Origin of the sequence: Pseudomonas sp. PS01300, from assembly GCF_029960155.1 — a bacterium.
Classification (GTDB): Bacteria; Pseudomonadota; Gammaproteobacteria; order Pseudomonadales; family Pseudomonadaceae; genus Aquipseudomonas; species Aquipseudomonas palmensis.
Map to the genome: position 1 here is coordinate 1 of NZ_JASCPN010000010.1, position 57,671 is coordinate 57,671.

39 protein-coding genes and 4 pseudogenes (1 of these 43 running past the window's edge) are annotated in these 57,671 nt (G+C 59.1%); 23 read left to right on the forward strand and 20 right to left on the reverse strand.

Annotated elements, in window-relative coordinates; all coding sequences use genetic code 11:
• Positions 1–59 precede the first annotated feature (59 nt).
• The 4 genes from QMX96_RS07975 to QMX96_RS07990 form a co-directional block, all read right to left on the reverse strand.
• Complete coding sequence (locus tag QMX96_RS07975; protein ID WP_043863916.1) at positions 60–350, reverse strand: YceK/YidQ family lipoprotein; 291 nt, start codon at positions 348–350, stop codon at positions 60–62.
• Positions 347–976: a flavin prenyltransferase UbiX gene (ubiX, locus tag QMX96_RS07980; protein ID WP_043863917.1), complete on the reverse strand. Its 630-nt coding sequence runs from the start codon at positions 974–976 to the stop codon at positions 347–349. The genes QMX96_RS07975 and ubiX overlap by 4 nt, the downstream gene beginning before the upstream one ends.
• The gene (gene mpl, locus QMX96_RS07985) at positions 973–2,322 is read right to left on the reverse strand and encodes a UDP-N-acetylmuramate:L-alanyl-gamma-D-glutamyl-meso-diaminopimelate ligase (protein WP_043863918.1); all 1,350 of its coding nucleotides are present in this window, start codon (positions 2,320–2,322) and stop codon (positions 973–975) included. Before mpl ends, ubiX begins: the two co-directional genes overlap by 4 nt.
• Positions 2,323–2,387: 65 nt before the next feature.
• Entirely contained in the window at positions 2,388–4,307 is a 1,920-nt protein-coding gene (locus tag QMX96_RS07990) for a sigma-54-dependent Fis family transcriptional regulator (protein WP_100634129.1), read from the reverse strand.
• A 265-nt stretch (positions 4,308–4,572) separates the two neighbouring features.
• Here QMX96_RS07990 and QMX96_RS07995 point away from each other — a divergent pair, with 265 nt between their 5' ends.
• The 10 genes from QMX96_RS07995 (at position 4,573) to QMX96_RS08040 (ending at position 15,431) form a co-directional block, all read left to right on the forward strand.
• Positions 4,573–6,093 (forward strand): aldehyde dehydrogenase family protein, encoded by a 1,521-nt coding sequence (locus tag QMX96_RS07995; RefSeq protein ID WP_043863920.1) that lies wholly within the window; start codon positions 4,573–4,575, stop codon positions 6,091–6,093.
• A gap of 175 nt (positions 6,094–6,268) precedes the next feature.
• Positions 6,269–7,711, forward strand: a complete 1,443-nt coding sequence (eat, locus tag QMX96_RS08000; RefSeq protein WP_043863921.1) for an ethanolamine permease — start codon at positions 6,269–6,271, stop codon at positions 7,709–7,711.
• Between the two features lie 46 nt (positions 7,712–7,757).
• On the forward strand, positions 7,758–9,152 hold the full coding sequence (locus tag QMX96_RS08005) for an ethanolamine ammonia-lyase subunit EutB (protein WP_054916335.1): 1,395 nt from the start codon (positions 7,758–7,760) through the stop codon (positions 9,150–9,152).
• Between the two features lie 7 nt (positions 9,153–9,159).
• Positions 9,160–9,987 (forward strand): ethanolamine ammonia-lyase subunit EutC, encoded by an 828-nt coding sequence (gene eutC / locus QMX96_RS08010; protein WP_282361536.1) that lies wholly within the window; start codon positions 9,160–9,162, stop codon positions 9,985–9,987.
• 108 nt (positions 9,988–10,095) lie between these two features.
• Positions 10,096–10,554, forward strand: a complete 459-nt coding sequence (locus tag QMX96_RS08015; protein ID WP_043863924.1) for a GNAT family N-acetyltransferase — start codon at positions 10,096–10,098, stop codon at positions 10,552–10,554.
• Between the two features lie 274 nt (positions 10,555–10,828).
• Positions 10,829–11,479, forward strand: coding sequence for a DedA family protein (locus tag QMX96_RS08020; RefSeq protein WP_043863945.1), 651 nt, complete (start codon positions 10,829–10,831; stop codon positions 11,477–11,479).
• Between the two features lie 9 nt (positions 11,480–11,488).
• Positions 11,489–12,304: a zinc-dependent peptidase gene (locus tag QMX96_RS08025; protein ID WP_104571891.1), complete on the forward strand. Its 816-nt coding sequence runs from the start codon at positions 11,489–11,491 to the stop codon at positions 12,302–12,304.
• A 91-nt stretch (positions 12,305–12,395) separates the two neighbouring features.
• Positions 12,396–12,923, forward strand: a complete 528-nt coding sequence (ppa, locus tag QMX96_RS08030; RefSeq protein ID WP_043863926.1) for an inorganic diphosphatase — start codon at positions 12,396–12,398, stop codon at positions 12,921–12,923.
• 192 nt (positions 12,924–13,115) lie between these two features.
• The gene (locus QMX96_RS08035) at positions 13,116–13,826 is read left to right on the forward strand and encodes an XRE family transcriptional regulator (RefSeq protein WP_282361537.1); all 711 of its coding nucleotides are present in this window, start codon (positions 13,116–13,118) and stop codon (positions 13,824–13,826) included.
• A gap of 399 nt (positions 13,827–14,225) precedes the next feature.
• The gene (locus QMX96_RS08040) at positions 14,226–15,431 is read left to right on the forward strand and encodes an integrase arm-type DNA-binding domain-containing protein (RefSeq protein ID WP_282361538.1); all 1,206 of its coding nucleotides are present in this window, start codon (positions 14,226–14,228) and stop codon (positions 15,429–15,431) included.
• 549 nt (positions 15,432–15,980) lie between these two features.
• On the opposite strand, the gene QMX96_RS08045 is transcribed toward QMX96_RS08040, so the two are convergent.
• The gene (locus tag QMX96_RS08045; protein WP_282361616.1) at positions 15,981–17,090 is read right to left on the reverse strand and encodes a glycosyltransferase family 4 protein; all 1,110 of its coding nucleotides are present in this window, start codon (positions 17,088–17,090) and stop codon (positions 15,981–15,983) included.
• 234 nt (positions 17,091–17,324) lie between these two features.
• Here QMX96_RS08045 and QMX96_RS08050 point away from each other — a divergent pair, with 234 nt between their 5' ends.
• The 8 genes from QMX96_RS08050 (at position 17,325) to QMX96_RS08085 (ending at position 31,328) form a co-directional block, all read left to right on the forward strand.
• A complete protein-coding gene (locus tag QMX96_RS08050; RefSeq protein ID WP_282361539.1) occupies positions 17,325–19,061 on the forward strand; it encodes a type I secretion system permease/ATPase in 1,737 nt (578 codons plus the stop codon).
• A gap of 13 nt (positions 19,062–19,074) precedes the next feature.
• Positions 19,075–20,403: an HlyD family type I secretion periplasmic adaptor subunit gene (locus QMX96_RS08055; RefSeq protein WP_282361540.1), complete on the forward strand. Its 1,329-nt coding sequence runs from the start codon at positions 19,075–19,077 to the stop codon at positions 20,401–20,403.
• Positions 20,400–21,779, forward strand: coding sequence for a TolC family outer membrane protein (locus QMX96_RS08060; protein WP_282361541.1), 1,380 nt, complete (start codon positions 20,400–20,402; stop codon positions 21,777–21,779). The genes QMX96_RS08055 and QMX96_RS08060 overlap by 4 nt, the downstream gene beginning before the upstream one ends.
• Positions 21,780–21,810: 31 nt before the next feature.
• Positions 21,811–22,857, forward strand: a complete 1,047-nt coding sequence (gene gmd, locus QMX96_RS08065; protein WP_282361543.1) for a GDP-mannose 4,6-dehydratase — start codon at positions 21,811–21,813, stop codon at positions 22,855–22,857.
• 469 nt (positions 22,858–23,326) lie between these two features.
• Positions 23,327–24,130, forward strand: a complete 804-nt coding sequence (locus tag QMX96_RS08070) for an ABC transporter permease (RefSeq protein WP_282361617.1) — start codon at positions 23,327–23,329, stop codon at positions 24,128–24,130.
• Positions 24,127–25,350 carry an ABC transporter ATP-binding protein gene (locus QMX96_RS08075; protein ID WP_282361544.1) on the forward strand — a complete coding sequence of 408 codons (1,224 nt, stop codon included), beginning with the start codon at positions 24,127–24,129 and terminating at the stop codon, positions 25,348–25,350. The genes QMX96_RS08070 and QMX96_RS08075 overlap by 4 nt, the downstream gene beginning before the upstream one ends.
• Positions 25,343–29,071: a glycosyltransferase gene (locus QMX96_RS08080; RefSeq protein WP_282361545.1), complete on the forward strand. Its 3,729-nt coding sequence runs from the start codon at positions 25,343–25,345 to the stop codon at positions 29,069–29,071. The genes QMX96_RS08075 and QMX96_RS08080 overlap by 8 nt, the downstream gene beginning before the upstream one ends.
• A 73-nt stretch (positions 29,072–29,144) precedes the next feature.
• Positions 29,145–31,328: an acyltransferase family protein gene (locus tag QMX96_RS08085; protein WP_282361546.1), complete on the forward strand. Its 2,184-nt coding sequence runs from the start codon at positions 29,145–29,147 to the stop codon at positions 31,326–31,328.
• 225 nt (positions 31,329–31,553) lie between these two features.
• Here the strand turns inward: QMX96_RS08085 and QMX96_RS08090 are convergent.
• A pseudogene (locus tag QMX96_RS08090) lies at positions 31,554–32,753 on the reverse strand (IS256 family transposase).
• A 667-nt stretch (positions 32,754–33,420) separates the two neighbouring features.
• A complete protein-coding gene (locus QMX96_RS08095) occupies positions 33,421–34,839 on the reverse strand; it encodes a mannose-1-phosphate guanylyltransferase/mannose-6-phosphate isomerase (protein ID WP_282361547.1) in 1,419 nt (472 codons plus the stop codon).
• A gap of 207 nt (positions 34,840–35,046) precedes the next feature.
• Here QMX96_RS08095 and QMX96_RS08100 point away from each other — a divergent pair, with 207 nt between their 5' ends.
• The 3 genes from QMX96_RS08100 to QMX96_RS08110 all read left to right on the forward strand — a co-directional run bounded on the left by QMX96_RS08100 (position 35,047) and on the right by QMX96_RS08110 (position 38,643).
• Positions 35,047–36,246 carry a glycosyltransferase family 1 protein gene (locus QMX96_RS08100; protein ID WP_282361548.1) on the forward strand — a complete coding sequence of 400 codons (1,200 nt, stop codon included), beginning with the start codon at positions 35,047–35,049 and terminating at the stop codon, positions 36,244–36,246.
• A 13-nt stretch (positions 36,247–36,259) separates the two neighbouring features.
• The gene (locus QMX96_RS08105; protein WP_282361550.1) at positions 36,260–37,225 is read left to right on the forward strand and encodes a GDP-mannose 4,6-dehydratase; all 966 of its coding nucleotides are present in this window, start codon (positions 36,260–36,262) and stop codon (positions 37,223–37,225) included.
• A 527-nt stretch (positions 37,226–37,752) separates the two neighbouring features.
• Entirely contained in the window at positions 37,753–38,643 is an 891-nt protein-coding gene (locus tag QMX96_RS08110) for a glycosyltransferase (protein WP_282361551.1), read from the forward strand.
• On the opposite strand, the gene QMX96_RS08115 is transcribed toward QMX96_RS08110, so the two are convergent.
• The 4 genes and pseudogenes from QMX96_RS08115 to QMX96_RS08130 all read right to left on the reverse strand — a co-directional run bounded on the left by QMX96_RS08115 (position 38,640) and on the right by QMX96_RS08130 (position 41,999).
• Positions 38,640–39,833 (reverse strand): O-antigen ligase family protein, encoded by a 1,194-nt coding sequence (locus QMX96_RS08115; RefSeq protein ID WP_282361552.1) that lies wholly within the window; start codon positions 39,831–39,833, stop codon positions 38,640–38,642. The genes QMX96_RS08110 and QMX96_RS08115 overlap by 4 nt on opposite strands.
• A 306-nt stretch (positions 39,834–40,139) precedes the next feature.
• Positions 40,140–40,866, reverse strand: a pseudogene (locus QMX96_RS08120) (transposase); the annotation flags it as partial.
• 113 nt (positions 40,867–40,979) lie between these two features.
• Positions 40,980–41,286: pseudogene (locus QMX96_RS08125) on the reverse strand (IS5/IS1182 family transposase); the annotation flags it as partial.
• Positions 41,287–41,636: 350 nt separating this feature from the next.
• The gene (locus QMX96_RS08130) at positions 41,637–41,999 is read right to left on the reverse strand and encodes a hypothetical protein (RefSeq protein WP_282361553.1); all 363 of its coding nucleotides are present in this window, start codon (positions 41,997–41,999) and stop codon (positions 41,637–41,639) included.
• A gap of 740 nt (positions 42,000–42,739) precedes the next feature.
• Between QMX96_RS08130 and QMX96_RS08135 the strand changes: the two are divergent.
• Positions 42,740–42,902 (forward strand): annotated as a pseudogene (locus QMX96_RS08135) (IS5/IS1182 family transposase); the annotation flags it as partial.
• Between the two features lie 281 nt (positions 42,903–43,183).
• Here QMX96_RS08135 and bcsC read toward each other — a convergent pair.
• Genes bcsC through bcsE form a run of 9 tightly spaced genes read right to left on the reverse strand, consistent with a single transcriptional unit; the run spans position 43,184 to position 56,908 of the window.
• Positions 43,184–46,705 (reverse strand): cellulose synthase complex outer membrane protein BcsC, encoded by a 3,522-nt coding sequence (gene bcsC / locus QMX96_RS08140; protein ID WP_282361555.1) that lies wholly within the window; start codon positions 46,703–46,705, stop codon positions 43,184–43,186.
• Complete coding sequence (gene bcsZ, locus QMX96_RS08145) at positions 46,693–47,805, reverse strand: cellulose synthase complex periplasmic endoglucanase BcsZ (RefSeq protein ID WP_282361556.1); 1,113 nt, start codon at positions 47,803–47,805, stop codon at positions 46,693–46,695. Before bcsZ ends, bcsC begins: the two co-directional genes overlap by 13 nt.
• 2 nt (positions 47,806–47,807) lie before the next feature.
• Entirely contained in the window at positions 47,808–50,087 is a 2,280-nt protein-coding gene (gene bcsB, locus QMX96_RS08150; protein ID WP_282361557.1) for a cellulose biosynthesis cyclic di-GMP-binding regulatory protein BcsB, read from the reverse strand.
• A complete protein-coding gene (gene bcsA / locus QMX96_RS08155; RefSeq protein ID WP_282361558.1) occupies positions 50,087–52,696 on the reverse strand; it encodes a UDP-forming cellulose synthase catalytic subunit in 2,610 nt (869 codons plus the stop codon). Before bcsA ends, bcsB begins: the two co-directional genes overlap by 1 nt.
• Positions 52,693–53,409, reverse strand: a complete 717-nt coding sequence (gene bcsQ, locus QMX96_RS08160) for a cellulose biosynthesis protein BcsQ (protein WP_282361559.1) — start codon at positions 53,407–53,409, stop codon at positions 52,693–52,695. Before bcsQ ends, bcsA begins: the two co-directional genes overlap by 4 nt.
• Positions 53,406–53,624 (reverse strand): cellulose biosynthesis protein BcsR, encoded by a 219-nt coding sequence (bcsR, locus tag QMX96_RS08165; RefSeq protein WP_282361560.1) that lies wholly within the window; start codon positions 53,622–53,624, stop codon positions 53,406–53,408. The genes bcsQ and bcsR overlap by 4 nt, the downstream gene beginning before the upstream one ends.
• Entirely contained in the window at positions 53,621–55,243 is a 1,623-nt protein-coding gene (gene bcsG, locus QMX96_RS08170; RefSeq protein WP_282361561.1) for a cellulose biosynthesis protein BcsG, read from the reverse strand. The genes bcsR and bcsG overlap by 4 nt, the downstream gene beginning before the upstream one ends.
• Positions 55,236–55,421 carry a cellulose biosynthesis protein BcsF gene (gene bcsF / locus QMX96_RS08175; RefSeq protein ID WP_282361562.1) on the reverse strand — a complete coding sequence of 62 codons (186 nt, stop codon included), beginning with the start codon at positions 55,419–55,421 and terminating at the stop codon, positions 55,236–55,238. Before bcsF ends, bcsG begins: the two co-directional genes overlap by 8 nt.
• Positions 55,418–56,908, reverse strand: coding sequence for a cellulose biosynthesis protein BcsE (gene bcsE, locus QMX96_RS08180; RefSeq protein ID WP_349016783.1), 1,491 nt, complete (start codon positions 56,906–56,908; stop codon positions 55,418–55,420). Before bcsE ends, bcsF begins: the two co-directional genes overlap by 4 nt.
• A gap of 510 nt (positions 56,909–57,418) precedes the next feature.
• Between bcsE and QMX96_RS08185 the strand changes: the two genes are divergently transcribed.
• Positions 57,419–57,671 carry the beginning of an IS5 family transposase gene (locus tag QMX96_RS08185; RefSeq protein WP_282361564.1) on the forward strand. Its footprint extends 731 nt past the window's final position, so the window shows 253 of its 984 coding nt (coding positions 1–253); the start codon lies at positions 57,419–57,421; its stop codon lies off the right edge, out of view.

Consider the following 57,671-nt stretch of genomic DNA (forward strand, 5'->3'; position numbering starts at 1 on the left):
CCCACAAGGACAGCTCAGCCCCTTGTGGGAGCGGGCTCGACCCGCGATGAGGCCGCTGGCTACAACCCGCCGGTAGCCTGAAACCCCACCCCCAGCACCGTCAGCACCGACAACGGCAGCAACACCGTATCGAGCAGTGCACTGCCCGGCAGGTCCAGCCCCGGGTACGCCGGTGCCGGCGCGCCAAAACGGTCTTCAGGGCAGCAACCGCCCTGCAGCGCATACAGATCCAGCCGCGTACCCGAATACACCACCGGTGCCCCCGGCTTGGCCGCATCCAGCGTGCGCACCGTGGCGCAGCCGCTGCTCAGTGCCAGCACCGCCAGGCCTGCCACCAGCAGCGCCTTCACTCCTCGCCGCCAACATGGTGCTCGCCCCAGCGCGGCAGCATGTCCTGCGGAACATCCAGCAGGTTGAGAATCCGCGCCACCACAAAGTCCACCAGGTCGTCGATGGTCTGCGGTTGGTGATAGAAGCCCGGCGAGGCCGGCAATATCACCGCGCCCATCTGCGACAGCTTGAGCATGTTCTCCAGGTGGATGGTCGAGAAAGGCGCCTCGCGCGGCACCAGAATCAACTGCCGACGCTCCTTCAGGGTCACGTCCGCGGCCCGCTCGATCAGGTTGTTGCAGGCCCCGGTGGCGATTGCCGACAGCGTGCCGGTGGAACAGGGCACCACCACCATCGCTGCCGGCGCCCCGGAGCCCGAGGCCACCGGCGACATCCAGTCCTCGCGCCCGTATACCCGGATCTGCCCGGCCGCAGCGCCGGTGTACTCGGTCAGAAACGCCTGGATCGACTGCGGCTTGGCCGGCAACACCACGTCGGTCTCGGTCGACATCACCAGTTGCGCAGCCTTGGAGATCAGAAAATGCACCTCGCGGTCTTCACGCACCAGGCAATCGAGCAGGCGCAACCCGTACTGCGCCCCGGAGGCACCGGTCATGGCCAGCGTGATGCGCTCCGGGCCGCTCATCGCAGTGCCTCGGCCAGCTTGCCGTGCAGCCCGCCAAAGCCGCCGTTGCTCATGATCACCACCTGGGTGCCCGGCGCGGCCTGGCTTTTGACCCGCTCGATGATCGCCTCGAGACTGTCGGCGACAATCGACGGCACCGTGCACTCGGCGGCGGTGGCGGCCAGGTCCCAGCCCAGATTGGGCGGTGCATACCAGATCACCTGGTCGGCATCGCACACGCTCTGGGGCAGGCCATCACGGTGGGCGCCCAGCTTCATGGAGTTGGAGCGCGGCTCGATCACCGCGATCAACGGGGCGTCGCCGATGCGCTTGCGCAGCCCGTCGAGGGTGGTGGCAATGGCGGTCGGATGGTGGGCAAAGTCATCATAGATGGTCACACCCTGGACTTCAGCGACCTTTTCCATGCGCCGCTTGACGCTCTTGAACGCGCTCAAGGCGGCAATCCCGATGGCCGGCACCACGCCCACATGGCGGGCAGCGGCCAGGGTGGCCAGGGCGTTGGCCACGTTGTGCTGGCCGGTCAGCTCCCACTCCACCACGCCCTGGGCTTGGCCTTCGAAACTGACTTCGAAGCGCGAACCGTCGGCGCTGAGCAGTTTCACCTGCCACTGGCCACCGGCGCCGGTGGTCTGCACCGGGGTCCAGCAGCCCATCTCGATCACCTTCTGCAGTGCCGGCTCGGTGGTGGGGTGAATGACCAGGCCTTCGCTCGGAATGGTGCGCACCAGATGGTGGAACTGGCGCTCGATGGCAGCCAGATCAGGGAAGATGTCTGCGTGATCGAACTCGAGGTTGTTCAAAATGGCGGTGCGCGGACGGTAGTGCACGAACTTGGAACGCTTGTCGAAGAACGCGCTGTCGTACTCGTCGGCCTCGACCACGAAGAACGGCGTGGCGCCCAGGCGCGCCGACACCGAGAAGTTCTGCGGCACACCGCCGATCAGAAAGCCCGGGCTCATCCCGGCATGCTCCAGCACCCAGGCCAGCATGCTGCTGGTGGTGGTCTTGCCGTGGGTGCCGGCCACGGCCAATACCCAGCGGCCCTGCAGCACGTGGTCAGCCAGCCACTGCGGGCCCGACACGTAGGGCAGGCCCTTGTTCAGCACGTACTCCACCGCCGGGTTGCCCCGCGACAGTGCGTTGCCGATCACCACCAGATCGGGGGCCGGCTCCAGCTGGGCGGCGTCATAGCCTTGATGCAGCTCGATGCCCTGGGCCTGGAGCTGGGTGCTCATGGGGGGATAGACGTTGGCGTCGGAGCCGGTGACGCGGTGGCCAAGCTCCTTGGCCAGCACCGCCAGCGAGCCCATGAAAGTACCGCAGATACCGAGAATATGAATGTGCATGGTCGACCTCACGAAACGTGGAGGCAGGGTAGCTTAGGGTGGGAAAAATCGCATCCTGAGTTTGCCTAGGCGCCCCGTGCAATCCCGTGCTTGCGCAGCTTGCGGTACAGCGTATTGCGGCTGACCCCCAGTTGCGCCGCCACCTGGGTCATGTGCCAGCGCTTGTGCTCCAGCGCCTGCAGCAGCGCGGCCCGCTCGGCGTCGTCCAGCGGGTGTTCGGCCTGCGGCCTGGCAACCCTGGGCTCGAGCGCTGCCGGGGGCTGGCGCACTACCGGCGGCAGGTCGTCGAATGCGATGCGGCCATCCTCGCACAGGGCCACCAGGGTACGCAGCACATTGCGCAACTGGCGCACGTTGCCGGGCCAGGCAAACTCCAGCAGCGCCCGGCGTGCCGACGGCTCGAGCCGCACAGGTTGACCCGCGGCCTCCTCGGCCAGGACAAAGTCGAGCAACTGCGCCTTGTCGCTGCGCTCACGCAATGCCGGCAGGGCGACCTCCAGGCCATTGAGGCGGTAATACAGGTCTTCGCGAAAGCTGCCGGCCTCGACCCGGCCCAGCAGGTCACGGTGGGTGGCACTGATGATGCGCACATCCACCGCCTGCGGCTCGCCGCCGATCGGTACCACCTGGCGCTCCTCGAGCACCCGCAGCAGGCGCGTCTGCAGGGCCAGCGGCATGTCGCCGATCTCGTCCAGCAGCAAGGTGCCGCCGTCGGCCTGTTGCAGCTTGCCGCGCATGCCCTCCTTGCGCGCCCCGGTAAAGCTGCCGCCGCGATAGCCGAACAGCTCGCTCTCGATCAGGCTCTCCGGGATCGACGCACAGTTGAGCGCGACGAACGGTTTGCCCGCGCGCTGGCTGGCCTGGTGCACGGCCTTGGCGAAGGCCTCCTTGCCGCACCCGGTTTCGCCGTTGAGCAGCAGCGGCACGTCGCGCTCGAACACCCGTAGCGCACGCCGAAAATCCTGTTGCAGTGCCGGGTCGACCAGGCAGATGCGTTGTGCCGGCATTGGCGTGCTGGTGGCCGACGGTGCAAGCGGTGGCGCCACCGCACGGGCCTGGCCGCGCAGGCTGGCGAACAGCACACGGCCATCGCGGGTACGCAGCGGCCAGCTGGTGCTGGCGGCCGCCGTGGCACGCCCGAGCAGTTCATCCAGCGCGCAGTCGAAAAACGCCTCCACTGGCTGGCCGAGCAGCCCACCGCGTGCCGTTGCCAGCAGGTTCAGCGCACTCTGGTTGACCGCACAGATACGCCCCTCGCCATCGAACGCCAGCAGCCCCTCGCTGAACAGCCCGACCGATTCGGCCTGCAGGTGAAAGCGCAACAGCCAGTGGTTTTCGAAATGGCGCAGGAAGTAGCAGCTCTCGATCATCTTGGCCGAGAGGTTGACCAGCGCCATGGTGTGGAACTGGCTCTGGCGCGACATGTCGGGGCGCGCCGACGACACGTCGAGCACTGCCAGCAGCTCGCCCTGCGGATCGAACACCGGGCTGGCCGAGCACGTCAGCCCGGTATGGCGCCCGCGAAAGTGTTCATCCTGGTGAATGGTCAGGGCCTGGCGCTCGACCAGGCAGGTGCCGATACCGTTGGTGCCTTCGCAGGCCTCGCTCCAGTCGGCGCCCAGCCAGAGCCCGGCGCGCTCGAAGATGCGCCGCTCGGTGGGTGCGGTGACGCAGTTGAGGATCACCCCGCGCGCATCGGTCAGCAGAACCGCGTGCCCGGCGCCGCAGAGTTGCTGGTGCAGGCTGTTCATCTCGTTGCCGGCGATCTGCAGCACCTGCTGCAGGCGCTCACGGCTCTCCAGCAGCCGCCCGTGCTCGAGCACGGTGGGCGCAACGCTCTGGGCCGGGTCGAGGTGGTAGTCCTCCAGGCAGCGCAGCCAGGAACGGGCGATCGACGGGTCGCTGCCCGGCCCCTGCAACAACGCCTTGCCCTGGGTGACGGTGAGCACTTGCCGGGCGTGCCGGCTCAGGTGATTGCTCTGCACTTTTTATTGTTCTCCGCACACGAGATGAACCCAGCATCCTCCTGCCGCCAGTGCATTGCAATGGTGGCGGGACCGTCGGGTCACGTTGTGTGCCACAACGGGTACAGAGTGTCACCCAGGCTGTGCCGGGGCTGGCACACAGCGCCTGCGGGGCGCCCTCCGCGCCGCGCCAAGCCCTTGATTTCACTAGGCCACCGGGCAGTGGCCCGTGCCTTGCACTACGCTTTACATCCTCCCTACAAGCACAATAGCCAGGAGACACACCATGCGTTACGCACATCCCGGTACCGACGGCGCGATCGTTTCCTTCAAGAGCCGCTACGGCAACTACATCAACGGCGAGTTCGTGCCACCGGTCAAAGGCGAGTACTTCACCAACACCTCGCCGGTCAACGGCCAGCCGATTGCCGAGTTCCCACGCTCCAGTGCCGAAGACATCGACAAGGCGCTGGACGCCGCCCATGCGGCCGCCGATGCCTGGGGCACCACCTCGGTGCAGGCGCGCTCGCTGATCCTGCTGAAAATCGCCGACCGCATCGAGCAGAACCTCGAACTGCTGGCCATCACCGAAACCTGGGACAACGGCAAGGCGGTACGCGAAACCCTCAACGCCGATATCCCGCTGGCCGCCGATCACTTTCGCTACTTCGCCGGCTGCCTGCGCGCCCAGGAAGGCAGCGCCGCTGAAATCGACGGCAACACCGTGGCCTATCACATCCACGAACCGCTGGGCGTGGTCGGGCAGATCATCCCGTGGAACTTCCCGATCCTGATGGCCGCCTGGAAGCTCGCCCCGGCCCTGGCCGCCGGCAACTGCGTGGTGCTCAAGCCGGCCGAACAGACCCCGCTGGGCATCAGCGTGCTGCTCGAAGTGATCGGCGACCTGCTACCACCGGGCGTGCTCAACGTGGTGCAGGGCTATGGCCGTGAAGCCGGCGAAGCGCTGGCCACCAGCAAGCGCATCGCCAAGATCGCCTTCACCGGCTCCACCCCGGTGGGTTCGCACATCATGAAATGCGCCGCCGAGAACATCATCCCCAGCACCGTGGAGCTGGGCGGCAAGTCGCCGAACATCTTCTTCGAAGACATCATGCAGGCCGAGCAGAGCTTCATCGAGAAGGCCGCCGAAGGCCTGGTGCTGGCGTTCTTCAACCAGGGCGAGGTGTGCACCTGCCCGTCGCGCGCACTGGTGCAGGAATCGATCTACCCGGCGTTCATGCAGGAGGTGATGAAGAAGATCAAGCAGATCAAGCGTGGCGACCCGCTGGACACCGACACCATGGTCGGCGCCCAGGCCTCCGAGCAGCAGTTCGACAAGATTCTCTCGTACCTGGAAATCGCCGAGAAGGAAGGCGCCGAACTGCTCACGGGCGGCAAGGTGGAAAAACTCGAGGGCAACCTGTCGACCGGTTACTACATCCAGCCGACCCTGCTCAAGGGCACCAACAAGATGCGCGTGTTCCAGGAAGAGATCTTCGGCCCGGTGGTCAGCATCACCACCTTCAAGGACGAAGCCGAGGCCCTGGCCATCGCCAACGACACCGAATTCGGCCTGGGCGCCGGTGTATGGACCCGCGACATCAACCGCGCCTATCGCATGGGCCGCGGCATCAAGGCTGGCCGCGTATGGACCAACTGCTACCACCTGTACCCGGCGCACGCCGCGTTCGGCGGGTACAAGAAGTCCGGCGTGGGTCGTGAAACCCACAAGATGATGCTCGACCACTACCAGCAGACCAAGAACCTGCTGGTGAGCTACGACATCAATCCACTGGGCTTCTTCTAGGAAGCCCGGCTGCAAGCGGCAAGCTTCAAACAGCAAGAAAAAGCAGACCCCATGCGATTTGCCTTCTCTTGCGGTTTGCAGCTTGAAGCTTGCAGCTGTTCTGGCCCCTTTCGTGCAAGACCATCACCACAGGCCGGCACCCGCCGGTGACTAAAAAAAGAACAGGTGAATCCCCATGCCAAGCGATCATTCCGGCAACGCGCCGGCTTCCGTCGATTTCGAAAAGGTCGGTTCCGAGTATTTCCAGCAACGTGAACTGAAAAAAGGTGCCGCAGGCTGGGTCCTGCTGGTGGGTCTGGGCGTCGCCTACGTGATCTCCGGCGACTACGCCGGGTGGAACTTCGGCCTGGCCCAGGGCGGCTGGGGCGGCATGTTCCTGGCCACGCTGCTGATGGCCACGATGTACCTGTGCATGTGCTTTTCGCTGGCCGAACTGTCCTCGATGATCCCCACCGCCGGCGGTGGCTACGGCTTCGCCCGCAGCGCCTTCGGGCCCTGGGGCGGGTTTCTGACCGGCACCGCGATCCTCATCGAATACGCCATCGCCCCCGCCGCCATCGCGGTGTTCATCGGCGCGTACTGCGAATCGCTGTTCGGCATCGGCGGTTGGGTGATCTACCTGGCGTTCTACATCATCTTCATCGGCATCCACATTTTCGGCGTGGGCGAAGCGCTCAAGCTGATGTTCATCATCACCGCCGTGGCCGCGATTGCCCTGGCGGTGTTCCTGATCGCGATGGTGCCGCACTTCGATTCGAACAACCTGTTCGACATCGCCAAGACCGACGCAGCCGGCGCCAGCAGCTTCCTGCCGTTCGGCTACGTAGGCGTGTGGGCGGCAATCCCCTACGCCATCTGGTTCTTCCTGGCGGTCGAAGGCGTGCCGCTGGCCGCCGAAGAAACCAAGAACCCCAAGCGGGACCTGCCCCGCGGCCTGATCGGTGCGATGCTGGTGCTGCTCAGCTTCGCGCTGCTGATCCTGGTGATCGGCCCGGGCGGCGCCGGCGCCGAAGCGCTGAAAAGCTCGGGCAACCCGCTGGTGGAGGCGCTGGCCAAGGCCTACGGCGGCTCGACCTGGATGGGCGGCTTCGTCAACCTGGTGGGCCTGGCTGGCCTGATCGCCAGCTTCTTCTCGATCATCTACGCCTACTCGCGGCAGATCTTCGCCCTGTCGCGCGCCGGCTACCTGCCGCGCAAGCTGTCGCAGACCAACCGTAGCAAGGCCCCGGTACTAGCGCTGATCATCCCCGGCATCATCGGCTTTGCGCTGTCGCTGACCGGCCAGGGCGACCTGCTGATTCTGGTGGCGGTATTCGGCGCTACGCTGTCCTATGTACTGATGATGGCCGCGCACATCACCCTGCGCATAAAACGCCCCAAAATGGAGCGTCCGTACCGGACCCCGGGCGGCATCTTCACCTCGGGCGTGGCGCTGGTGCTGGCCTGCCTGGCGGTGGTCGCAGGTTTCCTGGTCGACCCACGGGTGGTGATTGGCGCTGCGATCATCTATGGCGTGCTGATTGCGTACTTTGCCTTCTACAGCCGACACCACCTGGTGGCCGGTACGCCGGAGGAAGAGTTTGCCGCGATCCAGAAGGCCGAAGAGGCCTTGCACTGACCGCCCCGCGCCGCAGGCCTGGCCTGCGGCGCCATGGAGATTGCGTATGAGCAGTTTTGTACACACGGTGGGCACCCAGACCTACCGCTTCGACAGCCTCAAGGACGTCATGGCCAAGGCCAGCCCGGCCCGCTCCGGCGACTTTCTCGCCGGGGTGGCGGCCGGCAACGACGCCGAACGGGTGGCCGCGCAGATGGCGCTGGCCGATATCCCGCTCAGTCACTTCCTCAGCGAGGCGCTGATCCCTTACGAAGACGACGAAGTCACCCGCCTGATCATCGACACCCACGACAAACAGGCCTTTGCCGCCGTCAGCCACCTGACCGTGGGCGGGCTGCGCGACTGGCTGCTGAGCGAGCAGGCCGACGAAGACAGCCTGCGCGCCCTGGCCCCGGGGCTGACCCCGGAAATGGCCGCTGCGGTCTCGAAGATCATGCGCGTGCAGGACCTGGTGCTGGTGGCGCAGAAGATCCGCGTGGTCACGCGCTTTCGCGGCACCCTGGGCCTGCGCGGGCGCCTTTCCACCCGCCTGCAGCCCAACCACCCCACGGATGAGCCGGCCGGCATCGCCGCGAGCATTCTCGACGGCCTGCTGTACGGCAACGGCGACGCCATGATCGGCATCAACCCGGCCACCGACAGTATCGCCTCGATCTGTGCCCTGCTGGAGATGCTCGACGCGATCATCCAGCGCTACGACATCCCCACCCAGGCCTGTGTGCTGACCCACGTCACCACCTCGATCGAGGCCGTCAACCGCGGCGTTCCGCTGGACCTGGTGTTCCAGTCCATTGCCGGCACCGAGGCGGCCAATGCCAGTTTCGGCATCAACCTCAACCTGTTGCAGGAAGGCTACGACGCCGGCCTGAGCCTGAACCGCGGTACCCTCGGGCAGAACCTGATGTACTTCGAGACCGGCCAGGGCAGCGCGCTGTCGGCCAACGCGCACCATGGCGTCGACCAGCAGACCTGCGAAACCCGGGCCTATGCCGTGGCACGGCATTTCAAGCCGTTTCTGGTCAACACCGTGGTCGGCTTCATCGGCCCGGAGTACCTGTACAACGGCAAGCAGATCATCCGCGCCGGCCTGGAAGACCACTTCTGCGGCAAGCTGCTGGGCGTGCCGATGGGCTGCGATATCTGCTACACCAACCATGCCGAGGCCGACCAGGACGACATGGACACGCTGCTGACGCTGCTGGGGGTGGCCGGGATCAACTTCATCATGGGCATCCCCGGCTCCGACGACATCATGCTCAACTACCAGACCACCTCGTTCCACGACGCGCTGTACGCACGCCAGACCCTGGGCCTGAAACCGGCCCCGGAGTTCGAGGCGTGGCTGGCGCGCATGGGCATCTTCACCCAGGCCGATGGCCGGGTGCGGTTTGGCGACAACCTGCCACCGGCCTTCCGCCAGGCGCTGGCGCAACTGGGATAAGCGAGCGATGGACAAGCAACCCACGCAGCACGACAACAGCGACAACCCCTGGCTCGACCTGCGACGCCTGACCCCGGCGCGCATCGCCCTGGGGCGCACCGGTACCAGCCTGCCGACCCAGGCACAGCTGGACTTCCAGTGCGCCCACGCCCAGGCCCGCGATGCCGTGCACCTGGCATTCGACCATGCGGGCCTGCGCGAACAGCTGAGCGAACGCGGACGCGACAGCATCCTCTTGCACAGCGCCGCCAGCGACCGCCACAGCTACCTGCAACGCCCGGACCTGGGGCGGCGCCTGCATGAGGAATCGGCCCGGCAACTGCGCGAGCATGCCCAGGCCAACCCGGGCGGGGTCGACCTGGCGATCATCGTGGCCGACGGCCTCTCGGCCCTGGCGGTGCACCGGCACACGCTGCCGTTTCTCAACCGTCTGCAGGAGCACATCGATGCCGAGGGATGGTCCACCGCCCCGGTGGTGCTGGTGGAGCAGGGCCGGGTGGCGGTGGCCGATGAAGTCGGCGAATTGCTGGGCGCGAAAATGACCGTGATCCTGATCGGCGAACGTCCGGGCCTGAGCTCCCCCGACAGCCTGGGCCTGTATTTCACCTACAGCCCCAGGGTCGGCCTCACCGACGCCTACCGCAACTGCATTTCCAACGTACGCCTGGAGGGGCTGAGCTACGGCATGGCCGCCCACCGCCTGCTGTACCTGATGCGCGAGGCCTGCCGTCGGCAGCTCTCGGGGGTCAACCTGAAGGATGAAGCCCAGGTCCAGACCCTGGAATCAGACGCCGACACCCCTAAAAATGGAAACTTCTTACTCGGCAATGATTGAGAACTGACCACTTTTTAGCGGATTGCGCTTTTTTCGCGCTTTAGGCAGCATCTGGGGTGACGGCTGCCCGAGGTTCGCCGCCACTCCCCATGGACCCGAGGCCTGCTTATGCGAATTATCAAAGCAACTCTTGAGCATCTGGATCTGCTCGCCCCTCTGTTCGTCAAATACCGCGAGTTCTATGGGCAATTGCCCTATCCGGACTCTTCGCGCTCGTTTCTGGAAAAACGCCTGGAGCGCGACGAGTCGATCATCTACCTGGCGCTGCCGGACGACGATGACAACAAGCTGATGGGTTTCTGCCAGCTGTACCCGAGCTTTTCGTCGCTGTCGCTCAAGCGCGTATGGATACTCAACGACATCTATGTGGCCGAAGACTCGCGGCGCATGCTGGTGGCCGACAACCTGATGCGCGAGGCGAAGAAACTGGCCAAGGACACCAACGCTGTGCGCCTGCGTGCCTCGACCAGCAGCGACAACGAGGTGGCAATGAAGACCTACGAGTCGATGGGGTTCAAGGCAGATACCGAGTTCAAGAGCTATATCCTCCCGATCCATTCCGACTGACGGGCATCCTTCGTCAGCAAAGCCGGCTTCCACAGGTCTGCGCACTGGCCATGTAGGCGCCAGCCTTGCTGGCGATGGGCTGCATGGCAGCCCCGCTGCGCTGGGGCCCAGAAATCCGCCGCTACAAACTGCTCCGCCATAATCACGCCATGCCCGTATAATGCGGCCTTTCAATTTGTGTGAAATTTTACCCTTACCTCGGGTAACGGCTACACACTTCGCACTGCCAGTCCTCGCATGCCCGTAGAGCCGGGTCTTGAACAAGGTGCCGTACATGGATTTCAACCCGCTGGACCTCATTCTGCATCTCGATACCTACCTCGATTTGCTGGTCAACAATTACGGTCCGTGGATCTACGCCATCCTGTTCCTGGTGATTTTCTGCGAGACCGGCCTGGTCGTCATGCCGTTCCTGCCGGGCGATTCGCTGCTGTTCATCGCCGGTGCCGTGGCCGCCGGCGGCGGCATGGACCCGGTACTGCTGTGCGGCCTGCTGATGGCGGCAGCCATCCTGGGCGACAGCACCAACTACGTGATCGGGCGAACGGCCGGGGAACGCCTGTTCCGCAACCCCGACTCGAAGATCTTCCGCCGCGACTACCTGCAGCAGACCCACGACTTCTACGAACGCCATGGCGGCAAGACCGTCACCCTGGCGCGCTTCCTGCCGATCCTGCGCACCTTCGCGCCTTTCGTCGCGGGCCTGGCAAAAATGGTCTATCCGCGTTTTCTGATGTTCAGCGTCGCCGGCACCATCCTGTGGGTGTGCGGCCTGGTGACGCTGGGCTACTTCTTCGGCAACGTGCCGTTCATCAAGTCCAACCTGTCGCTGATGATCGTGGCGATCATCCTACTGTCGCTGGTGCCGATGATCATCGGCCTGGTGCGCAGCCGCATGGGCCGTGGCCAGGCCAAGGCCCAGTAACCCGCGCACATGTGGAGCCTGAGCGCCTGGCGGCGCCGTCGTACCCTGGCCCGCTACCCGATCGAGCCGCAGCAGTGGCAGCGGGTACGCGAGGGCCTGCCGATGCTCGACGGCATCAGCGACGAAGAAGATCACTGGTTGCGTGAAGCCTGCATCCTGTTCCTGCAGCAAAAGCACCTCACCACCCTGCCCGGCGTCGACGCCGGTGCCGAGCAGCGCCTGCACCTGGCGGCCCAGGCGCAACTGCCGCTGCTGCACCTGGGCGATCTGAACTGGTACCAGGGCTTCCATGAAATCGTGCTGTACCCCGATGACTTCGTCAGCCCCCAGCGCCACCGTGATGCCAGCGGTGTGGAGCATGAATGGGATGGCGAACACAGTGGCGAGGCCTGGCAGCAGGGCCCGGTGATCCTGGCCTGGCCCGGGGTGCTGGCCAGCGGTGGCTGGGAAGGCTACAACCTGGTGATTCACGAGCTGGCGCACAAGCTCGACATGCTCAACGGCGATGCCAATGGCCTGCCGCCGCTGCATGACAGCATGCGCGTGGCGGACTGGGCGCAGGCCATGCAGCAGGCCTACGACGATCTCAACCGCCAGCTTGACCGCAACCCCGATGCCGAAACGGCCATCGACCCCTACGCCGCGGAAAACCCGGCCGAATTCTTCGCCGTGACCAGCGAGTACTTCTTCAGTGCCCCGGACCTGCTGATGCAGGCCTACCCCGCGGTTTACGCGCAACTGAGCGCGTTCTACCGCCAGGATCCGCTGGCCCGCCTGCAACAGCTGCAACGTAGCCATCCGCACTACCAGCACACGACTAATTGACCAGGCCGGGCATCTGGCCGGGCGTGGCAAGCGTTACGGAATGTGCCTATAATCGCGACCAATTTTTGGCCAAACATGGGGGCAATGCCCAATGAGCTACAGCAAGATTCCGGCTGGCAAAGACCTGCCGAACGACATCTACGTCGCCATCGAGATTCCAGCCAACCACGCACCGATCAAGTACGAGATCGACAAGGACAGCGATTGCCTGTTCGTGGACCGCTTCATGGCCACCCCGATGTTCTACCCGGCCAACTACGGCTTCATCCCCAACACCCTGGCTGACGACGGTGATCCGCTGGACGTGCTGGTGGTGACCCCGTACCCGGTAGCCCCAGGTTCGGTGATCCGTGCTCGCCCGGTCGGCATCCTGCACATGACCGACGACGGCGGCGGCGACGCCAAGGTCATCGCCGTACCGCACGACAAGCTGTCGCAGCTGTACGTCGACGTCAAAGAGTACACCGACCTGCCGGCACTGCTGCTGGAGCAGATCAAGCACTTCTTCGAGAACTACAAGGATCTGGAGAAAGGCAAGTGGGTCAAGATCGACGGCTGGGGTGACGCAGAAGCGGCCCGTGCCGAGATCACCAAGTCGGTGGCAGCCTACAAGGGCTAAGCACTGCGCTTGAGGAAAAGCCCCGCGATTGCGGGGCTTTTTTGCATCTGCGGCTCGCTGCTTGAACCAACAGCGTCCGATTATTCCTACAACACCAACAGAACCCCCTGTAATACCCCCGCTTTTGCCCGCGAAACACTTCAACCCAATGTTTATATAAACCCTTCTTTTCCCTCACTAAACTCAATCACCATGAATACATCTGGTGATCGTTTGAAAGCGCTCCTGCGCGAGTGCAACCTGACCGCTTCCGACTTTGCCGCCCAGCGCGGGGTGACGCCGCAGCATGTGAACAACTGGTTCCAGCGCGGCGTGCCCATGGCGCGTCTGGACGAGATTGCCGAGCTGCTGTGCGTACGCCCTCGCTGGCTGCGCACCGGCGAGGGCCCCAAGCACCACAACCCGCTGCCGCGGGTCAGCCGCAACCGTGGCGAGCAGGAGCTGCAGGCCCCGGACCACAGCCTGTTCGCTGCGCATGGCGAGCAGGACGTGCTGCTGCCCTTCTACCATGCGCAGCCCCGGCAGTTTGCCGAAATCCCTGGCCGCCACCTGCGTTTGCCGCGCTGTGCGCTGGACAACCTCGGGGTCGATGCTGCGCAGGCGTTTTGCGTGAGCATGCCCGACTACAACATGAACCCCTTGCTGCAGTACGGCGCGACCTTGGCGATAGACCGCAGCCTGACCCGCGTGATCGAGGGCGAGATATACGCGCTGCTGCACAACGGGCGCTTGCGGGTGCACACCTTGAGCGAACGGGCCAATGGCGCGTTGCGTCTGCACAGCCATGACGGTGACGAATTTCCGAGCGAAACCTACAGCCTGTCGCAAATCCGCAACCAGGGTCTGGAGGTACTGGGGTGGGTGTTCTGGTGGGCTCACCTGCGGGATGATCGCCCGCGCTAAAGCGGTTGCAGCGGTTTTTTTTGCTGGGCATTGCGATCCATTCCCAGTATGCTGTGCCGCACTCAAGCCCCGGTTGCAGCCTTGCATCCTGAGGGCGTGGCGCGGCACACACTGCCCCCGCCACCCCCGGCCCCAGCGCCGGATCACGATTTGAAGGCGGTTGCGGCTTACCAAAAGTCAGCCAAGACTGTCCCCGAGAAGCCGGCCACAAGCCGGCTTTTTAATACTCCACTGTATGCCATACTCATCTCCTGAACCTCTCCGAAACCTTGCTAAATCAGGGGTTACAGCCTATGTTGCTCTCTAGGCGTTCTTTTATCATCCACCCACTTCCACGTCAAAGTGGGGGATCAGATGGGGGATCAGTTAGGGGTGTAATCGAACAGGGAGAACGACGGCATGGGCAGGTTGAGCGCAAAGTTTATCGAACATCTGACTAAACCAGGCACCTACGAGGATGGCGATGGACTGCGCCTCGTTGTAACCACCACAGGTCGAAAAAACTGGGTATTCCGCTTTCAGATCCAAGGCCAGCGTAGGGAAATGGGACTTGGCGGATATCCGCAGGTTGACTTGAAAAAAGCTCGTGCTACCGCGCTCGAAAATCGAATTCAGCTTCTATCAGGTGCGGACCCTCTTGCCAGACGCCAAGCTGAGCAGGCTGCCAAGAAAGAGCTCGAACGACGCGAGCAAGCAAAGCAAATCACCTTCAAGACGCTCGCCAACGACTACCGGGATGCTCATGGCGCCTGTTGGTCGGAGAAGTGGCGCAAAGGGTGGCTTCGAAAACTAGAGCTTTACGCCTTTCCCTTTCTCGGGGAGCTTTCGGCAAGTGAGATCGACACCAAGCAGATTCTGAAGATCCTGCAACCGATTTGGGCGACGAAAACACGCACAGCAGATGAAGTACGCGGGCAAATTGAGCAGATCCTAGATGCAGCGCGATCAAAAGGGCTGAGAGACGGAGAAAACCCTGCTCGCTGGCGCGGCCATTTGGAAAACCTCCTTAGTCGGCATGAGAAGAAGAAGGCCCGCAAGCGTATTCACCACCCGGCACTCCCGTGGCAGGAGCTACCGGCGCTCGTAAAGGTACTACATGCCATTCCCACCTCTGCGTCGATCGCTGCTCAAATATTGATCCTCACCGGCGCCCGTAGCCACATGGTGAGGTTCGCTCGCTGGGAAGAATTCGATCTGGAGTCGGGTCGGTGGTCTTTGCCCGCTGAGCGGATGAAAACGCGTGAGCCATTCGCTATCCCACTCGCGCCTGAGGTCGTCTCGTTGGTGAACGCCATGACAAAGTCTAGAGGACAAAGCCCGTACCTTTTTCCCGGCAACGGACGTAGTGGGGTGATGCACGCAAATGGCATTCGTAACCTGTTACATGACTTGGGTTATGGGCACATTACTCGCCACGGCTTTCGCTCGACATTCCGTGACTGGGCGGGGGAGACCACCGCATTTCCCCGAGAGGTCTGTGAACTCGCGCTCGCTCACGACGAGCGAGGTGTAACTGAAAGCGCATATTCTCGCTCAGACTACTTCGCCAAACGTCGAGAATTGATGAGCGCCTGGGCAAAATATGCGACTTCGACGTCAGCGTAATAATCCAACAATCTAGATAGATGCTCATAAACGTATGTCCGCCGCACAGCTGTCAAGCTGGGGTAGCTGTCGATTGACATAATGCGCCCCCATTGGTGAAAGCGATACTTGATGAGCACAGGCTTCCTGTAAACCTATCTAGCATCTAGCAAAGGTAAGATCATAAATTCTCGTTCTGGCCTGAGCAAGCGTCTGCTTGCTGAAGCCTGGGCTGAATGTATATTTGCGCAGTCGTTTCGGCCGACGGCACCACACTGACAGACGCTGACAGCGCTGACGTGCTGGATTTCGCCCCGGCGCTGAGAAGCGCAGGCGCAGGACAGAAGTCGCTGCCTATGTGCTCGGTCGGACTATGACCTGATCGTTTCGCCGATAGGCTGCGAACAAACCACGAAGCAAATCACCGTGATGAAAATGAAGCCATCTTGCGCAGCTTTAGCTGCGAAGGAGATCAAGCCGGACACAAACAGAGAGAATGTCCTGCGCCCAAACGCTACGAAGCTGGATCGGGCTCTGCGGCTGCAGAGCATCGGTCTTTACCGCTTGACTTCACAGCAACTGTCGATAGATATCGACTGTGCTGCGACACATGGCCCGGGCAGTAAATTGCGAGTCAAAGCGAGCCCGAGCGGCCCGCCCGAACCGCTGACTTTCGTCCGGGTCGTTCCATAGACGCTGCATGGCAGTGCGTAGGTGCCATGGCGAGTTGGGGGATACCACCAATCCGGTGACCTCATGAAGATTTACAAAGGTAGTGCCGGTGCCGATTTCACAGGTGATCATCGGCTTGCCGTGCATTGAAGCTTCAAGCAATGACATACCAAATGCTTCCGACCGCAGTCCTGAGGGAAAGGCGAAAGCATAGCAAAGTTGCAGCAAGCAAACCTTGTCGATGTCGTCCAATTGACCTAGGAACAGGACATTACGCAGTTTCAGGCGCTCCGCCTGCGTTTTGAGGGCCTGCTCCTCTGGACCTGCTCCCAAAATCACTAGGGGATAGTGAACACCTTCCAGGGCATCAAGCAAACTTCCCAGTCCTTTGTAATAGCGCAGGACGCCGACAAAAAGGAAAAACTTCTGAGGAATGCGGTTGCGCCAATACTCTAGACGCTCTTCCGTCGGCTGGGGATATGTCTGCTCACAGAGACCATAGGGCACGACCGTCGCCCGTTCGCGATGATGCGAGAGGATTTCGCTGCTTTCTAGATAGTTTGGCGAGGCTACTAAAATCCGTTGCATGTTCGAAAGGAAGCGATGCATCAGCGGTGCGTAAAATTTGAGCAAGGTCCTCTGCTTGACGATGTCGGAGTGATAGCTCACTACTGCGGGCTTGCCGACCCGACTGGCGAAATGCACGAGATCCATAAAGGGCCAGGGGAAGTGGTAATGCACCAGGTCGACCCCACTGACCATCTGACGGAACTCCCCGATTGCCTTGGCTGAGAAACCGGTCGACGCCAGGTTGAATGTCTCCCTGACCCGCGTAACCTCATGGTCATCAACCTGGATTCGCTTCGGTACGGGGTTGGGGCTCAGAGTGAGTACGCGGTTTTCCACACCCAAGGCAGAGGTGCCTTGACAGAGCTGGTAGATCACTTGTTCGATGCCGCCAGCGGTATCGGGGTAGTAGGTTTTGAAGAAGTGCAGGACGCGCATGATGTGCCTTCTACTAACGATAGCCAGACGTTGCGGAAAGGTCCGGAGTCGTCTTTGCAGGCCAGGTCGGGAAATCCGGGACTCTAACCCTGCACTGTGCCCTATGACAAGGCATGGAGGAAAGTACTCTGCCGGTCGGACAACCAGGACTGTGAAGACCTTTTCATTTCAGATGAGGCCCGCAGATGTTATGCTCGTGCGCTTGTCTATCAGTTACCCTATGGCAGCCCTAAACCTATGCGCGGCACTCCTGAAAACAGCTTGCAGGCAGCCTTAAAGGCTTGCAAGTCCAGTTTCCTCTCGGTTGGCTTCTTCAGCCTCTTCGTCAACGCCCTGATGCTGGTTCCTACATTTTATATGCTGCAGGTCTACGGACGGGTTGTGACGGGGGGCAATCTTACTACCCTGATGATGCTCACCATTATCATGACCATCCTGTTGGTCACCATGGGAGCCCTGGAGTTCATTCGTTCGCGCATTATGGTGCGGGTCAGCACCAAGCTTGACGTTCTGCTCAGTCGAGATGTATACAAGGCGAGCTTTCGTCGAGCCTTGGAAAGCGGCGGTATGGATGCGTCCGCGCAGTCGCTCAACGATTTGACCAACCTGCGTCAGTTTCTTACCGGCAATGGGCTATTCGCTTTTTTCGATGCCCCTTGGCTGCCAATCTACATCGCCGTGATGTTCATGTTCCACCCCTGGTACGGCTGGGTGGCGATCGCCAGCGCCCTAGTACTGTTGGTGCTGGCATACATTAACGAACGCGTGACCAGCAACGCTCTAAGCGAGGCCAACAAGCAACATGTAGGTGCCACGCTCTACACCACCAAGAATCTGCGCAATGCCGAAGTCATTGAGTCTATGGGGATGCTCAGCACGCTCATGGAGCGCTGGAGTCGTCGTCAACGTGTCGTTCTGCAATTGCAATCCGCAGCCAGTGACAAAGGTGGTGCTATCAGCGCGACTTCCAAGACCTTCCGCATGCTGATCCAGTCTCTGATTCTCGGCCTGGGTGCCTACCTTGCAGTGGATCACCAGATCAACGCAGGTCTAGTCATTGCAGGCTCTGTGCTGCTGGGTCGCGCCCTTGCCCCGATCGACCTGATCATCGGCAGCTGGAAGGGCTTCATCGCCGCACGTACCCAGTATGATCGTCTGAACGAGGTACTGGCCAAGCAACTTGCAGAACCGGAGCGTATGAGCCTGCCCCCCCCAAAAGGCAACGTGTTAGTGGAAAATCTCGTAGTTGCCGCACCAGGTAATAAGAATCCGATCATCCGGGGTGTTGGCTTTAGTGTACCGGCTGGCGCCTGCGTGGGTATCATCGGCCCAAGCGCCTCGGGCAAGTCGACACTCGCCCGCGCACTGATGGGTGTGTGGCAGCCACAGCATGGGGTGGTACGTCTTGACGGTGCAGATATTAGCAACTGGAACAAGGAAGAATTAGGTCCATATCTAGGGTACTTGCCACAGGACATTGAGCTATTCGAGGGTAGTATCAGTGAGAATATTGCACGCTTCGCTGACATAAATGCCGAAGAGGTAGTCAAGGCAGCAAAGATCGCCGGCGTACATGAGATGATCCTACAGCTATCCGAGGGTTATGACACAGTGATTGGCAGCGAAGGCGTCAATCTCTCTGGCGGCCAACGCCAGCGCATCGGCCTAGCTCGTGCTTTGTACGGCTCACCCAAACTCATTCTGCTCGATGAGCCAAACTCCAACCTCGACGAAGTCGGCGAACGCGCGCTCGCCCTGGCCATCCAGGAGATGAAGCGTACTGGTTCGACCATCTTCGTCATTACTCACCGCACTTCAATCCTCTCGCAGTTGGATCGGCTGCTCGTGATGAGTAATGGTGGCATCAGCATGTACGGTCCTCGCGACCAAGTGATGGAAGAGCTGAACAAACAACAGCTGGCTGCTCAGCAAAAACCTGCGCAGAGTACAACGACAGGCCCGGCAATCGCGTGACAGGTAAAAACCAATGACCCCCCCCTTGAGCTTTAAATCCGACACGTTCGCGGATCTGCCAATTTCTGACTTGAAGATCCGACGCTTAGGCTACGGCGTCATCCTAGTAGTATTCGGCATCTTCGGTGGCTGGGCTGCCTTGGCGCCAATTGATGGCGCGGTGCATGCCCCTGGCGTAGTGACCGTGCAAAGCTACCGCAAGACCGTCTCCCACCTTGAAGGCGGTATTGTCAAAGAAGTCCTGGTGCATGACGGCGATATGGTCAAAAAAGGCGATCCACTGATCGTTCTAGATGAATCCCAGCTACTCGCTGAGCGTGACGTAAGCCACAATCTGCTGGTTGCAGCGAGAGTCATGGAGGCCCGGTTGGTCGCAGAGCGTGACGATCTCCCCGCCATTGACTTCAGTAGACTCCCTGAGGCCGGTACACCCCGCCTCAAAGAGGCCGAAGCTGGCGAGATCCAAGTGTTCAACGCCCGGCGCGGTGCACGCCTCGGCCAGATTGCGGTGCTTCAGGAGCGCGTAGGCCAATTGCATCAGCAGATCAAGGGCACCGAGTCCATGATCAACACCAAAGGCAACCTGGAAAAATCCTACAACAGCGAAATCGGCGATCTCGACGAATTACTCAAGGAGGGCTTCGTCGACAAGCAACGCCTGCTTGACTCCCAACGCAAGCTTGACATGTTGCATACGGAAGTGGCCGATCACCGCTCGACCATCACCAAGACCCGACTGCAGATCAACGAGACCCAACTGCAGATCTTGCAGATCAACAAAGACTTTCAGTCTGAGATTTCCAAGCAGCTTGCAGAAACCCAGACCAAGGTATATGAACTGCAGGAGCGAACTGCAGCACTGGATGACCGACTCAAACGCATCATCATTCGCTCGCCCGAAGACGGCATGGTTATCGGCATGACCGTGCATACTGAGGGTGGTACCGTGCGGCCAGCCACGCCGCTACTCGATATTGTGCCATCGGTATCTGACCTCGTGGTCGAAGCCGAGGTGCCGACGAATGATATCAACCGCATCGCCATCGGCAGGAAGTCAGACATTCGCTTCAGCGCCTTCAACACCGCCACCACCCCAGTGATCGAAGGGGAGGTAATCAACGTTTCGGGCGACCGTCTGACTAACGAAAAAACAGGCGTGCCGTACTACCTCGCGCGTATCAAGGTGACGCCCGAAGGCATGCAGAAGCTTGATAAGCGCGAGCTCAAGCTGTTGGCAGGAATGCCCGCCGAAGTGCTGATCAAGACCGGTGAACGCACCATGCTTCAATATATCCTGCAGCCGGCACGTAACGCGATTGCCCAGTCGATGATTGAGGAGTGATTGTGCGTCGTTTGTTTCCCTGTTTCATGATCGGCGTCCTGGCGATACCAGCCCATGCTGTCGAACCCAAAACCGCTGAGCCCTCCATCCCCAAACCACCGCCAGAGAGTGTCAGCATCAAAACATACGCGACCGACCTGATGCAGCTTTACCGTGAGTCACGCCTTGAAGACCCACGCGTGCTGGCGTCCTACTCGAAAGCTCAGTCGAGTAAGGAGCAGCAACGCGAAGCTCTCGGTGGCTTGCTGCCTCAGGTTCAAATGAACGCGGGTAAGAATCGAATTACTCAAAGCAACTCATTGATCCGCCAATCCTACAGTAGCGAGAGCTACAGCATTTCCCTCAGCCAGGCCCTCTACAACAAGTCGGCATGGGAGAACTGGAAGAAATTCAAAAGCCTCGCCAAGCAAACCGAATCCGAGTCGGAAGAGGCGCAGGCGGAGGCCACAGTGGATTTGGCACAGCGTTACTTTGCGGCGCTCGCCGCTGACGATGAACTGAGCCTAGTGCAGGCAGAACTGGGTGTCACACAAAAGAATCTCGACCGAGTCAATGCCCTGCTCGCCAAGCAGATGGCAAAAATTACCGACCAACTTGATCTTCAGACTCGCGTCGATTCGCTGACCGCCCAAGAGGTGGAAGCCAAGAATCAGGTGCGCCTAAGCCGCGAAGCGCTCTCGGAAATTATTGGCCGGCCGGTACAAGAGCGCCTGAGTCGCGTTCGCGACGACGTGGAATTGCAGGTCTCTAACCAAAGCCTGGAAGAATGGGTGCGAACGGCGGTGGCGAAGAACCCGCAGGTAAAAGCTGCCGAAAGTGCGCTAGAAGCGGCAGAAGCAGCAGTTCGCGGTGGCAAAGGCGGTCACTACCCTACCTTGAGCCTAAATCTTGGCGCTCAGCAGACCAACGAAGGCTACAATAACGCTATTGCCCCCCGTACCGACAGTTACGTAGCGGGCGTCAACTTACAGATTCCAATCTACAGTGGGGGCTCCACTTCGGCGCGAGCTCGGGGCCTGTATCAGGACCAGCTGACGACGGAGCAACAGCTGATCGCCACACGCCGCCAGGTCACTAAGGAAACCACGAACGCCTATTTGACCGCTGACTCCAGCGCTGTGAAGCTGCGCGCTAACCGAAACGCCCTAATCTCTGCCGAAAAATCACGTATAGCCGCGGAAAAAGCCTTTGCCTATGGTGTAGTCAACGCAGTCGATGTGCTAACCGCGACGCAGAACGAGTTCACAGTGCGTCGTGACCTCCTTAAAACACAATACGATTTCATCACCAACCTATTCATTCTCAACCGCTGGGCCGGCAAGCTTTCTTCGGAGAGCGTTGAAAGCGTCAATGCCTGGTTGAGTCAAAAACTTTAAACGTGAACCGTCCCTTACCGGAACATCTATAATGAATGCAACCCATAAGAGAGCTATCATCACCGGTATAACAGGTCAGGATGGAGCCTATCTGACTCAACTGTTGCTGGAAAAAGGATACAAGGTTTACGGCACCTACCGCCGCACCAGTTCTGTGAATTTCTGGCGACTCGACGAACTCGGCGTTACGAATCATGAAAACTTGGAGCTGATAGAGCACGATCTCACCGATCTAGCTGCAAGTATACGCCTTATGCAGAAAGCGGATCCGTGTGAGGTATATAACCTTGCCGCACAAAGCTTCGTCGGCGTGTCGTTTGACCAGCCAATCACCACTGGGGAAATCACTGGCCTTGGCGCGTTGAACTTGCTGGAGGCCATCCGAATCGTTAATCCCCAAATCCGTTTTTATCAAGCCTCAACTTCCGAGATGTTTGGCAAGGTCCAAGCCACCCCACAAATCGAGTCTACGCCGTTCTATCCTCGCAGCCCCTATGGCGTGGCTAAACTCTATGCCCATTGGATGACCATCAACTACCGCGAGTCCTATGACATCTTCGGCTCTAGCGGGATCCTGTTCAATCACGAATCCCCATTACGCGGCAAGGAGTTTGTGACTCGCAAGATTACCGATGGCGTCGCGCGAATTCACCTTGGCAAACAGGATCTACTGGAATTGGGAAACATGGACGCCAAGCGCGACTGGGGCTTCGCCAAGGAGTACGTCGAAGGAATGTGGCGTATGCTGCAGGCCGACCGGCCCGACACCTATGTGCTAGCCACCAATCGTACCGAAACCGTTCGCGACTTCGTTTCCATGGCTTTCAAAGCGGTGGACATTGCACTGGAGTGGAAAGGCAAGGAAAACACTGAGCATGCTATCGATCTCAAGACCGGCAAGACTGTAGTGCGCGTCAATCCTAAATTCTATCGTCCAGCCGAAGTCGACCTCTTGATCGGCGATGCAGACAAAGCACGCCGTGAACTAGGCTGGAAACCCAGCACGACCCTTGAGCAATTGTGCCAGTTGATGGTAGACGCCGATCTCAAGCGCGCCCAAACGGGTTATTCATTCTGATATCCCTCGTCGCGGACCTGCATCAGCAGGACCGCGACCGCCTAATTGCCTCTTAATATATTCTGTTCAGATGCCTTGCAGGCACCCTGCATTGATGTAGGCGGCGTTTCAGCAGAGGAGCAGCGCTAGCTCAGTCCTATCATTTCCCAACCCTTTGGGTGATGATAGAATCTTACGATTCTTAAGGACTCAAAACTGACCGAGTCGTCACTTGGCGAATTCATTTTGGACATTATGCTTTTGACCCCTTTACGCTTAGCGCGGCTCATACACGAGAAATTGCCTGGAGTCGCAGCGGATCCGGCCGTCAATTCATGACGACTATCGCCGCCGCCTCCTTGGTCATGGGCTCCAGCACTGCAAGAAAACGATATACCCATGAAGCCCTGGAATCAGGCGATGCCGCCGGACACTGTCAATGCCAGAGCAACGACGTCCCCACGCTGTGTATCAGCGACCCACATTAGGAATGTCTCGCTTGAATACATCTATTCTCGAATTATGGCATGCTCGCCACTTCATCAAGAACTCGATCAGGAATGAGTTCATCACCCGCGTGGTACGCAGCCGCCTCGGCCTCGTGTGGATTGTAATATATCCTCTTGCCCAAGTTGTGATTTATGCATTCGTGCTTTCCGTGATTATGGCCGCCAAACTACCGGGCCTGAACAATACCTATGCGTATCCCATCTACCTCACAGCGGGAATTCTGGCTTGGAGCTTGTTTGCCGAAATACTCGGGCGCTGCCTAAATGTCTTTATAGAAAATGGTAACTTGCTCAAAAAGATGGTATTCCCACGACTCGCGCTGCCTACGATTGTCTGCGGGAGCGCCCTGTTAAATAATCTTGTACTACTTGCATCTGTGCTGCTGATTTTTTCATTACTGGGTCACGCACCAAGCTTTCACTTACTCTGGCTACCGGTACTAACCCTTCTGACGATAGGGCTTGCGCTCGGACTTGGCTTGGCGCTCGGGGTATTGAATGTATTCTTCCGAGATATCGGACAACTCGTAAGCATTACCTTGCAATTTAGTTTCTGGCTAACACCAATCGTCTACAATATCGATTTAATCCCCGAGCAGTACCGCCATTACATTTATTTGAACCCCATGAGTGGAATCGTCCAAGCTTATCAAAGCATTCTGGTGTATCGCAACCCTCCTGATTTTTGGATACTGCTCTACCCGATGATCTTTGAAGGGGTAGCTCTGCTATTCGCGGTGTTTCTCTATCGACGTGCAATTGATGAAGTAGTGGATGTTTTATGACAACAGCCTTGAGCGTTGAGGGTATTGGCAAATCCTTCAATCAGTATCCGCGTGAAATTCATCGATTGCTCTCGTGGCTAGGTTTATCGGTGCCCTCAGTTCAGCACAAATGGGTTTTGCATGACATCTCCTTTGCCTTGCAGCCCGGCGAGGCAGTCGGCCTCATTGGCCTCAATGGCGCCGGCAAGAGCACGCTACTGAAGATTATCACCGGCACGCTAAAGCCCAGCAAGGGACACGTCCAGCTTAATGGCCGTGTGGCAGCTATTCTTGAACTGGGCATGGGGTTTCATCCCGATCTGACCGGGCGACAGAACGTTTATCATGTGGCTGGTCTGATGGGATTTTCTCAACAGCAAATCGATGGTGTCATTGATGCGATTCATGCCTTCTCAGAAATTGGTGACTACTTCGAGTTGCCCGTCCGAGTTTACTCCAGTGGCATGCAGGCGCGTTTGGCTTTTGCCATAGCTACAGCGCAACGCCCGGAAATTCTCATTGTTGATGAAGCATTGTCTGTGGGTGACGCCTACTTCCAACATAAAAGCTTTGACCGTATTCGTCAATTTACGCGCCAAGGCACCACTTTACTGTTGGTAAGCCATGACAAACAAGCCATCCAGAGTATCTGCAGCCGGGCAATTCTTCTGGACGGTGGGACAGTTAAGATGGAGGGTGAGCCGAATGCTGTCATGGACTATTATAATGCTCTCTTGGCCGCCCACCAAGATCAACAGATCATCGCCAACCCCCAGAGCAATGGCGCGTTGCTTTCAGGGACAGGTGATATTCGATTCACCCAATATCATCTGTGCAACGCTCAAGGTAAGCCTGTTGAGATTATCGATGTTGGCCAAATGGTCCACCTGACCGTTTTAGCCCATGCTCACACAGACCTTCCAGATCTCGTTCTTGGCTTCCTGATTAAGGACCGCTACGGTCAAGACGTGTTCGGCACCAACACGCGTCTACTAGACAAGGTTTTCTACAACATCAAGGCCGGCGCCAAACTGTCATGGTCCTTTATGTTCCCTGCCAACATCGGACCCGGTACTTATTCTATAACCTTGGCACTGCATAGTTTCGCCGGCCATGTTGAACGCAACTACGCCTGGCAAGAACGAGCTTTAATGTTCGAAATCGTTAACCATAGCCAAACTGAGTTCGCCGGAGTTGTTTGGTTGGATGCGCAACTGGAGAGCAGTCAACAATATGAGTGATGATTTCTATCGTGCACTGGAGGAGCGCTTCCGAGCCTCCCGTGAAATAATTCGTTCGCGCCTTGAGGGCTACAGCCCCTTCATTGCTGCCCTGCGGCAAACCAAACCTAACCCTAAAGCATTCGATATCGGTTGCGGCCGCGGCGAGTGGCTGCAACTCCTCACAGAATATGGCGTAGACGCGCAAGGTGTCGACCTCGACAACTCGATGCTCGAGGCCTGTCACAACCGCGGTTTGAACGCACGTAATCACGATGCGCTGGAGGCGCTACAGGCGCTCCCAGAGGGGAGCCTCGACTTGATCTCGGCATTTCACGTCGTTGAGCATCTGACGTTCGATTATCTCCGAGCCCTGCTAAAAGAGGCACATCGCACGCTGAGTCAGGACGGGCTGTTGATCCTGGAAACACCAAATGCTGAAAACTTGATTGTAGGGACTACGAATTTTTATCTGGACCCTACACATCAGCGTCCGGTACCTGCACTTTTCCTGGATTTTTTCTGCCAGTACTCCGGTTTTGCGCAGAGCAAGATTGTGCGGCTCCAGGATGACCCACAGCTACAAGCCCAAGAAGCTCACATTGGCCTCTGGCAGGTTTTGTACGGTGTGAGCCCCGACTATGCGATCGTCGCACGCAAGTGCTTGCCAGAGGCAGGGAAGCAGGATGCCTTTGCCAAACTGTTCGCCGATAGTTATGGTTTGGATCTAGCTACGCTTGCCCAGCGTCACGATCAAATTATTCAACAGCAATTCAGTGCCCAAGCTGAGTACATCGATAATTTGATTCGCTCCCTAGGCGAACGTACCGATCACCTGACCAAGCTCTGCAATACCAACATCGAGCGCGCTGAAAAAGTCGACGCTGAATTGCAACGAATCTACCGAAGCCGGTCCTGGCGCATCACCCGTCCAATGCGGGAGCTTGCTGATATCCTGCGTCATAGGGACCGCGATCACCTTAAGCGGATGCTGGTCGCGCCTTTGCTTGCAGCGCGCGGGTATATAGGTCGCAGACCGAAACTGTTTCTCGCTCTAAATAGAGCTATAAAGGCGGTCCCTGGACTTGAAACATACCTACGCCAGGCAAGCCGCGCGCTCAGCCGCATGAGCCAACCTGCCCAGTCTGAGCTGCTGACCGGTTACTCGCCTCGTGTTCTGTACCTGAGCAAACAATTGCATCGGGCACTGGAGCCTCGCGCCCCTTTGGCTGAACTCCAGCCGCATGGAAGACCTCGTCTAGCCTTTGTTTCTCCAATACCACCGGACCGTACAGGGATTGCCGACTACAGCGCCGAGCTGCTGCCAGCCCTGGCTAAGTACTACGACATTGATGTCATCGTGGCCAACACAGGTTCACCCCATAGCCTGGAGCCTCGTTTTCAACTGCGCGATGACTCCTGGCTGCGCCAGCACGCCGCAGACTATCACGCCGTGCTTTATCACTTCGGCAACTCGCCTTGGCATTGCTACATGGTCGAATTGCTCGAAGAAGTTCCCGGTATCATCGTTCTGCACGATTTCTACCTCAGTGGGCTGATCTGGTCGATGGCTGGACAGCCTGGTTTCGACAGCCTCAAGATGCGTGAGCTCTACTACAGCCATGGCTACTGTGCGCTGATTGAAGCGCAGAACGATGAACGCCAGGTTGCGATGCGATATCCATTCAACCGCAGCATCCTTGAGAAAGCTCAAGGTGTGATCGTGCACTCAGCCGTATCTTTACGGCTGGCTGAGCAATGGTACGGCCCACAGGCGGCTTCGGATTGGGCGCAGATTCCGCTGCTGCGCGAGCTGGCAAACGTAGGCGACGATGCTCGGAATATTGCCCGTAGAACTTTGGGCGTGGCTGACGATGCGTTCGTCGTCTGTAGTTTCGGTATGCTCGGAGAAACTAAGCTCAACGACACGCTGATCAATGCCTGGCTCCAATCGGACCTAGCCAACGATGAGCGCTGCCAGTTGGTGTTCGTGGGGGAACTGGGTGCTGACGAATACTGTAAGCAGTTACGCAAACTGCTTGCCAACAAGGGTGCGAGATCGCGGATTACAGTAACGGGATGGGCGGACACCTCTACCTTTAAGAATTACCTATTTGCAGCCGACCTGGCCGTTCAACTGCGCCGTCTTTCGCGCGGGGAAACGTCTGCTGCAGTACTCGACTGCATGAATCATTGCCTGGCAACTATCGTCAATGCCAACGGCAGCATGGCCGACTTGCCGAATCAAGCAGTCTACTGTCTGCCCGATCAGTTTGAGGTTGAGCAGCTGACAGAAGCCTTGCAGCACCTGCGGCACGATGATGTAGCACGCACGGCATTGGGGCTGCGTGCTCGCGAGCATATCGAGCGTCAACATACGCCAGCACATTGCGCGGCGCTGTATCACACTGCTATCGAGGAATATGTTCGGCAAGATCGAGGGCGCAGACAGGAGCTGCGGGAGGCTGTGCTGGCAGCGTCGCTGACGCCGGAGGCGACTGACGGGATGCTCGCTCTTGTGGAAAATCTGCTTCAAGGCACGAGCGATCCGCTACGTCCACGCCAGCTGCTGCTGGACATCAGCGGCACCTGTGCCCTAGATCGTCACAGCGGTATTGAGCGCGTAGCCAAGGCGTTAACGCTTGCGCTGCTCAAAAGCCCCCCCGTAGGAGTACGGGTTGAGACTGTCTATTTGTCCAATACGGGCGGGCATTGGCATTATCGATATGCTAATGCTTTTACCAGTCGTTTACTAAATCTGCCAAACGTCTTAATCGATCAAGCAATCGATTACGGCCCCGGTGACCAATTAATCGCCTTGGATATTTCGGGCAATCAGCTGACTCAGGCTAGCCAGTCTGGCTTGTTCAGGACGATGCAGGAGAGGGGCGTCAACTGCCAGGTGCTTATCCACGATGTGCTGCCCGTGACCCGCCCTGAACTTTTCCCACCTCAGAGCAACAGGCACTTTACCGAATGGTTGTTGCATGTAGCTATGTTCGATGGCGCTGTATGTGTTACCAAGACAGTGGCCGGGGAGTTTCGCAAGTGGGTCAAGGAAACCCTACCGCAACGCGCCGCCGATTACACTTTCAATTACTCACACCATGGCGCGGATTTGGCCAATTCAGCACCCAGCATGGGATTGCCCGACAATGCACAAGAACTATTGACTGTCATGGCACAGCGCCCGACAGTTTTGATGGTCGGCACACTGGAACCACGCAAAGGCTATTTGCAGAGTGTGGAAGCATTCCGCTTACTCTGGCAGCAAGGCATGGACGTCAACTTGGTGATCGTCGGACGGGCAGGCTGGCAACATTTGCCCATCGACCAGCAGCGCAACATTCCCCAATTGCTGGAACGGCTTGTCCAACATCCGGAGAACGGACGGCGGCTATTGTGGCTTGACGGACCGTCTGATGAGTTTCTTGAACGCATCTATGCGCAGGCCGATGGACTGCTAGCAGCGTCGGAAGATGAGGGCTTTGGCCTACCCTTGATCGAAGCCGCGCAGAACGGGCTACCAATTCTGGCACGAGACATTCCGGTATTCCGAGAAGTAGCAGGTGAGCATGCTTGTTATTTCACTGCGGAAGAACCCCAGCAACTGGCCGATGCAATTGCTCATTGGATACAAAAAGGCTTCCAGCCATCCTCCAAAGGCATGCCCTGGCTCACCTGGCAGCAGAGCGCTGACAATCTCCACAGCCTGCTGCTTAACCGTAGGTCGGAGGAATGATCCAGCCAGCCGCAGCCTGAATGGCTGCGGTAGTCCAATGACTTCAATGTTCCAAGGCCAATGGATACCACAAATGGTTGCCCCCATCTTGGTAAATCCGAGACAGGATAGCTTGTGTGCACTCCAGAATTTGGCTATTTTTCGATATTTTGCGAGAGCCTCAAGCGTGAGCCTTCCACCCTTAGCGTCCGTAGCGCGAACCAATTACTACCCCTATATCGACGGCTTGCGCGCGCTTGCCGTTCTCGCCGTCTTTCTCTACCACCTGCACGGACCTTGGCTGCCAGGTGGGTTCGTGGGAGTGGATGTATTCTTCGTCATCTCCGGATTTGTAGTAAGTGCCTCTATAGCAAGTTTTCGGGGGCATGGCCTGATGCAGTTTTTATCGTATTTTTACGCTCGCCGCATCAAGCGAATCTTCCCTGCCCTAATTGTCTGCCTTCTAGTTACGGCATATGTCACGGCCTTATTTGTGCCGGCGTCGTGGCTCAGTGCAGTAAACCAAAAAACGGGGCTATATGCGTTTTTTGGACTGAGCAACTTCATCTTGGCCCAGACGGGCCGTGACTACTTTGCCCCGACTACTGAATACAACCCCTACACCCACACTTGGTCCTTGGCCGTCGAAGAACAGTTTTACTTGGTATTTCCTTTCCTGTTCCTGGCTTGGCTAAGCAGCCGTAGAGGGCGTATATTATCCATCGCCTTATTTGTGTCTGCCGGGCTCGCATCATTAGCTTTTGCCGCCTGGCAGAGCAGCGCAAGCCCTACAGAAGCTTACTTCTTGCCCCTTAGCCGCTTCTGGGAACTAGCCGCAGGAGTCCTACTGTTCCAGCTTACGCAACAAAACCCAGCACAGGACACCGTAACACCGAACCCGCGACGTGGCGTGCTCGGTGCACTGTCCCTGCTGTTACTGCTTTGTGGACTGATTTTCTCCTCGTCTACTCACTTCCCTTTCCCCGGCGCTGTGCCTGCCGTTGCCGGAACCCTGGGAGTAATTTACTTCTTGCATCGCCACCAGCAGCTTAAGCGTCTGCACAAATTGCTGGGCAACCCATATCTCGTTTACATCGGCCGAATTTCCTACTCTCTTTATCTCTGGCACTGGCCGGTATTCGTATTTTTCCGTTGGACCGTAGGCCTCGATACTCCACTCTTGCGAGCACTAGCAGCTATCGTGGCGTTCATTCTGGCCATTGCTTCGTATACCCTGATCGAAAATCCGATACGCCACGCACTTAGCCTGCGGCGCTTGCCCCAAATAGCCATCATCTTGCTCGGCATGGGTTGCATCGGTGGTAGCTGGTGGGGAGCAAACCAACTGTCGGTGCACCTTCACCAAATCTCCCTCAGCACCTTGAGCAAGAACCAAGACGAGTGGTATCCCCATGGGCCGTATTACAGCGCCGACCATCCAGGCTGTCTTGCTGAACCGGAATATCACACAGTAGGCGGCGGCCTGATGATGATCTACAAACCGTACAATTGTGCAACACCGCGCCCACTTAGACCCCGCAGTCTTTATGTCATCGGCGATTCCCATGCCCTCGCCTACGAGGGCCTGTTCAAGCAGTATGCCATTCGCAATAATGTGCAGATATTCGCATATAACAATGGCGGCTGCCCGTTCGTCAGCCTTCAGCCTTTCCGCGAAAATGACAATGCGCAGTGCCAGCAATATGCCAAAGCCTCCCTTGAAGACCTGCGCGAGAGACTCAAGCCAGGGGATGTTTTGTTCCTGGCCTCCTTGCGTCTGGCTCGCCTCTCGGACCAATGGGCAACATTTGATGATGCGGAAGCAAATGCTCAGATGTTTGGGGCAGAGGCTGATGCAGGACGAGAACGCGCGGTCATTGACGCCGTTGCTACACTCAAAACATTCGCTGAAAACGGCGTACAAATCGTCTTTGAAGGACCTAAGCCACTGTTCAGGGCCCCGCCATTCCGCTGCGCCGACTGGTTCAACCACGACAATCCCATTTGCCGACCAGGTTTCAACGTTTCCCGGGACCTCTTAGAGGGCTTCCGTAAACCAGTACTACAATCATACGCAAAGATGATTAATCAGCTCCCCGGGTCATCCGTATGGGACCCGTTCCCGGTATTGTGCCCCGGTAGGGAATGTAACGCATACCGCGACGGCAAGCCTCTGTTCCTTGATGGCGATCATTTAAGCGGAAATGGCAATATGTTCCTACTGCATTCTTTTACAGATTTCATGGAAATCCGCCTTGCTCCCTCGGGAGCATCTTAACGCACCCCTTACGTGGAAAATCACCATCCATCATTGTCAGATGGCTACCCGATCCGCTAGAGTTGGCGTGATGTCCAAGTGGCTGCTTCGTGGCTCTACAATTAAACGGTATGCTGCATGCAGTCACTGCAAAGAATTCAAAAAAGGGAATAATCTGAGTTTCGGCTTTAGGCACCGGCTGTGGACCGGTAGCATTGATCATGTACCGGGAAGGGGTATAACTCATCATGGCTCTGGCCACTGAGTTCGCCGTTTAATCACGGCTGACAGCTTGGCTTGTGGGTTATCGTTGACCGCCTCGAAGGCCTTCAACTGCATGTAACGTCTTTGCAGGCACCTCTCGTCGTTCTGTTCCAGCAGCATCGCCCCGACTAGCCGCGTGATGGCCGGATCGCTGGGGAAAATCCCCACAACATCGGTGCGGCGTTTGATTTCAGCATTGAGCCGTTCAAGCGTGTTAGTGCTGCCCCACTGCTGCCGGTGCGTCTTGGGAAACGCCAAGTGCGCCAGTACCTCCTCCTCGCAGCCGTCCATGAACGTTGCGATTTTGGAGTACCTCTCTTGCAACTGATCAGCGACCAAGCGCCATTGCCGATGGCGTTCGGCACGGCTGTCCTGGGCGAAGACCGAGCGCAGCAGCGCCGCCACCATGGTGCGCTGGCCGTGGCCGACGTGGGCCATGGCGTTGCGCAGGAAAAGCACGGGACAGCGCTGTCGGGTCGCATTGAAGACTTAGGAAACAGCTCGCTTCACGCCTTCGTGAGCACCGGAAATGACAAGCTTCACGCCTCTCAAGCCTCGGCGCATGAGGCTACGCAGGTAGTCTGCCCAGAACGGTTCGGCTTCAAACGGGCCAGCCCGCATGCCCAGGACTTCGCGACCATCGTCAGTGTTTAGGGCGACGGCAATTCTTACGGCAACCGAGACGATGCGCCCGGCCTCCCGCACCTTGACCTAGTGGTATGATCCAGAGGTAGCGCAAGTCGCCTTCAAGCGGGCGATCAAGGAAAGCGTGAATGCGTTCATCGATCTCGCCTGCCAGGCCTGACATTTGGCTTTTGGCAATGCCGGTCATGCCCATCGCCTTGACCAGCTCTTCCACCGAGCTTGTTTAGAAACGCCTTGAATGCAGGCCTCCTGAATGTATGCAGCCATGGACTTCTCAGCTGTGCGTCGAGGCTCAAGGAAGCCCGGAAAGTAACTGCCCTGGTGCAGCTGGCAGATTTTCAGGTCGACGTGGCTGGCGCGGGTTGGCCACGGGCGGTCACAGTGGCCATCTCGGCTGTTTGTCCGGTCTGGGCTTTTGACCTCGAAGCCGGCACAGCACAGGCCTTCGACGTCGAACTCCATCATGCGCCGGGCAACGAACTGAACCATTTGCTTGAGCAGCTCCGCATCTGTCCCTTTCTCAACCAACTCGGTCAATGCGACAGTGGGCTTGGATCGTGGTTTCTCTGATGAAGGTTAATTCCGAAACTCAACGTTAGCCAAGAACCACGATGACCATCCTCTTTCGCTCGCAGGGCGCCTTCGGCTGGTTCAGTTACACCAGTTCCCGGGACCCACTCGGTAGCATAGGCGGATACCGTATTAGATGGAAAACAAGCGAGGCATATGACGCCGCTGGCTATTTATGATAAGCGGAGGCGCCTCCACCCGAAATACAGCCCGCTCCAGAGAAGCGCTTGGACAGCAAACTCGGGCTGTCGATATGCAAACAGCACATTGAGGTATCGAACGCTCATTAAATGTCATATCGAACCGAGCATCAGCCTCGCAAACATTGTAGCCAGTAAAGTTGCTTGCATTAATATTGCTTCGTATTTGCTCCCGGAGCATACCAAGCGTATGGGGAAGCATGGTCACGACTGCGCTAATGGGCGAACGCATGGAAATATGGGGCGCCGCTGTCAACCCCACCCTGATTGATATGCGCCGCCAAAAACTCCGCACCTGAGCCCAGGAGAGTTTACCAATTTCGGCATCGATCTCCCTCTAAAGTCTTCCGGCGGGCGCGAGGAGTGAAAAGCATGGGAAACTAATCACTCTTCGCGCCGCCTGGGCGTTAGGACTATACGTGACAGACACGAGATTATTTAGTCAGACGCCCATACCGATCTTCGAATCGCACGATATCATCTTCTCCTAAATATGAACCCGATTGCACCTCGATCAACTCCAGCGGCACCTTGCCCGGGTTAGAAAGCGAATGCTTGACACCTAGAGGAATGTAAGTGGATTGGTTTTCCGAAAGGATCAGCTCCTTGTCACCACACACCACCAGAGCCGTACCGGATACCACGATCCAGTGCTCGGCCCGGTGATAATGCAGTTGCAACGACAGGCATTCACCCGGCTCAACCAGGATTCGCTTAACCTGATAACGGTCACCATGATCCACCGTATCATAATAACCCCATGGACGACTCACGAGAGGATGGCTGTCGAACTCGACCCGTTTCTGTGCCTGCAGCTGCTTAACGATCTCTTTGACCTGCTGAGTAGCATGACGATTGGCGATTAGCACCGCGTCCTTGGTCTCGATGACGATAACGTCGTCCAGCCCCACGAGACTGACCAGTCGGTGGTTGGATTGTACCAGCGAGTTACGCGTGTTCATGACGATCACATCGCCTTCAATACGATTGCGCTCGCCATCGTGAGGCCCGACATCCCAAATGGCAGCCCAACTGCCCAAATCATTCCAGCCAGCGTCAAGCTGAACAACCACACCAGCATCGGTGTACTCCATTACCGCATAGTCCACAGAGTCATCTTCGCAAAGAGCGAAATGTTCGGCCTGAACATGCAGGAAATAGCTGTCAGCCACACCATGCTGATAAGCAATTTGGCAGGCGGCAACCATCCGCGGCCGGTACTTTTCCAGCTCGGAGAGAAACACAGAGGCGCGGAACATGAACATACCGCTATTCCACAGATAATTCCCTTCGGCTACGTATTGCGCGGCGACCTCAGGCGAGGGTTTCTCCTTGAATGCAGCAATGGCAGACCCGCCTTCCTTCCATGCATCCCCACATTGGATATAGCCGAAACCGGTTTCAGGGTGGGTTGGCGTAACGCCGAACGTCACCAAGCGCCCCGCCTCGGCATGCATCTCGGCCAGCCGAATGGCATCATGCAAGATGGCTTCATCTGGGATATGATGATCCGCTGGAAGCACCAGCAGCACCGGATCACCGCCACCGGCTATAGCCTCCAGGGCGGCCAAGGCAATTGCCGGAGCAGTGTTGCGCGCCAGTGGCTCCAAGATGATTCTAGAGCTGCTGCTGCCCATGGCACGCAGCTGCTCGGCGACGACAAAACGATGGTTTTCATTGCTGACGATGATGGGTGTCGAATGATCAAGCCCGTTCAAACGTGCCAGCGTACGCTGGAACATAGTTCCCTTGCCTTGACCGTCTAGCTCCAAGAACTGCTTGGGCATGCTCTGACGCGATAGCGGCCATAGGCGGGATCCATTACCGCCAGCCAGAATGACAGGGGTGAACATCAAGAAAGCTCCGTTCAATAGGTAAACCTCGCAGAGCACGGATTATCAGAGACAAGGTGTCTAGGGCGCAACAGTAATCTGGGTCATGCTCCAGAAGCCGTCGGAAGCCATCATTCATACCCCTCGAGCCGCCACCCCATCTGGAACATTTTTTCAACGCTCGACCTGATAGACTGAGCCCATCGTTCCTCTAGGCAACATCCTCCAATGAAACTTCTTCTCAATACCGAATCGCTGGTGCCGCCGTTGACAGGAATTGGCAATTACACGTACCACCTGATCGAGCAGTTACTGAAGCAAAACATTGAAACGATTCAGTGCTTCCACGGCTCCCATTTCAATGCAGCGCAACAGAGCCTCACCGAATGCATGGCTGCCAGTATCGACTACAACCTGAATACCTCAAACCAACAAGCCACCCAAGCTCGCAACGTACGTACATTGCTGCGGGACTTCGCCTTTGCCTATAGAGCTCGTGAGCTATGGCGAAATACCCAATTGAGGATGCAGGCGCGCCGATTCCGTTCATTTGTCTACCATGAGCCGAATTTTATCCTTAAAGCTCACTCAGGCCCGAGTGTCGCGACCATCCATGATCTCTCATTTCTTCATTACCCTCAATTTCACCCCCGTAAGCGCGTCGAGTGGCTGACCACACAATTACCGAAGACACTTGCACGGGCCGACTTTCTGATCACCGATTCGGATGTGGTACGAGATGAACTGATTAGCGATTTCGGGGTGGCTGCTGACAGGGTAAGCACTGTATACCTCGGCGCTAGCGACACCTTTCGCCCACACAGCACTAATCAGACCAACGCAACCTTGGCCCACTACGACTTACATCACGGGCAATATGTGCTATTCGTAGGAACCCTGGAGCCTCGAAAGGGCGTTGACGTTCTGATTGAGGCGTGGTACCGCCTACCAGAAACCCTCAGGCAAAATTATCCCTTGGTACTCGCCGGGGCGCCCGGCTGGCAAAACGAGACGCTAAAGGCCCGTATAGCTACCTTGGCGGCCAATCATGGTCTTCGCCACCTGTCGTTTGTGCCCGCCAGTGAGTTGCCAGCACTGTATGCCGGGGCTGGCGTATTCGTTTATCCTTCGCTTTACGAGGGCTTCGGCTTACCCGTGCTAGAGGCTATGAAAAGCAACGCACCTGTGATCTGCACCTCCGACACCTCAATGGCAGAATTCGCTGGCAATGGAGTTTGGCGCGTAGATAAGGGCGATATCGAGCACTTGAGCAACGAGTTGCAATATTTGCTCGAATCACCTGATGAGCGCTACGCTCTGGCAAACCGCGGCTTGGCCAGGGCTGGCGAATTTTCTTGGCAGCGTTGCGCGCGGGAAACTATGGCGATTTACCGCACGGTCAGCCCAGATTGCGTGTCGCTCGTTTAAGGAGTACAACCCGATGCCACGCCTGCTTTTGACAGGAGCCAACGGTTTCGTTGGCAAAATCCTCACCCCCCGGCTTCAGCGGCACGGGTTTCATGTGACGGCGGTGAGCGGTACCAACATCGCCGACCAAAGCACCGCCGATGTTCAGGTCGTCTGCGACATCAACGATGCTCACTCTCTAGCCGCTGTAGTGCGAGAGACTGCCCCGACCCATGTGGTACACCTAGCGGCTGTTTCGCATGTACCCACTAGCTTCATCCAACCGCTACAAACTTGGCAAACTAATGTCATGGGCAGTCTGAATTTGCTGGAAGCTATCCGCACGCATGCCCCCAACGCATTCGTCTTGTTTTCCAGTTCTTCCGAGGTCTACGGCGGAGCATTTCAGCTAGGCGAGCCAGTGAACGAAGACACACAATGTCTGCCGCTCAATCCGTACGCAGCGAGCAAAGTAGCAGCAGAAAGTGCTTTTCGAGAATACTTCCGCCAAGGGCTGGATGGGGTGATCGCCAGGCCTTTCAACCACATTGGCGCGCATCAGTCTCATGATTTCGTCACTGCCTCATTCGCCCGACAGATCGCCCTGATCGAAGCAGACAAACAAGCGCCCATTCTCAAGGTCGGCAACCTCGATGCTCGCCGTGACTTCTTAGATGTGCAAGATGTGTGCTCAGCATACTTAGCTCTGCTTGACTTAACCGGAAATACCGAATACCCCCGTTGTCTGAATATTGCCAGCGGCCATTCACGCCGGATCGGCGAAATGCTCGATGCCCTGTTGGCACAAAGCATCGTCCAGATCGACGTTCAGCTCGATCCTGCCCGCCTGCGACCTTCCGATATTCCCGTCGCCGCAGGGAACAGTGACGCACTGCGCAAAGCAACTAATTGGCAACCCGCAGTACCCATCGAAAAAACATTGAGCGAGCTATTGGATTACTGGCGAAAAAAAATCTGTCATGAAGCAATAATCAGCTGAGATTCCTGACCACTGCCTGCGTACTCCCTCGCTGTCAAAACGGCATTTCTCTGTCCCTGCTCAGATTCTGGGCAGGCACCCGTGGTCTAAGCGGCGTGGAAATGCTGGAAACATTCCTGATGACCGGCCATTGGCACCCGTCAAGCACAGGCTAATCAAGGAGGCCGAGCCACACTGTGCCAAGCCTGGAAGGGAGACCCATTCGAGCAAGATTCAGCCACCCCCTACCGCTAAGTCTAGTTCTGCCTGAAGGTGCTCACATGTTAACACCTCCCGCGCAGCACGACCGGTTGCGGACGGGATCAAGATATCGGTATCCGCAGGCTCACCAAGGATGCTAAATCGTTTACGATTCTGGCGCGCCTTATTAATAATGATCGCATGGCGCTGAGTTTTCAGTTCGGCTGACGCTGTTCTGGCAGCGATCTTTCGACCAATACGCGCCACCAGTAATTCGGCTACACAGATAAAGAAAAAGGCCGGTACGTTGCACACCTGAACGATGCCAAATTTGCTAGGAGCTTTTCATGCACACTCCGAGTCACAACGTCTCTGAGACACCATTGGTAACGGTGATCATCGCGTCTTATAACCACGCGCGCTACGTCGAAGAAAGCATCAACAGCGTTCTCATGCAAACTTACAAAAATATCGAACTGCTGGTCATCGACGACGGCTCGACAGATGACAGCCCTGCTTTACTGAAAAGGCTTCAGGCACAGCACGGCTTCGACCTGCGACTCCAGGCTAACCACGGCCTCGCACGCACCCTCAACGATGCGATAGCGCGGGCCCGGGGAAACCTAATCGTTCCTTTCGGGTCCGACGACATCATGTTGCCTCACCGTATCGCTACCCAGGTGGCATACATGAAGGACAAACCCGATGTGGGGATCTGCTCAGCCAATATCGAAACTATCGACCAAGATGGTCGTATCATGGGCGCGCGCGAACAACGCAACCGTAATCTTCCTTTCCGTCGCCTCGACTTCGACGATATGTTCCTGGACCGTAAGCCCGGCCCAATGGCAGCGACTTTGATGCTGCGCAGAGAAGCATTGGAGAAAGTTGGTGGTTTCAATCCTCAAATTCGACTGGAAGACGTCTATATAGAACTTGCGATTGCGAGGGCGGGCTACTTCATCGACGTACTCGGCGAAGTATTGGCACAATATCGTGACCACCCGAACAACACGTTTAAGAACGGCCGCTTCATGATGAATAACGTTTTGATGACCTATGCAGTGTTCCGTGACCACCCCCAGTACGAGCAGGTATGCATGAGCTTCCGAAACTCGATGTTTTTGAAGTACGCCAATCGTGACAAAAAACTTGCCAGGGAAATTCTGGCGGAGATCCCTGCTAAGTATTGGAATAAAAAAACCTTGCGGGGTGTATTCCGCTTAATCTGCCCTTAAGGCAGCGGTTTTCGCCTCCAATGTATCAGCGATTGAGCATAGACCAAAGCCATCGGCAGCCAGATCAGAAACCAGTGCTCTTTCGGCCGCGACATGAAGGCACTGCCTTCAGTGAGGCCCGATGCAAAACCAAATACTAACCACGTTGCCGCTAGCGTTACACCGTGATGCTTGCGGTGACTCCAACAAAAGTATGCGGCAAGACCATAAAGCACCATCCACAATGCCAACCCCACGATGCCACCAGCATACAAGACCCCCAACTCAATATTGTGCGGGTCGGCAAAAGTTTGATTCATACCAGGGATAATGACAGTCATCGGCGAATCGTAGCCATGCCCCAACCACGGGCTTTCACTGATCTGACGTAGCGCCTCCATCCAAATAGCAGGCCGATAAGAAACACCTCGCTGCGTGATGGCTTCAGGGTAAAGCAAGATGATACTAATCAAAACTACACCGAGCACCGTGATGGCAAGAAGCCCTCGTCGACGGTCGCCTACGAGTAAAAGCCACCCCAAAGCGGCAGTAAGCCCTATCAACGGCGTTCTTGAACCAGTAGCAAGAATCGCTGCACATAATGCAGTTAAACAGATCAGCGACAATGGATTTAAGACGGTACGCGCCTGAAACCATGATGCCAACCAGATCGATGCAAACGCACCAAAAACATGCCCAGTGAGCAACGGGTTATAAAGCGCTCCATAGCCGATTAGGCGCTCGCCGCTGTCTCCTTTGGAAAGAATGAAGTAACTAAATGAACATACTGCTGTCACAGCAGCTAAAACGGCCGCTAAACGCACGCACCGTTGAAGCTGCGAAGGTGACTGCAGCGTGATGATGCCCGCCGATAACAATAACATGGCAATGTACAGCGGACGTTTAGTCAGGCTTCCTGCGGAGCTCTCCGTATCAGACCAAATAATACTCAATACGGTGTAACCACTGAAAACTATAAAGGCGATAAATATGGGATTGACAACTAACCCTCTAAATATACGCGGCTGAAAAGTTATGGCCAGCAGCGTGGGCGCGGCAAGAAACAGATAGAAAAGCCTGTGATAAAGATTTCGATCCCAAGCCCAGAACATCCCTGTAAGAATAATAAGCCAACCTAGGGGCAGCACATAGGTGCTAACCGTGACGCCCAAGCGCTGCGTCGGCAGCATTGTAAAAATATTATCTGACATCTAACGCCTCACGCAAAATTAAAAGATGAAACGCATGCCCTGCGACTGTACTTTAGAAGTCGTCGACCGGCGAAACGGAACCTACATTGCTGATCGAGGGTACTACAGCAAAGGCTACTACCGTTAGGGAATCCCAGCGCAAGAACCAAATTATGCGAAAATATTTGTACGGTTGGCTTCGGGACGTCCATGAGCGTGGTGAATTGGTCCGAGGTTGGTACGCCTGCAATTGCAGCACACCCGTCGATAATGCTTGTTCGCAGGAGTGCGCTCCATCCCACTACCTATCGCTAGATGGGTTTCCGTTTACCGTGGCATCTCCGGTGAGCAGTTCCACGGCAGCAGTGTTTTGTCACCTTCTATCGACGAGGCGTGCGGCTACCGCTGCAGTACGTGGCGCAGCCACGCACAGGGTTCGTGGACATTCGCTTCCACGTCTCGACCAAGCTGCAGATCGGCGCACTGACAGGCGCAACCTTGGGCGTGTCACTGAACAGCCACGCCTTGCACCCGATCACAGGCGGCTTTATCGCGCTCTGCAAGCTTAATGTCGATCGGCAAATGGCTGCTCCGACCTACTGCTTCAAGCTGCTCCAATTGCTCGGTAGATGAAGCACCGCCTTTACCCAGCACGCTTTGGGGTGTGTTGTAGGATTGCTTTTTGTCAAACCAGCTTTTCAACTGGCCGAGGATCGGCAGGCTGCTTGCCAGGCGGCCGATGAACCACAGGTCATCGCTGACATCTTGCAGTTCACGCTCGTTTCCTTACAGCCTGTTTATTATCGTCAGCGCTACATCGGCACGTCCCGCCTTGCCTTTGGGCTGCCCCTTTTGCGTTTCGACAAACCTGGGCGTGCATGAATCATGAACGCCAACCGCTCGACACCGGGCGTAACGCCAACGCGCTGTAACCGGCGTAGTCATCAGTGATGAAATAACCGCGATAACCTTCCAGCAGGCGCTGCTGCACGTCCTGCGCACGACTGGAAGTGTAGTCGAACACACGACTGGTGAATCCGGTGGCCCGCACCCACTTCAGCGGCTGCCAGCTTCAAAGGCATCCGACTGTCCCAAATTACTCAGATCAGCCGCGCCTCTCTATCTTTTCGTTACCGCCAGCGCATCACAGCAGTCATTTCTTGTTTGTTAGATACGCACCTCTCCTGCGCTGGGCAGCAAATGCCGGCGGGCCAACCACATATTCGACAGGCAAACAGCGTCACGACCTGCGCAGCATTCTTGGCCAATCTCGCAAGCGCACCTTCGTGTAGCCAAAATGCGGCTTGATCACACGAAATGGATGGTCTCCTTGGCACAAATCTGGGCCTTGACCTTCACGACCATACGCAGCGCTTTGGATAAGGCACTGCGCTTGCCGGTTGCTTGTCGATGCTGGTCGAGCCGCGATCTGCCAAGTGATTGCCTGACTTATGTACTTAGGATGCTTTTCGACCTTCAAATCGAAGCGGTTAGCGCTGTGTTGCGCGCACTCGCAGTGGAACGGTCGCGCACCCAACTGAAGGCGATGGCTGGCATAAGTACGAAACCGACGTAGCCCAACAGGGGGTAAACGGTGCCCATCAACTTGCTGAAACCACCCAGACTCAAGCCAAAACCTACGCATACAATTACTGCGCTTATGAACTTGAAGCGTCGAGGTTAAGGCTTGGCAAAGCTTGCGATGAAGGCAAAGAACATCCCAAACTGCGATACCTTAAACCATGCAAACCCGCGCTATGGTCATCGCCGCCGATAGTATTGGTGAGATGTGCGCTGCTAGTGCTAGGGATAAATTTTGATGCCCTACAAATGATTGATGTTCGCGAACAAACCGACATCTAACGGCAGATTCAGCGCGCCCAGATCCACACCACCGCCCCCGCCAGGTGCTGCGGCTCTGGGTTGCTTGCTCAGGCGGCCGATCACTGCCAGAATGGGGTAACCTACCGCGATGTCGACCGATGCGTACAGCAAGGCGCCAACAAACCGGTTACCAGTGACCGTCTCGCTGTTCGCGCGGGCAACTGTGTCGAGGTTCTCGATCGTGATGTTATAGTTGAATATCGAATAGGTGGTGATGAGCATAACCATGGCTAACAGGATAGGCATAACCGCGCTGATCAAATTGAGGATGCGCTTAACGTCCATGCACAGCGTGGCGATCATCAGGACTGTCATTAATGCACTACCCAACCGCATCGGTAGCTCGTACTGTTGAGAAAAGCTCGAACCACTAACGGGCCAATATCACCACTCCAACGGCGTATAGGAAGAACGACAACACAAAGTCGACGACTAATCTTGAGCACCGAACAGGCAGCAAAGGACTTCCTTGTGCGAATTCGCTTGCATCTGCGAATTCATCCGGGCGATCTGCAGCCGAGGAAGACGAACAGCACTCCGCTGACCTGGGTGAGTAGGATACCCTATTAACCCATAGCCGGTGAAAAATTGCATTACCTCTGCCCGGAGGCGAAACCTCCGCCGATAACCACGGACATGTAGGCAAGAGCAATTTATATGGTCGATCTTTTCATTACACCACATCTCTTTTTATTATTCAGCACATGGTAACAGAGACGCAGTTCCCGCCGTCACATATTCGCAAGCCGGCTACTCTCATAGTACTAAGAGCTTCTTCTGGGCTAGTAGAATGCGCAGGCACGTAAACATCGCCCGCAGCATAAGTAGTGCACGAAAGTCATTTTCACTACATTATCGCTGTGATTATCAATAAAATCTCTTGACTTGGTCTTGCAAGGTAATCTATTGATTTTTCAAATGGTAACGGTAGGATTTTCCTGGATGTGATGCACGCCATCAACGGATACGCCGGGCATTCATCCTTAGCTATCGGGTAGTGCGGTCCGATCTGAGTAATCAAATCTTTCCAGTGCACCTGGCCGACCAGCTTCGTGGAAATGTCCAAACGCTGGATGGTGGGATTGACTCATGGGTGGATGACAAGGCACGGCGACAATTCATGCATCACAACCGGCGTTCAACGTGACCGAAGCGTGGGTATGGCTGACCGAGGCACGCTTCCTCACGCGCCTGCTCACGACATGATTTTGTCTACACCACTCTAGGAGTTCAGCAGACCACGCTATTCCTCCGCGTTAAATTGGCATCTAGTGTCTCCCCAAAAAAGGTCAAATCCGTGGTTGAGAGCTTGCGTTTGTGAGGGTCTCCCCACAATTAAATCCCGCGCATGCGTATTTGACATTGTCATTAAAAAATCGTTCGCAGCTAAAGTGGCGTGCGGTTTACAGCATTTCGTAGTAGTTTTCATCTCATCGCTACGACATCAACGAAGGAAGCCGTGGGTATTCTGCGAGTCGTTCCTCCCCTTACCTCCACTCGCTAGTCGGTTCGAGCGCTACAACCGGCAATGCCAGGCCCCCCCGCCAGGGTTCGAACAGATAGCGCAGGTAGAGCATGGCATGGCTGGGGGCATAGTCATCGCTGTGCTGCCAGTCGAAACCACCGCCCAGCGCCCACTTGTCGCTCAACCGCCGCTCGAACAGGCCATGCAAGCGATAACCCAGGCCATTACTGGTGCTGGCGTCGGTCATCGCGTCGACGTTCGACTCGATGATGTCGTAGCGGTCCAGCAGCTTCTGGTTCAGATGCTGGTTGGGGTAGACGCGGCTGCTGTCGCTTTGCGCCCGTGACCAACTGACCGCGCCCTCGAGCAGGAACGACCAGTCGTAGTTGCGCCAGGCATAACTGACCGGCACGCCGATCGAATCATAGCGCTGCGGGCTGTAGTAACCACCCTGGCCGAGGCTGTAGTTGCCCAGGTCCTTGTCGTAGCGCCAGTGCATCAAGGTCAGGCCGACGCGCATGCGCTCGTCCGCTTTCTCCACCAGACGGTAGTAGTAACCGGTCATGGCACGCGTGCGCTGGTTGTCGGCGACGTTCTCGCCGTACAGCCAGTGGTGCCCGAGGCTGGCCCAGACGCCATGGTCGCCGCCCTGGTCCCAGCTCAGGCCAAGCGTGGCACCGTTGGCCGTCACCCCGCCCCAGCGTATGCCCGTGGCGGGGTCGCGCGCGCCGGCAAAGGACAGCAGCGAGTTGCTCATTGGCCGGCGCGAGGCCGCCAACGACCAGCCTACCTGCCCCAGGTCACCGTTGACGAACGCCCCTCCCAGCCAGTTGTTGACCTCGTAGCCCTGGGTCGTGCCCAGGTCGTAGCCCCATCGACTGTTCTGCCAGCCGACCGCCAGCACCCCACCATTGGCCTTTTGCGAACCGCTGGAACAGGTCGGCAAAGGCGCACCACTGCGGGTCACACCGACAAACTGGCAGGTACCGAAATCTTCAGTGTTCTGGCCGTTTTCATCCAGGTCGAAGGAACCGGCATCCAGACCGATGCGCTCCACCCGTGCAAAGGCCCGACCGTCCTCCCAGGGCGTATCGACGTGCAGCAGCGTCGTCTGGCTGCTCAGCCTGGAAATCCCCGGCGTGCCGTCGCTCTTGCGCCAACCATAGTCATGCTGCAGGGTCACGCTGGTGTTACGTTGCTGGTACAGCTCATCGACATCAGCGCGCAAGCTGCGCACCAGCCAGTCGTCTTCATCCTTTGCTCGGCTGGCCAGGGTCATTGCACGATCGTCGCGGGGCGTAACCGCCGAGCGGCTAAGCAACTGTGCATCGGCCATTGCAGCGGCGTACAAATCCAGGGCCCGTTGCGGATCATCGGCCGCCACCAGGCGGGCGGCATCGCGGCGCAGCAACGGGTCGGGCTGCGGCTGATGCGCGGCCACATGCTCCAGCAGCCTGGCTGCTTTTTCTCGCTCACCCAAGGCCACCCAGACGGCCGCCAGGCGTTGCTGGGCGTCGCCTTGCTGGTCGGTCAACTGTAGCGGGTGCGCCGCCAGGTCCTGGCGCACACGCGCCAGGTCGCCTTGGGCGACCCAGCTTTCCATCACGCCAAGGCGGGCCTCGGGGCGTTGCGGTTGCGCCTTTAGCACGCGCTGGTAGTAACCCAGGGCCTTGGTGAGATCGCCCTGCTTGGCCGCCCAATCCGCCATCAGCAACAGGTCGTCGGGGTCACCCGTGCCCTTGGCCAGGCCAGCCTCGAGCAGGGCCGTCGCTTCAGCAGTCCGGCCCTGATCCTGCAAACGCTGGGCCTCAGCCAACGTGGTCCGGCGCCGTACACGCTGATCGAGGTTGCGCATGTCTTCGGTCCAGGCGTTTGCTGGAACAGCGCCCAGCGTCGCGCCGACCTGGGCATCACGGTCGCTGGACTCAAGGTACAAGCCATGGGCATAGCGCGTGGCCGGGTCGGCCGGTTGTCGTTGCAACATGCGAGCGAACGCGGCATCGGCCTCGGCATCGCGGCCCTGCTGGCGCAGGCTGCTGGCCAGCTGGTAGACCAGCCATGGCTCATCGGGGGCGAGGTCGCTGGCCTGCTGCAACGCCACGCTGGCGCCGAACCAGTCCTTGCGCTGCAGCGCGGCGTCGGCCTGCTGCCGCAGCCGATCCAACTGCAAGCTTCGGCGCAGGCTGGCGAACTCTGCCTGCTGACCGGCAGGCAGGCTGTTCAGGTAGGCTTCGGCCTTGTCTGGCGACTGCGCCTGGTAGATCCGCATCAAACCGCGCACCGCGCTGCCGTTGTCCGGCTCCATCCGCCGCACTTGCAGGTACTGCCGCTCGGCCGCAGCGAGGTCGCCCTCGGCCAATGAGACGTCGGCCAGACCAAGCAAGGCGAAGGCTTCGTCGGGACGTTGCCGCCGTGCCTGCTGATAGAGTGTGCGGGCTGACGGCAGGTCCTGCTTTTCCAGGGCGACATCGGCCCTTTGCAACAACCCCCAATACTGGCTGGATACTTCCAGGTCTTTCCACTTGCTGATCAAGCTGGTGTCCTGCTCGAGAGTCGCCGCCAGGCGCAACGACGCATTCGCCTCGGCATAGCGGCGCTCGCGCATCAACGCTACACCGAGCGCGCCATGCAGGCTGGGATCCTGCGGGTAACGTCGCAATGCCTGGCGCAGCAAGGCCTGAGCCGGCTCGTTACGCTGCTGATCGAGCAATGCCTTGCCTCGCTGGCCGGCCTGCCAGGCGGGGTCTGTCACCAAGGTTCGCTGTTGCTGTAGCTTCTCGTTGGCCAGGGGCAACAGCGGCGAAGCCGGGTAGCGTTGGCTGAAGCCTTGCCAGGCGGCGACACTGCTGGCACTGACAGGCTGCTCGGCCAGATAGTCGAACTCGCGCTGGGCGGCGGCATCGCGCGCAGTCGGGTCGCGAGACAACTGTTCGAGTACCGCAAGTGCCTCGCTGTCGCGATCTTCGCTGAACAGCCAGTTGGCCAAGGTCTGGCGCAACCCGGCGTAGCCAGGGTACAAACGGTCGAGCTCCTGCAGTTGCTGGATCGCCGGCCCTCGCTGTCCGGCCAAGTTGCCACGCACGCGCCAGTAGTCCAAGGCCAGGTCGAGGCTGGGCGGATTACCAGCGAACAGCTGGTCATAGGCCGCCACGGCTTCCTCGTAACGCCCGGTCACTGCCATCAGGCGCGCCTGCTGCAGGCGTTGGGACTGCTCAGGCTGCTGCAGCCGTATCAGGCTCTGCGCCTGCAATGCCTGGCGGCTGCCTGGCGCAGCGTCGTCGAGCCGCTGCGCCAGTTGCTTGGCTTGCGCAGGATCGCGCTCACGCAGGGCCAGGTTCAGTGCGGCCAGGAGCGCATCGGGATTGCGCGATTCGAGCAGGTTCAAGCGAGCCAGGGCGTTATGCACCAGATCATCCCGGTGCAGCGCCTCACCGATGCGCATCTGTTCCAGCAGCCATTGGCGCTGTTCTTCACGGTCGGTGGGTTGCGCGGCTACCGCGCAAGACATCATCGTCAGCGTCAGTACGCCGATCATTCGGAACATGGCGCACTCCAGGCGGGCTGCATACGGCCGTTTTTATCGAAGCGATAGCGCCCTTCGCCCCAGCCTTGGCCATACATCGCCAGAACCGAGTTGTAATAGGCCTGCGGCTCGGCAGGCTGGGCACGCAGCCGTGCACGCTGAGCATTGAGCGCGGCACGGGTATCGACGGTGGTGGCCAGCAGCGGCAGCAATGCCGCCGAGAACCCGACAGGGCCCTGGCCGCTTGCCTTGCCGGTGGCGGTATCGAGGCTTTCCGGCGGCATGCCCTCGCGCAGGGTCAGTGCCAGCATCGGCGCAAAATGGCGCAGCAGGGCGTCACGCCGCGCGCTCCCTTCGGCCAGCATTCCCAGCCACAGGTAGACCCGGATGGCATCGTAGCTGCCCCGGGTAGCGTGTTGCGGGTCGGGCGCGATGCCTGCGGCCGGCGTCCACAGCAGCCAGTCCGGCGCCAGCCCATTGGGCGAGGCCTGCAACCAGAGCTGCCGGACATTGCGGGCCATCTCTTCCCATACCGGATCGACCAGGGCAAACCGGTCGAACAACTGCGGTGGCAGGTAGCTTGGGTTCAACCGCCAGCCGTGCTGATCGTCGAAGCCATAGTCGCCGGGCAACAGCATCAGCCCTAGGCCCGGCAGCTTGCGCACGGTCTGCGCGGCGATGCGCCAAAGCAGCCGTTGCCCCAGTTCGGCGTAGGCCGGCTCTTGCCACAAGCGCCCGGCCTCGAGCAGGCTGTAGGCGATCCACAAGTCGGCATCGCTGGCATTGTTGCGGTCGAGCACCTGCCACTTGCCAGCAGGGTCACGGCCCCACAACCAAGCGGGGAGGTGTCCAGCCAGGTCGCCATCGGCGAGGTTGTCGGCCGTCCAGTGCAACACCTTGGCGAACGTTGCTCGGTCATTGCCGACCAGGGCGAAGAACAGTGCATAGCTCTGCCCTTCCGAGGTGGAGATCAGCCGCGCGTCGCTGCGATCGAGCACCCGCCCATCGTCGCTCAGGAGGTCGGTCTTGAACCGCTCCCAGGCCGGCCAGGTGCACGCCGTCGATGCCGTCGCGGCAACAGGCAGACATAACACCAGCAGCGAGATCAACAGCCGACGCATGGTCAATCGGCCTCGCCCAACCGACGCCGCGATGCCCAGCGCAGGGCACGCCACAGGAGGAAGGCGAACAGCAGCACGCTGATGACCGCAAGCACCGCGATCAACGTCGGGTGATCGGACAGGTGGAACCACAACAGCAGCCACCAAGGCAGTTCGCCGACGTAGTAGTGCTCGCCGACGAACTGGCTCTCGACGCCGCTCTTGCGCACCAGCGCGACGGAGCCGGCCACCGTCTCGAGCTTGCCGGAGTCCACCAGCACGTCGCGCAGCAGCGCCAGTTCGGCATCGCTGTTGGCCAAAAGGGCCACCACGCTGCGCTGTTCATGGAACGGTGATTTCAAACCTGTGATCGCGGCGATCGGCTCGTCGGCACTGACTTCGACGCGGCTGCTGGCTGCCACCGTCGAGGTATCGTTGCGCGGGTTGCCGGGCTGTGCCAGGGCTCGCCCCTGGACCATCCAGTCACGCTGCGTGTCGAGCAGCAAGCCCAGGTTGGGCGCTTCACGCAGGTCAGCCGGCAGGCTGCCGATCACCAGCAGATCGGCGTCGGCATCGGCGGCGTGCTTCCAGTCATCGGTCAGGCGGACACCCAACGCCGGGTAACCGACCTGACCGGCTACGCTGCTGACCACGTCGAGCAAGGTGCCGACCTGCATCGCCGTCGGCTTGGCCGGCATGATGATCAAGGTCTCGGAGAGGTCAGCCATGCGGCTGTATGGGAAACCGCTGCGGGCGAACGCGCGCAAGTCAGGCATGGCCATGTAGTGGTGGTAGCCGGAAAGGTCGATCGTCGAGTTCTCGTCGATCGCCGCTCGCACATCCACGGGCAGGGTGGTCTGGCAATGGTCGCGCTGTGCGCTGCCGACCGTGCTGGCGAAACTGAAGTCGAAGCGCAGGCGGTTACGTGCGCCGATCTTCAGCGCCGGCACCAGCGCTTGCTCGGCCAGTGCGGTGCTGTCGGTGGAAAGTACTTTGAGGCGCATTTCCTCGAGCGTGCTACTGCGCCGGTCGTTGCCCACCAACGGTACGCTGGTGATGTACTGGTCGTTCACGCTGATGCTCAGGCGCGACTCATCGGTTACCGCTGGCGGCGTGTAGCGGTACAGGGTCTGCAGCGGTATGCCCTGGTTGCGCCAGACGAACAGGTCCGGTGGCAGGTTCACATCGAGGGTGATCGGCCGCGGTTGCAAACCACTGACCTGCAATTGCTCGGGATAGTCGAGCAACTCGGAGAAACGCACAGGCCGATCGGTGCGGGTCCAGTTCGGCGCGTCGTACGGTTTGCGCGGCTCCAATACCGTCATCTTCTCGACCTTGACCCGCGAGCCGCGGAACAAGCCATTGCCCACGGCCAGGGCCGAGGCGGCCTGGACCAGGTCGTCGTCGTTACGCCCAAGCACCAACAGCAGCTTGCTCCAGCGGTTGTCCGGGTGGTCGATCAATTGCACCACAGGGCCATCGACCGCGGGAAAACGCTCCATGTCGGAGAGGAACGCTGGGCGCCGGTCGTTGGTGGCGAATACGATCGCCGGTGCAGGCTTGTCGCCTACAGCCGGTAGCGTGTTGAACGATACCGGGAAGGTCGCCTTGCGCCAGCCTGCCTTGCTGCCGAAATAGGACGAAAGAATCGCTGCAGCACGCTGCTCGCCGAGAGTCGGCGTGGCGGCGAACACCACAGGCAGCTCGACCTTGTTGGTGTCGCGGGCATCGAAGAACGGCAACGGAAAGTAGGCCAGGTCGTTGTCCAGTGCCAGCGCCTGCTCGCGCACCTGGATCTGGCTCTTGCGGTTGAGGTTCAACCACAAGCCGCTATGCGCCGGGTCTTCACACACATCGGTGTAGTGCCCGACGAACTCCAGGCGCACCCGATTGAAGTCGGTGACCAGTTTCGGGTCCAGGGACAACTGGCGGCGCACCCGCTGGCCGAGCTGGTCCTTTTCCACCGGCACCACCCCCATCAACTCATCGTTGAGGTACACCCGCACATGGGAAAGCAACGGCAGCAGCATGGGCGAGGGGGTGTAGTCCAGTTGCAGCACGGCATCGGTCGCCAGGCGGTCCCGACGTACGCCGAACTCGATGTTCTCGCTGTTGCGTACCCCCAGGAGCAAGCTGTCGGACGCTTGCCCGAGCTGCTCGAAGGTCCTCGTGACGGGCCAGCTGGGAACCGCGGGGTCGACCGGCGTGGCAAGGGGGGCTTCAGAGGCGATGGCTGCAGTCTGGAACAGCGAGGCAAGCAGCGCCATCGCCAGGCCCCAGGTGCGCGCGGGGTAACGATTCATCATGCGTCTCGGTCAACTAAGTTCGTGGATGGAATGAAACGTGGAGTACGGGGCCGGTAGCTGGCCAGCCAGCGCACCAGGTCGAGCAACGGCTGCAGCCATCGGCGCAACCAGAGAGGGGTATGCTCGACCAGGCGCATGTAACCGACACCGCCCAACTTGAGCACATCGCCCAAACTGTGCAGCGGCCGATCGACCTCGTGGTTTTCCTGCCAACCCAACCAGGCGTCGGCGCGGGCAAAGGTGCAGTGCACCAGGTCGATACGCTGCTGGGCCGTCAGGTCGTCAAGGACCAGGCCCAGGTGACGGCCGACGATACGGGTCACGCGGGCGTTGAAGGCGAACTCACGCTCGCCGCGGCTCAGCAACAGCCGCACATGTTCGCCAGGCTTGGGCGCGATTGCGTCGGTCAATTGCAGGCCGATACCGCCATCGGAGTAATCGACCAGTGTGCACGGATAGCCGTGGCCACTTTCCAGAAGCAGCGCGGCGGGCAGCTGCATGGGCACGCGGTGGGCACGGCGAACCTGGCGCACTTCGGCCGCCACCGCGACAGCGGCGCCGAGGATCAACAGGTTGTAGATCACCCACAAGGAACTGACGATCACCGTACCGATTTCTGCAGCAGGTCCTGTGAACAAACGCCACACGGCGAACCCCAAGCCCACGACGTTGAGCACTGCTAGGAACAGATAAGGCCGGGCGATTCCCCAATCGAACACCCCCTCTTCCATCAGGCCACCTTTGGCCGTGACGTTGAACTTGCCTTTTTTCGGCGCGAACAGGGCCACCGTGGTCGGGCGGGCGATGTACCAGGCCAGTACGGTCTCGTAGATCTCGCCCCAGAAGGTCTGCCGGTACTTGCCCTGCATGCGCGAGTTGGTGAGGCTGGCGTGAATCATGTGCGGCATCACGTACAGCAGGATCATCACCGCGGGCGCATAGATGATGTACGCATGCAGCAGCAGGAACGCCAACGGCGCGGTGAGGAACACCAGGCGCGGCAAGCCTGCGAGAAAGTGCAGCATGGCGTTGGCGTAGCAGATGCGCTGGAACAGGCTCAGCCCGCGGCCCAACAACGGGTTATCGGTGCGGAAGATCTGCACCATGCCCCGCGCCCAGCGAATACGCTGGCCAATGTGCGCCGACAGGCTTTCGGTGGCAAGGCCGGCGGCCTGTGGAATGCTCAGGTAGGCCGAGGTCCAGCCATGGCGATGCAGGCGCAAGGCGGTATGAGCGTCTTCGGTCACCGTGTCGACGGCGAAACCACCTATGTCTTCCAGCGCGGTTCGCCGCAGCACGGCACACGAGCCACAGAAGAAGGCGGCGTTCCACATGTCGTTACCATCCTGGATCAGCCCGTAGAACAGCTCGCCTTCGTTGGGGCGGCGGCGGAACGAACCGAGGTTGCGCTCGAACGGGTCGGGCGAGAAGAAGTGGTGCGGCGTTTGCACCAGTGCCAGCTTGGTCTCCTTGAGGAACCAACCGCCCGTCATCTGCAGGAAAGAGCGCACCGGCACGTGGTCGCAGTCGAAGATGGCGATCAACTCGCCATCTGTGACGCCCAGCGCATGGTTGAGGTTGCCGGCCTTGGCGTGCTTGTTGTCCGGACGCACGATGTAGCCCACGCCCACTTCGTCGGCGAAGGCGCGAAACGCTTCGCGGCGGCCATCATCGAGAATATGGATGCGCAGGCGATCCTGCGGCCAGTCCAGGCCCAGCGCAGCCAGCACGGTTGTACGCACCACCGACAGGTCTTCGTTGTAGGTGGGGATCATCAAGTCGACCGTCGGCCACTGCTCGAAGCGCTCCGGCAGGGATGCCGGCTTGCGCTGCAAGGGCCAGCACATCTGCACATAGCCGAGGATAAGCACGAACCAGGAGTAGGTTTCCGCCGCAAGCAGGATCACGCCACACACCAGGTCGAGGGTATCGTTCCAGTTCAGGGTGGAGTTGTAGCGCCACCACAGGTAGCGGCAAGAGACTATAGCCGACAGCACGATCAACATCAGCGTCGGAAATCGCCCAGGCATGTAGCGCACCAGCATGGCGATGCCCCACAGCAGGAAGATGAACACCAACTGCGCCAGGTAGCCGAATGGCTCCGTCACGCACAACAGCGCCAGCACCACTGCGAAGGCCGTCAGCACGGAGTAGAAGACCCGCCTCCCCCAACCGCTCAACCCGCGCAGACGATGCGCAGCCCTGTGCTGCACGTCGCTGGCCAGAAAGCGTGCGGGGACTTGCCGCAGGGTATCGTTCAGCCGCGAGCGCAAGCGCTGCAGCACCCGCCCGACACGCCGCAAGCCGCTTGCCAGTACCGATCTGGCCCGCGTCAGCCAGCCTGACTCGCGCGGGCGCGAAACCTGGTGCAACAGCAGCCAGGCACATTGGATCAACACACGCAGTGGATCGCCCAGGCTGGGTCGCTTGCCGACCAGTTGCGGCACCAGGCGCCGGCGCTCGGCCAACAATGCCCGCCAGGTCGACGACTCGAGCTGGAGGAACAAGAACGCCAGGCACACTGCGAACGTCAACCACAGGGCAGCCGGGCGCCGCGCACCCCGCGCAACGAAATGGCCATAGGCCGTCAACGGTGTCAGGCTCACGCTTGTCGCCTCGCCAGGCAGCGTACGGCCAGGCTCTGGATATCGCGCGATGCGAGGCTCTGCGGTGCGTAATGGCCCACGGGTGCCTTGCAGGCGAGCGCCTCGACGAACGCTTCGTCACGGTGCACCAGCTGGATCGGCAAGCGGTGGCGGAACAGGTCGCGCCAGACCATGAGCACGTCACTCTGCAGGCTGCTGCCAGGGTCGAAACGGTTGACCAGCATCAGGTCATAGCGCTCAACCTGTTGACGGCTGAGCAGCACATGGCTGGTCATTTCCGCTTCGGCCACAAGGATGCGTATGTCGGTCTGGAAACCCTGGGTGGCGACGGCGTTCACAGGGTGGGGCAGGTCGAACAGCAGCCAGTCGAAATCAGTGGCCAGCTCAGCCTGCAGCGCGCGCCAGCGCGCCGCAGCGTGATACTCGCCTAGCCGAACGAGCGAGTCCTGGGCAATGTCGCCGAAAGGAACCACGCACAAGCCTTCGAGTACCTCGAAGAGTGGCTCTGCCAACGGCCGCCCTTGCAATTCGCTGCGCGCCCAGCCATTACGCTGCTCGACTGGCAGGTTGAAATGCAGGCCCAGCAGGTTTTCCGGGCACAGGTCGACCAGCACCACGCGCTCGCCCAGCTCGCGCAGGGCATAACCCAGCGCGGCCAACAGCGCGCTGCGCCCCATGCCGCCGCGCAAGCCATGCAATGCCAGGCTGATCATGATGTGGCCGCCTCGCGCGACACTTCCCTGTCCTGCTCGGCATGCGCATCGGCGGCTGCGCAGGTCTCGCCCAGCAGCGGCCAACGCCGCAGCGCCTGTAGCACGCCGACCATCATGGAGATGTCCTGATAGCTCAAGGAAGGCATGCCCAGGTGCTGGCGAAGCTGGGTGATGTCGTCACTGCGTTGGGAAGGGTCGGCTTTGCCAGGCATCATGGAGTCTCCTTGGGAACAGGCTGCCAGTCCGGCTGCCCTTGCAGGCGCATGTAGGTGCGCCCCTGGAAGTTCAGGACCTGCGCGCCAGAGGTTTCCGAGACACGCTCGGTGGTCGGCAGGTCGACCAACAGGCCCGGCAAGTCGAGCGTCTGACCGGCACCCAGGCCTGCATAGACGCGCGACACCAGTTCGGACAACGCCAGGAAGCTGGTAGGCGAAGACACTTTCAACGGCTCGTTGCGGGCAGGCTGGCCCATGCCGATGAACTTGAGACCAACCGGTACATGGGTGATCGATGGCGTGGGGATCTCACGCATGCCGGACAACTGCATGCGGTCACCATGCAACGCCGCGCCGTGCTCCGGGACGATTGCCACCACCACGCGGCGGCCGCTGCGTTCGAGCTCGTCGAGGAACTTGCCTAGGTCGGTGAACAAGCGGGTAGCGCGGGTGGCGTAATCGGCAGGGCGGGTACCACCGTCGGCAGTGACGATGCGGTTGCCGTCATGCAAGCTGATAGTGTTGTAGAACAACGACACGTGCTGGGCGCCCGACTGCTCGCGCTTGCCCCACCAGTTGCTCAGCACATCGAGGTCGCCGGCCACCGGGGAGCCATCGAAGCTGACCAGGGCCCGTGGGAAGTTGGCGATGTTGAAGCCAGGCTGAGGCATGTGCTGGCTGGTGATGTCGCCAATGAAATTGTCGAAATGGCCGCTGTGGTTGAGCAAGGTCTGGCTCTGGAAACCCAGCTTGGCCAGGTTCTGGAACAACAGGCATTGATCTGCCGGCGGTTGGTACAAGCCTGCATGCGAAGACTGGCCGCAGCTGGCCCTGAGCACACGGATCGCAGCAGGGCCGCTGTAGGAAGTGGCCGAGTTGAACTGGTCGAAGATCACATCCAGGCGCGAAAACAGCGGATTGTCCCGCATGCCCACGGTCGAGAGATCGTCCCAGGCCAACGAACAAACATTGATCACCAGCAGGTCGAACGGCTGCTCGTCCGGCTTCTCGACCGGGAAGTTGGTCACCCGCTGACGCTCGCTGGTGAAGAACCGATCGAGCCAAGCATCGAGGGTCGCATTGTCGGCGACCACTGCCACGGGCGCCGTCGCGGTCGCGCTATCGGTGCCGGCAACGGCGGTAGGCTGGCTGTTGCTGGAGCTCAGCGATGGCAACCCACCGACCGCCAGCCACGCCAGGCCGAGCAGGCTCACGGTGCTCAGGCGCAACCAATGGCGCAGGTACGAATAGGCCACCAACAGCAGGATCAGGCCTGCTACCAGGTTCCAATTGATGTACCGGGCTAGCAGTTCCAGCAAATAGTCCCAGGAAAAGTCCAGCACCCCTGGCTGCGCCAGCAGGCGGCTGAAGGGCGGCAACCAAGTGTCGTGGTAGAACAGCGCGATGCCCAGCGGCACGGCCACGACCTGACGCCCGACTCGCAACCATTGGCCAGGCAGCGGGATCAGCAAGAACGCGGCGAACAGCAGGTTGGGCAGCACCTTGAAGTCCAGCAGGGCCGCCGCGACCAACAGGAACTTGGCCAGGAAGTACAGGTTCCAGGCACCCAAGCCGCGCCAGCGCTCCAGCAGCGGGGTGGAGAATGTCGAACTAGTCATGATTGGGCTCTTGACGCACATCGCGGCGGCGAATGCCGGCCGGTTTGAGATAACGGGGCCGCAGGCGTTGGCTGAGCCAACCCTGCGCCAGGGCTCGCAGGCGCAGCACGCACAGCGCCAGCATCAGGGTCGCAAGCGCAGTGATGCCGATGACCTGCAACAATTGTGCGATGTTCATGCCGCCCCTCCCCGGGTCAGGCTGATCTGACGGGGTATGAGGACAGGGCGCTTCTGTGCCAACGGCAGGGCAACCGACTCGGCCAACGGCGGCTGCGGCACGGTCTCGTCGAGGAACGGCGAACCGCTCAGGCTATCGAGCGTGAGCAATACTTCCTGGCCGATGAACAACTCCTTCCAGGACAGCTGGAAAATATGGTCCAGCGCCTGCTCCACGCCTTCCGAGCGGCAAGCGAACAGGAACAAGTACAACGCATCGTCGGCGACGCAAGCGATGTCGCCGTCCCGGCGGAACACCGTTCGCGAACATGCCTGCAAGGGCGACAGCCCAGGCGCCGGACGCAACACCAGCAGTTGGTGGACAATTTCGCCGTTGCGCAGGCCTTGCCACATTTCCTGCACCGCCTCGGCGAATGCCCGCGCCGCGACCAGGCCACAGATAGGCAGCGGTCGCAATCGTTTGAGCAGGGCGTCGAAATCGGCTGGTAGGCGGCGGCGCCAGACATAGCCTTGAATGCTGTCGACCATGGTCAGAAAGCGTGACAGGCTCGCGCCGAACGGCACGATCAGGCTGGCGCCACATGCCAGCAACAACTGTTCATCTTGATAGCGCAGGGTTGGGGCCGTTTCGCGCACCACCAGTTTCAGCGCATTGCCGCGCAACTGGCGCAAGCTGTGCAGTTGGCGGGCCAGGACATCAAGGCGCTGGCCACCGTCCATGGCGAAGATCACCGTCGCCGACACCGCACGGCTGGCCCGGGCACCGACATCGTTGAGGCTGTCGAAAACCTGCCAGTGCTCGGAGAGCGCTGGGGCACCTTCGAGCACCTGGCGCTGGGCCAGGCATAGCAGCTCATCGCCCCCGGCGTCAGTCACCGGCTGAGGCCTGCCGGCGATCGCGAAGCCTTCCGCGTGGTGCGCCAGGCCGACGTCCTGCGTCCCGGCGACCCCGAGCCTATTGCTCCAGAAGTGCTGCAGGAAGCGAACGCCGCCTTGCCCGCGGTAAAGCTGGGCAAGCCCGTCGACGGATTGGTTGAACTCCCGAAGACGCTCGATCAGGGCACTGTGCTGCCCTTCGCTGATCACCACGATCAGGCTCTGATGGGCCTGCGCTGCCTGGCGCAGAGTCTGGCACCAGCGCTCGACCTTGCCCTCATCCCAGATCGAGGTCGGTACCCGCAACACCAAAGTGCGGCCGGGGATATCGATACGCGGCAGGTCTTTGTGCAACTGCAGGAAGGCCCGGGTATCGGCCTCGTACAACGCAAGTTCCGCCGGCCCGCTGGCGGTATCGAACGAGTCGAGCACCTCCCGCAAACCGCGCGGGCTGGCCAGCAACGCCGCTCGGGCGTGCTCGGGCAGGGCTTTGATCACTTGGCGGCAGAGTGCTGCAGCGTCTTGCGGGGTGTCACAGGCCAGCCAGTACAGGCCTTGCTCATGAAACTGACTACGCTCGGCATCCAAACCGGGAATAGCCAACAACGAAATACTATTGTTCAAAACGATCGCTCTGAATTCGATAACGAAGCTAATTCGGGTTGTATGCCGCACATCAACACCGGGGGCTTAATGACAGAATTATTCGTCAAAAAAACGTCACGATCACGAAGTTGCTGGCCTCGGCGTCAATTCTACAGCAATTAAATCGGATGATGTCAAGAAGCCATGCTATGCGACCCTCACGTTTGAACGATCCTCCCTCACGGAGAAGTGAAACAGCCTATAGCTGAGATATGTATAGCCGAGCCGCCCGTGATTCAACGATGACCTGCCGACATTGCTTGCAACGCAGAGGATCGTATAAGGAAAAAAGCGCAGTACTGCTTCTGTCGGCCGTTTGTCGGTCGAATGACGAGATGATAGTGCACTGCAGGTATTGAGCTGCCTCAAACGCCGCCCCAACTCTTAAGAGTTAGGGAAACTCCGATCAAGTCAGCACAGGCAGCCTGACCTGTGCTGAAATAGCGCTCCGTTCATCCACGCCAACAAGTCTTGCCCATGAGTCAGATGAGCTTCTCCGATTTCGAACATGCCGGTAAGCGCAAGCAAACCCGTCGTGAGCGGTTCCTGGCCGAGATGGAACAGGTCGTACCGTGGAGCAGACTGGTCGCGTTGATCGAGCCGCATTACCCAAAGGCAGGTGGCGGTCGCAAACCCTATCCATTGGAAACCATGCTGCGCATTCATCTGCTGCAAAACTGGTTTTCACTGAGTGACCCGGCCATGGAAGAAGCGTTGTACGAGATCACCT

Excerpts from the sequence above, each read along its gene's own strand:
- bcsB (WP_282361557.1), bottom strand. The coding sequence starts at position 50,087 with ATGAATCGTTACCCCGCGCGCACCTGGGGCCTGGCGATGGCGCTGCTT.
- mpl (WP_043863918.1), bottom strand. The coding sequence starts at position 2,322 with ATGCACATTCATATTCTCGGTATCTGCGGTACTTTCATGGGCTCGCTG.
- QMX96_RS08055 (WP_282361540.1), top strand. The coding sequence starts at position 19,075 with ATGACCCCCCCCTTGAGCTTTAAATCCGACACGTTCGCGGATCTGCCA.
- QMX96_RS08035 (WP_282361537.1), top strand. The coding sequence starts at position 13,116 with ATGAATACATCTGGTGATCGTTTGAAAGCGCTCCTGCGCGAGTGCAAC.
- ubiX (WP_043863917.1), bottom strand. The coding sequence starts at position 976 with ATGAGCGGCCCGGAGCGCATCACGCTGGCCATGACCGGTGCCTCCGGG.
- QMX96_RS08100 (WP_282361548.1), top strand. The coding sequence starts at position 35,047 with ATGAAACTTCTTCTCAATACCGAATCGCTGGTGCCGCCGTTGACAGGA.
- QMX96_RS08050 (WP_282361539.1), top strand. The coding sequence starts at position 17,325 with ATGCGCGGCACTCCTGAAAACAGCTTGCAGGCAGCCTTAAAGGCTTGC.
- eat (WP_043863921.1), top strand. The coding sequence starts at position 6,269 with ATGCCAAGCGATCATTCCGGCAACGCGCCGGCTTCCGTCGATTTCGAA.
- bcsC (WP_282361555.1), bottom strand. The coding sequence starts at position 46,705 with ATGTTCCGAATGATCGGCGTACTGACGCTGACGATGATGTCTTGCGCG.
- QMX96_RS08070 (WP_282361617.1), top strand. The coding sequence starts at position 23,327 with ATGTCTCGCTTGAATACATCTATTCTCGAATTATGGCATGCTCGCCAC.
- bcsG (WP_282361561.1), bottom strand. The coding sequence starts at position 55,243 with ATGACTAGTTCGACATTCTCCACCCCGCTGCTGGAGCGCTGGCGCGGC.
- QMX96_RS08115 (WP_282361552.1), bottom strand. The coding sequence starts at position 39,833 with ATGTCAGATAATATTTTTACAATGCTGCCGACGCAGCGCTTGGGCGTC.
- eutC (WP_282361536.1), top strand. The coding sequence starts at position 9,160 with ATGGACAAGCAACCCACGCAGCACGACAACAGCGACAACCCCTGGCTC.
- ppa (WP_043863926.1), top strand. The coding sequence starts at position 12,396 with ATGAGCTACAGCAAGATTCCGGCTGGCAAAGACCTGCCGAACGACATC.
- gmd (WP_282361543.1), top strand. The coding sequence starts at position 21,811 with ATGAATGCAACCCATAAGAGAGCTATCATCACCGGTATAACAGGTCAG.
- QMX96_RS08095 (WP_282361547.1), bottom strand. The coding sequence starts at position 34,839 with ATGTTCACCCCTGTCATTCTGGCTGGCGGTAATGGATCCCGCCTATGG.
- QMX96_RS08005 (WP_054916335.1), top strand. The coding sequence starts at position 7,758 with ATGAGCAGTTTTGTACACACGGTGGGCACCCAGACCTACCGCTTCGAC.
- bcsQ (WP_282361559.1), bottom strand. The coding sequence starts at position 53,409 with ATGATCAGCCTGGCATTGCATGGCTTGCGCGGCGGCATGGGGCGCAGC.
- QMX96_RS08085 (WP_282361546.1), top strand. The coding sequence starts at position 29,145 with ATGGTTGCCCCCATCTTGGTAAATCCGAGACAGGATAGCTTGTGTGCA.
- QMX96_RS08105 (WP_282361550.1), top strand. The coding sequence starts at position 36,260 with ATGCCACGCCTGCTTTTGACAGGAGCCAACGGTTTCGTTGGCAAAATC.
- QMX96_RS08130 (WP_282361553.1), bottom strand. The coding sequence starts at position 41,999 with ATGATCGCCACGCTGTGCATGGACGTTAAGCGCATCCTCAATTTGATC.
- bcsR (WP_282361560.1), bottom strand. The coding sequence starts at position 53,624 with ATGATGCCTGGCAAAGCCGACCCTTCCCAACGCAGTGACGACATCACC.
- QMX96_RS08025 (WP_104571891.1), top strand. The coding sequence starts at position 11,489 with ATGTGGAGCCTGAGCGCCTGGCGGCGCCGTCGTACCCTGGCCCGCTAC.
- QMX96_RS08040 (WP_282361538.1), top strand. The coding sequence starts at position 14,226 with ATGGGCAGGTTGAGCGCAAAGTTTATCGAACATCTGACTAAACCAGGC.
- QMX96_RS08020 (WP_043863945.1), top strand. The coding sequence starts at position 10,829 with ATGGATTTCAACCCGCTGGACCTCATTCTGCATCTCGATACCTACCTC.
- QMX96_RS08110 (WP_282361551.1), top strand. The coding sequence starts at position 37,753 with ATGCACACTCCGAGTCACAACGTCTCTGAGACACCATTGGTAACGGTG.
- QMX96_RS08080 (WP_282361545.1), top strand. The coding sequence starts at position 25,343 with ATGAGTGATGATTTCTATCGTGCACTGGAGGAGCGCTTCCGAGCCTCC.
- QMX96_RS08015 (WP_043863924.1), top strand. The coding sequence starts at position 10,096 with ATGCGAATTATCAAAGCAACTCTTGAGCATCTGGATCTGCTCGCCCCT.
- bcsF (WP_282361562.1), bottom strand. The coding sequence starts at position 55,421 with ATGAACATCGCACAATTGTTGCAGGTCATCGGCATCACTGCGCTTGCG.
- bcsZ (WP_282361556.1), bottom strand. The coding sequence starts at position 47,805 with ATGCGTCGGCTGTTGATCTCGCTGCTGGTGTTATGTCTGCCTGTTGCC.
- QMX96_RS08075 (WP_282361544.1), top strand. The coding sequence starts at position 24,127 with ATGACAACAGCCTTGAGCGTTGAGGGTATTGGCAAATCCTTCAATCAG.
- QMX96_RS07995 (WP_043863920.1), top strand. The coding sequence starts at position 4,573 with ATGCGTTACGCACATCCCGGTACCGACGGCGCGATCGTTTCCTTCAAG.